We start from the raw sequence: 57,671 nt of genomic DNA, 5'->3' as shown, positions 1-57,671 counted from the left end.
CAGGTGAGCTTTGCGGTGGACCGCTCTTTGGAACATTTCATTAACGGAATCTTCGAAAACCAGGAAATGAGCATCGGTGACCGCTTCAGTCGTGCCGAATTTAAAGTAATCGGGGTGGAAGAAATCGCCGAACCGCAGTTCAGGGATAAGATGCGTTTCCGCTGCCTTTCGCCCATCTGCGTGGCTCGCTCCAATGAGAATTCATCCGCTACTTATATTGGACCGGGAGAAGAAGACTACTCGGATCGGATCGGCAACAATCTGCTTTCTAAATACAAAAGCGTATTTCCAATGGCAGACCTAAGCCAGGCACAGATCCGAATTCTTGCCTTGGAGAGTCCAAAATCCAGGTTGGTGCGGATCAAATCAGGGTCGGAAGCAGAGACTTTTGTTCGGGCTTTTCAATTTCCGTTTGAACTCTCCGGTCCTCCTGAGCTGATTCGAATCGCCTATCAGGCGGGGATTGGGGAAAAGAATAGTTTGGGGTTCGGGTGCTTGGGTGAGGCGGGGTGATTATTGTAAGTCAAATCTAATTGGACTTGACATGTTCCAAAAGCAATACGTAGTAAATTTGCCTCCAGGTTCTTCTTTCATTTGCAATCGAACCCGTCGGGATTTGAAATTTATTCGATGTTGGTTTAAAGCCTGGGGGCATTTATACGTTCCATTATTAGATGTAGGTTTAAATTTTATATTTGACGTTGGAACTGCTTTTAGTATGATTGGGAAAAGCATTAATTGTGGAGGCTCAGATGAAAAATGAGATAACATTTAAAACACCCCGACGTTCCCTTCAGCGCGAGGCAGTTCAATTTGATCTCAAAATTGGAAATGCCAAGAAATATCGTTTAAAAATAACCCAAGGTGGAATCCAAGTTCTTACCGAAAGGGCAAAGCGAGGACAAAAACTTTCATGGCCAGAAGCATTAGCACGACTCGAAAAAAAGTAACTTCCCTTCGCTGGACTGATCACCCGCTCATCGATATGGGATTAACTGCGGTGATATTGGAGTCAGGCAAATATGCGCCGGAGGAGGTCACGGAGGAGGATTGGCAAAGTGTAATGAAGACGGTAAAGAGGAATTATGTAAATCGGAATTTTGAGAAATCGAGCGGGATTCTTTTTACATACAATGCTCCTTTTACCAATCCGTCTTACAGTAAAAAGCCGGAAGAACGTAAAAAAGCGATCGATTTTGCTTTTGCGATCGCTACCGGTAAATCCGATCCTCTTCCGGAAAATTGTTATTTTTTTAACGATCGACCTGCCTGGATTCGCGCGGCCAGAGATCAGGTTCCTCTACTCATGGGACGAGAACAAATCAATTTCTATGCGACGGGAACAAGCGAACTACCATTATCTGATATTGCGTATGGATGTTTACTTGCCTTGCCGTTGGCGACTCCTATCATTAGCGGAAAAATGGCAATCCTTAAGACAGATGATCCTGAACTGCTATTGGAAATAGCGGATAAATGGAAAGGGGAGTTGGATAGAGAGTATGCCAAAAAGGAATTGTCGGATAGAAAGGGAATTCGGACACGCATCACAGAAACGTTAGATAGCATATTTGAGCTGTATACAAAGAAAAAGAAAAAAGTTGCGAAGACTACTAAGAATCAAATTGTAAATGAAAAATATTATGGCGGGCTTTCTGTCTATCACCTTTCCAATAGCGGGAATGGTCCTGGAATTCAAATATATCATTATCAACCGTTTTCATTGAAATTCTTAAAGCGTGCGAATATGGGAGCATACCACTTTGCATGGAAGGCATTTACAGGTGCATTTTGGCTCAGCCCTTCTGGAAAAACGGGAGGCTCGGAGCCTTCCAAGGAAGACAGACCGGTTCGGAAAAATATAGTCATGGAACGAATGACTGCGGGACCGGAAGAAGCAAAAACAATTATACAATTCTTCTTGCGTTATGCGAGAAATAGGGCTGGCATACTTTCCAATTTACGAGTATCCGACATAGACTTATGGCCGAATACATCTTCTTTGGTTGAACTTTTTCTAATGGAGATATACGTTATGAAACTGGAACGAATAGAAAAAATAAAAAAACTAGCAGATACCCTAGCCGATGAAATTGATTCCAATAAGGATTCAACCTTATTCAAAAATATCATGGGGATATCCTCCGTTAGGAACTCGTATTACAATTTCAGAAATATTCTTATCCGCGCAATAAGAGCGCGTCTGAAACGTACCGGTAGCCTTCTCCTCAATACCGACGATTATTTAAGTATCTTCGAATCAACCGAAGAGTTACCTGACTCTGGTTGGTCTCTTGCCAGAGATCTTTTGCGCTTGAGATGTTTGGAAGAATTGCACAGAAAAAATTATTTTAAGAAGGATCCGGATGCTTTGGTCGGATCCACGGAAGAAGAAGTAGAAAACGAAGAGAATTTGGAGGAAAAATAACATGGCGTTCATATCTGGAATTCAAATTATTCACGCACCTGCTAGTGCTCTGAATAATGCAGGAAACGATCCGAGCGCGTCTACGCAGAATGCAACAGCAGTTAAATTCTTACGCGTTGGAGGAAAACAATATCCATATGTCTCAGCTCAGGCATATAGATACTGGATTCGAAAAACGTTAGAAGAAACTGCGAAAGAATGGACTATCTCTCCTATTTTTAGGGAAAAGAAGGTCGCTTATACAGATGCAAATCCGATCGAATACTGTGATGATGACATTTTGGGCTATATGCGCGCACCTGGTAAAAAAGCCGAAGCCGAGGGAAGCCGCGCAGAATTTGCCAAGAATACGGAAACGAAAGAAACTGTTACTCGAGTGTCTCCATTTCGGGTGGGGACATTGGTCGCTCTTTCTCCCGGAATAGACCGTGATTTCGGTACAATGAGCCGTCATGAAGGCGATCCTGTTCCTTACGAACATCAATTTTATCGAAGTTCTCTTTTCGGAATGTTTTCTTTGGATCTGGGGTCCGCTGGAGTTTTCGGGTATAAAAACCGTACCGGATTCTTGAACTTGGATGAGACTCGGGTAGAGATAGCTAAAAAGAAAAAGTTAAAACACGATGAAAAGCAAGGAACATATGCGTTAGACGACCAAACTCGTATTGAGAGAATTTCTCATTTGCTCCGAGCTATGGCTGTCGTAGAAGGCGGAGCAAAGCAAGCGTTGCACTATACGGATGTGACTCCAGCCGTTGTGATTGCCGCAGTGACGAAAGGAGGAAACAATCCGTTTCAATTCTTGGTCCAACCCGGATCCTTGGGCGAGGCAACACCGAATTTTGAGTCCTTCGAAGAGACCGCGAAAGTGTGGAAAGATACGATTCTGTCTCCATTATATATAGGCTGGGTCAAAGGATATTCTTCCGAAGGGCGTAAGGCTTTAGAAGGAAAGTTGGAAGAATTAAATAAGACATATCCTCACGGAATCGTATTGGAACACCCAAAAACGATACTAGAGACGATCGCTTCTTCCATTCAGTCCGATTGGTTGAAATGAGTACGAATTCTAGAAATGCGCTACGGATAGAAATGGAAGGAATCACTTCCTCTTTCCGATACCCTCATTTTTTAATCGGGAGGCAACCTAGTTTTCCGATGCCTCCACCTGCCACGATTTATGGATTGGTCGCTTCTACACTCGGTTATTTCCCGAACCCGGATACTTTTTCTTTCGCTTATATGTTTCGATGTTTAGGGGAAGCAACTGATGATTTAGAAAAAATTTGGTTTTTGACTCCGATCACTTCTACAAAAGGAGAGATGAAAAATTATAATGTAGAAGCGACTAGTAATGTATTGTCGAGAGAAATATTGGTTCAGCCACGTTTGACTCTTTATTTGCTTTCCGATGATATAGAGAAATTTCGTTCCGCATTTTGGGAGCCAAAGTATGTACCTGTATTAGGTCGTTCCCAGGATTTAATCAGCATTCGAAAAGTAGAAGAAGTAGTGTTAGAAAGAGGAGATAAGGGAAGAATAGAGCCAGGGCTTCTTCCTGGCAGTCTCCGAGATCGAATTCATTTTGGACCTACTTTGAAGATGCCAAAATTCATAGATCCGAATCGTCGTACTTCGGTAAGTTGGGAAACGTATGTTGCTCTGGATAGACCTGTTCAAATTTCAGGCAACTTGAACGTAAGTAGTAAGACGTCGAATACTTTTATTGACAGCGGCGGCGATAAAAAAACTGAACAACCACGGTTGCTTTTTTTTCATAGGTTCTCAACTATTTCTGAATGATACACGTAGAGTCAGCGAATCGGATTCGTATTTGCTAAGATGGAAAAGATATACGCAAAAAGCCCAGTACCGGGAGGAGAAGGTCTTCTCAAGCACAGTTATCGTGTTGCGGACAGAATTATACAATTAAAATCCAGAATTCCCGCCCTAGCGGTCGATCTTAAAATTCCAAATTTTTGGCAGATATTGTTTTGGGCGGGTTTTTTTCATGATTTCGGAAAAATTGCTGTCGGATTTCAGAAAATGTTAAGAACGTTAAATCGGCCGGAAACTCAACCCGTCCGCCATGAAATTTTTTCTCTAGCGTTTGTACATTGGGTCTTTGATTCGGATACCCCTGAGTTTGAAAGAGTCACTTCTGCGATTGCTTCTCATCATAGGGATTTCAAGCAGACTTCGGATCGTTATATTACGGATCATTCTGAAGATAGTGGCATCCAAGAATATTGGCAGAGAGAAATTCTACGAGAGAACATTTCTCTTTTGGCAGAGTGGACATTGAAATTTCCTGAAAAAATTGCCGACAAATGTGGATTAGATTTAGGGCCGGTTCGCCCAAAAAAAATCGACATCGAAAGGACTTATTCAAATGGACCGAAAAAAATCAGGGAAGCTCTGAGTTCTTATAAGAGTTACTACGAAAAACAGAACCCTTCCAGAATAGTAAAAAAAGATCCCGCAATTAAAATAGAACTACAAAATTTTCGCAAAGAAGCAATTTGCGTTAGGGGTATCCTATTGCAAGCTGACCGATTGGCAAGTTCAAATGCTCCGCGATTGACCTCACCTGATTTCGAAAATGTCAAAATTGGAACCAAACAAAGATTATATGAACATCAGAAGAAATCGGGAGAAATTAGCGGCTCTGCGATTCTTTCCGCGCCAACAGGTTCTGGGAAAACAGAAGCCGGATTATTTTGGGCGCATAGACAACAGAGAGAGGGGCGACCAGGAGGATTGTATTATATCTTACCTTATCAAGCGAGCCTAAATGCGATGTATTTTCGGATGAGAGAAAGATATAAAATCTCAGACCAAGACATTTCACTACTTCATAGCAGAACGATTCCAGCTATTTATCGAGAACTTGTACAAGAAACAGGACCGGAAGAAGCTACTCGCCAAGCAAAGCGTAAAAAATCATTAGGAAAACTTCACCAACAGCCTTTCTGTATCGGAACTCCGTATCAGCTGCTAAGAGCTGCATTTCGTCTTCCCGGATACGAAGGGCAGTGGGCGATGATGCAAGGTGCACAAATGGTAGTAGACGAAATTCATGGATACGAACCGAAGAGACTTGGCTTACTGTTAGGTTTTTTTTCTGATCTTCGCGATCGTTGGGACGTTCGCTTTTTTTTTATGTCTGCTACTTTTCCTACCTGGTTAGCGAAAGAAGTCGAAAAAACAATCGGAGATTCTCACCGTATTCAGGCAGATTCCGCTTTATTTCAAGAATTTAGACGACATCGGCTTTGTGTCAAGGACGGGACTTTAAAGAATGAAGATTTAATTGAAGAAATTATAAATCGTATGAATGCCGGGGAACGAATACTTGTAGTTGCGAATTTAGTTTCAACTGCTAAAGAACTTGCTTTACGATTGAAGCAAGCGATCCCTCCTCGCGCTGGTCCATCGGAACAGGAAAAAGTATTGTTGCTTCATGGCCGATTTCACTCGAAAGATAGGCTAGAATTGGAATCGAAATTAATGAAGCGTATGGAAGATGAAAATACCCAAGAAGGATTCGTAGTGGTTGCAACACAGGTTGTAGAAGTAAGCCTCGACTTGGATTTCGATTGCTTGTATACCGAACCGGCACCGTTGGAGGCGTTACTACAAAGATTTGGTCGTGTAAACCGTTGGCTGAGGTTTCCTGAAAAACCTGTTTATGTGATGAAAGAAGCTGTAGACTGGAAGAAGCCTTACGATAAAGAATCCCTACTTCGAAATACGGTGGAACTATTATGCAAATTAAATGATACATTAATAGATGAAAGTGCTGCCGGAGAATATTTGGATAGACTCTATTCTTCAGAAGTTGACACAATTTTAGAAGAAGTCGAAGAAGGACGCGAGTTATACCGCAAAATAGCAGGACCAGAAACACTAAAAGCCTTCGATTCCGACCCGATGGCCATTCAGGAATTCGAACAACTTTTTGATGGAACCGAAGTTTTACCGGAATCCTGTTTAGAAGAATTTGAAAGATTATTGGATGAGGAAAAGATAGTAGAAGCCTATTCCATGCTTGTGCCTATATCGAAAAAAAGATATTATTTTCTTTGCCAAACAGGAAAAATCCGAGAACGTAAGGGGCCGGATATTTCCATTGCCTGCTGCGAATACGATTCGTTTAGCGGTCTCCAATAAGAGCTTATCGATACTTAATGATTTTTTAAATCGAAGAAGCAGCACTCACTCTAAAAACGACATAACGTGCAACCTAAATGTACTTCTCCTAACGGAAGTTTTTTCACGAAAAAATTAATATTCATCTCTCCAGTTCCGAACCTTAAAAGTGGCAGCTAATGTTTGTTATGGGACTCGGAGGAACTCACTTTAACTATTACTTCATTTGTCATAGGAAATTATGGCTCTTTTCTTCGGGAATCTCCATGGAGCATAGTTCCGATTTAGTGGAACAAGGTAACTTAATTCACGAAACCAGCTATCCCGAGAGAAGGAAGAGGTATCGGGAAGTTCTACTAACGGACATCCGAATCGATTTTTACGATCCGAAGGACAAAATCGTGCACGAAGTTAAAAAATCCCCTAGCTTTGAAGATGCGCATATTTGGCAGTTGAAATATTATATTTTTAAGTTAGAAGAGAACGGCTTGCCGGGTGTCAAAGGACTTCTGGAATATCCCAAACACAAGAGAATCAAAGAGGTGTTCCTCGATGAGTCGGATAAAGAGAAACTGTCGGAAATTACTCGCGAAATCGAATCTATTCTGGAGAGAAAAACCCCGCCGGACCGCTTACCGAAAGAAAGATGTACAAACTGCTCTTATTTTGATTTCTGCTGGGTTGCTGAATTGGAGGAAGAAGAAAAATGAAAGAAAGCATGTATCTATTCAATCCCGGGAGACTTAGTAAGAAAAATTCTACTTTGTGTTTTACAAAAGGAAGCGGGAGGGATAAGGAAGAACGATTTCTCCCGATCGAAAACATAGAAGATCTATACGTATTCGGCAGCTTGGATGGAAACAGCGCCCTCTTCAATTTTTTGGGAAAGAATCGAATTCCCATTCACTTTTTCGATTATTATGAAAATTATACGGGAAGTTTCCTCCCGAAAGACTATCTTCTTTCCGGCAAAATGTTAGTTACTCAGGCCGGCGAATACAAAAATGAAAAGAGTCGATTGCAAATAGCCAAGCAGATTGTATCCGGAGCCGGTAAAAATATCCTAAAGAATTTGCAGTATTACTCTACAAGAGGGCGGGAGGTTTCAACATTGATTTCAGAAATCGAAATTCTTGTCGAAGAAAGTTCTACCACGAATTCGGTAGCATCTTTAATGGGATATGAAGGAAATATTCGAAGAAGATACTATAACTCTTTCGAGACCATTATGAAAGAATTTCCGTTCGGATCAAGGACTCGAAATCCTCCGTCGAATGAAATCAATGCGCTGATTTCATTCGGTAATAGTCTTTGTTATAGCGTTTGTTTATCTCAGATATATCATACTCAACTCAATCCTACGATAGGATTCTTGCACGAACCAGGAGAAAGACGCTTTTCTCTCGCACTTGATATTGCAGAAATCTTTAAACCGATTTTAATTGATCGATTGATATTCAGAATGATCAATAAGAAGGAATTGCAGGAAAATGATTTCGATAAGGAATTGTTCGGCTGCTTTCTAAAACCTTCCGGAAGAGAGAAATTCATTAAAGCCTTCGACGAAAGGCTAAAAGAAACGATACAGCATAGACAATTGGAAAAGAACGTAAGCTATCGAAGATTGATTCGCCTTGAATGTTACAAGCTCGAAAAGCAGCTGCTTGGTATCGAGCTGTATAAACCGTTTGTATCTTGGTGGTGATTTATGTATGTGATTTTGGTTTATGATGTTAATGCGAAGAGAGTCGGGAAAATGTTAAAGCTCTGCAGAAAATATTTAAACTGGATTCAAAATTCGGTCTTTGAGGGAGAGATTACTCCGGCAAGATTGGAAAAACTAAAAATGGAGGCTAAGAAGATCATGAAATCTGCAGAAGATAGCATAATTTTATTTCTCAGCCGAAATGAAAAATGGCTGGAAAAGGAGATAATCGGAGTTGAAAAAATGCCGATAGACAACATTCTTTAACAATGTCGTCGATCCCCCAGGAAAATTCGGCTACCGGAGATCGACGACTTGCCCACTGCATAGACAGTTTCCAATCAAGGAATACTGAGTGTTTAAGCGGGCTTTTAATCGAACCAATCTGGAATTGAAACAAAATTCATTATACCGAAGCAAATCAAAGTCTGTATCTTTTAATCGAACCAATCTGGAATTGAAACAATATAGCGGCAGGATTACTATTTGGGAATAACGTCTTTTAATCGAACCAATCTGGAATTGAAACATCGAGGGCGGCCATTTTTGAAGTATCCAGTTTCGCTTTTAATCGAACCAATCTGGAATTGAAACTATTATTCCCAGGGGTTGAATTAACTATTACATCCCCTTTTAATCGAACCAATCTGGAATTGAAACTGACATTTCCATGCTCAGGACAAAGACAAAAAGCACTTTTAATCGAACCAATCTGGAATTGAAACCTGCAGATATTGACCCATATTTACAAGTCGCTGAACTTTTAATCGAACCAATCTGGAATTGAAACAGAACCTATCCCCGGATAATCTTGAGTTTGTAAAGGCTTTTAATCGAACCAATCTGGAATTGAAACCAATCTGAACGTGAAGAGAAAGAATTAAAAGTAGAACTTTTAATCGAACCAATCTGGAATTGAAACCATCCGCGAAACAATCAGCACAACGTGATGCGCCACTTTTAATCGAACCAATCTGGAATTGAAACTAGATTACAACTATTGTATACGATTCCGGTTAATATCTTTTAATCGAACCAATCTGGAATTGAAACGCGTCGTCTCCGCGTAGAAACGCTCGGGCCTTAATCTTTTAATCGAACCAATCTGGAATTGAAACTCGACATCATTTGTTCCATTTTCTGGGAATGCTTCACTTTTAATCGAACCAATCTGGAATTGAAACACTAACGGTTGTGAATATGTAATTGGATCTTGATTACTTTTAATCGAACCAATCTGGAATTGAAACAGTTTTACCGAATGGAGAGATTGCGATGATAAAACCCTTTTAATCGAACCAATCTGGAATTGAAACCAAATATTGAATATGCAGCATCTTCGGGACCCCCGCTTTTAATCGAACCAATCTGGAATTGAAACTTTACTGAACACCAACCAATATTATGATGATCAAATCTTTTAATCGAACCAATCTGGAATTGAAACGAAATTGCTTTGGAAGAGAATAATCATTATTTTTCACTTTTAATCGAACCAATCTGGAATTGAAACTATCTATTTCTTCATCTTCATCTTCATCTTCATCTTCATCTTCATCTTTGTCATCTTTTAATCGAACCAATCTGGAATTGAAACGCCGATCAGCGCGGGAACGATTCAGTTTCGTGAGCCCTTTTAATCGAACCAATCTGGAATTGAAACCGGAAAAAGATTCAATGAACTAAGACCATTGATCAACTTTTAATCGAACCAATCTGGAATTGAAACCTGCTGGAACTTGTCCGCTGGCAATGGCTCTACCGCTTTTAATCGAACCAATCTGGAATTGAAACTTCAAAACTTTAATCTATATTATCGTCTTGGCATGCTTTTAATCGAACCAATCTGGAATTGAAACCTATCTCCTCCGCTTCAAATCAACGCGTTATTTTATCTAACCTAGTTACGTTTTAGGAGACACTTTTTAAGCAATTCTTTCTTCAAATTCCAGTGGACTCACGTATCCTAAAAAGGAGTAAGACCTTTGTCTATTATAAAATACTTCTATATGATCAAAGAATGCAGATGTAGCCTCTTCGATACTATAGAAGACGTTATATTCCATTTCTCTTTTAAGGGAAATGAAGAAAGACTCAGCCACAGCGTTGTCCCAACAATTTCCTTTTCTACTATTGCTTCTCCTGATTTTATTTGATAACAGAAGTCCACGAACTTCACGAGAACAGTAATTAGAACCACGGTCTGAGTGGAAGATTAAACCCTTGCTTGGATTTCTGGATTCGATTGCCTTCTTGAGCGTACTAAGAACAAGTCCGGAATCATTCCTTTTGCTCAGAGACCAACCAACCACTTTTCTCGAATACAAGTCTATGATCACGCAAAGGTAAAACCAACCCGAGAGACATCTTATGAACGTTACGTCGGATACCCAGCGCTGGTTCTTAGAGACTGCCTTAAAATCACGCTTTATCAAGTCCGGGGCAATTCGTTCTGAATGATCCGAATCTGTTGTAAATATCCTAAATCGTTTCTCTTGTTTCCCTCGTATATTGCATAATTTCATCAATTTACGGACTTTCCTCGCTCCATAAGGAAGAGAGGCTTTTTTGACTTCACCTAAAATACGAACTAAACCATAGTTCCTTTTGCTCTTCAGCCATGTCTCGTGAACGAAATTAATTACTACCGGGTCAAACTTATCCAATTCGTTTCTACAACGTTTTAGATACTTATAATAGTTCGTTCGAGATACATCCAACGCTTCCGCCATGCTCCTGATCCGAAATTCTTTTCGGTGAGTTTCCATAAACTCTAATTTGGGTTTTGTTCCCGGGAGAGCATGGCTGCAAACTTTTTTAGGATAGCTACTTCCTCTTTAAGTTTAAGATTCTCTTTCCGAACCCTTTTTAATTCTTCGCTTTCTTTGATCTGCTACATGTAAGAAAAGATGATTATCTTGTCTTGCCAATGAATACTCCAGATGATCTTTTACCGGCCTTTTTAGAATACCCAAGAAAATTTCTATAGAATGACTCTTTACAAGCATGAATAACGGTTCAATTTGTTCGATTTTATATCTGCTTCCAGTCTCATTTGGCTCCGGAATCAAGATTTAGTATAACTTCGATCATTTTAGGTTTCCTAACTTCTTTATTCATAAAATATTTCATACCGATATTTTATGAAGGAGGATAAGATACTGAAATATTAGTAATGAACGATATACGAAATAAGATTCTATAATTAAATTGAAAAGAAAAAAACATATTTGTGTAAAATTTAATCCACTGGAAAGTATGCAAAATTTCAATTGTTAGGATTGTCGGAGGAAATCTAATCCAAATTGGATATCTTCAAGGTGCTTCCAATCTATCTGGCGACTTATCCCGCGCCCAGAGCCATATCCATACCCGCAATTTGGGGGAACTCCCCTTCAGGCAGAAGGCTGAGGACAGAGGACTGAAGACAGAACATCGACAAGCGGAGATTCCATGTTCTATGGAAAGATTCCTGTGTTATAGGGGATTTTCTTCCGCCGCAGCTGCCTTTCCGACATCGAGCAGCTTCTGTCTAGCGTGAGCGAGGCGAACGCGTCTGTCCTCAGTCTTCAGTCCTCTGAAAGACGGACGCTATTTTTTTCAGTTTATATCGCTTTACTGATTTTTCCGATTTTAAACTCATAGAATGGGAAGGGCAGAATATGGATTATAACCTTTTTCAAAGATTATTTCGGTCCTCCTCGATTCGTATTTTAAGAAAGGACAACGCCCCCTTTATCATATATTTTTTGGAAAAATATTTCAGGGGTTCCGGCAGAACCTTCGTCCCTTTCGAGGAACTGAAAATATTACTGCGCCATGAATTGGAGAACCTTCGAGAACTCCAAGATACTTCCTTCTTGAGAAGTGCGGAAGTCTATATAAACGAATGGGTCAATGAAAATTTTCTCTCTCGCAGGATTCGATCCTCCGAAGAATTCGAGGAAATTATAGTAGAGCCCAGCAGTGAATTAGAAAAAGTATTTTCTTGGATGGAGGACCTTCGTTCCTTAGAAGATCGGGAGGCAGTCGGAACGGAATCCCGCTTCTTTTCCGTTATGAGTAAGTTGAAGGAGATCGTTGAGGAAAGCGTTTCCGATCCGAAGGAAAAAATCAGGCAACTTGAATCCAAAAGAAAGGATTTGGACGAACAAATTCAAAAATTAAAAGAAGGCGAAGACGTATCCACTTTTCCGAGCGAAAGGATTCGCGGTCAATATCTGTATGCGCGAAAGGAAGCCCTAACTCTGCTTTCCGACTTTCGTCAAGTGGAAGGCAATTTTACCGAGATAACGAAACTGATTCACAAAAAGTATTTAGAGGTCGTCCAAAAAGGGGAAATTTTGCAATTTGCTTTGGATGGTGACGAGGAGTTACTTCAATCCGAACAGGGCAGAAGTTTTCAGGCTTTCTGGGATTTTCTTAGATCGGAACAAAGTCAGGAAAATTTTGAGAACATATTAAATTCTTTATATTCATTAAAAGATATCCTTGCCCTAGACGACGGAAAATTTTTTCGAAGTTTTAGACGTAATGTAAGAGAGGCTGGATCAAGAGTAAACGGGGTTGTTTCGAGAATGTCAGAACAACTCAAAAAAAGTCTCGTGGAACGTACGCTTCGAGATAATCGAAAGTCTAAGGAGATTATTTCAGAAATCAAACATCTTGTCTTGGAGGCGAAAATCGATCTTTCGGAAGAAAATTTTTATTCTGTGGAGGAAATGTCGGTTCATCTTCCTATGGACAGACCTCTTTGGAAAGGAGATCCGGTCGATACGTTACGATATATTCAGGTATCCCGAGCAGAAGAGGAGCAAATTTCTTCGGATTTTCTAGATTCGATACGAGGAATCAATTTTGAAATTTACGAAAAACGAATTCAAACACTTCTTCGCAGCTTTCCGGAGGTTTCTTTGGAAAAAGTTTTGGCAGAGTTTTCGGAGGATATCGGATTTGAAAGTATCGTGGCGTATATTTCCATAGCAAGTAGAGGGGAACATCACTCGCTACATGATTCTGAAACGTTCCTGTGTTTTCCTTCTTTTGCGGAAGATAACCAGCGGGCATATCGAGTTCCCAAGGGTGTTTATAGAGTAGGCAAGCATGGATAAACTTCTTCCGTATTCGATAGCCGTTTTAAAACTTTTGAAAGGTTCCATCGGGATCGATTCGGATCCGAAGGTTTGGGAAAATCTCGTTACTTACGAAAAACAAGTGCGGGAATACTTCGAAAAAATCGGAATATTTCTGCACTTGGATCGAGAAGACGGTTATGCCTTTTTGCGTCAAACTTCCGATGAAGATGAAATCGAGCAGGAGGTAAAGCTCCCCGTCTTAACGAGAAAAGTGGCTTTGACAAAGGAAGAAACCTTGTTTCTTGTCTTACTCAGAGAGTCTATTATCGAAATGGAAGAGAAAGATCCGTCCGGGTCTATTATTATCAGAAAAGAAGAATTATCGGACCGTATTCGTCCGTTCTTTCCGGATTCTTCCGATGAAGTGGATACTCAAAAAAAGTTCGAAAGACTGCTTCGCAAATCGGAGGATCTAGGTTTTATGAAACAACTCGACTCCGAAACGTTACGCGTAGAAAAAATCTTAAAAGCAAAGATCACGGTATCCGAACTGGACAGATTACGTATTAAGTTCAAACAAGGATCGGAATAAATAATGGCGGATTTATTTTCTCCCGGCGAAATTGCATTCAATACCGGGTATAGACTCAAGTCATTGGAGATTTTAAATTGGGGAACGTTCCATGGCAAAATCTGGAAATTAAATGCGGAAGGAGAGACTTTTCTTTTAACCGGATTGAACGGATCCGGTAAGTCGACCTTGGTAGATGCGATCCTTACTTTACTTGTTCCGTCTACAAAAAGAAATTATAATTTAGCATCCGGGTTGGAGAGTAAAAAGAGGGATAGATCTGAAAAATCATATGTGGAAGGACATTACGACCGGTCTTCATCCGGTAGCGAGGGCATTCTTAAAATTCGAGGAAAACAGGAAGAATGTTATTCCGTTCTTTCCGCCGTCTTCGATGCGAAAGGAAAATTTCCCTCCGTTAGGATCGCTCAAATCTTCTGGTTTGAATCCGGGGAATTAAGGAGAATTTATCTTATTTCCGAAGCGAGTTTGGATTTTGAAAAGGATTTGGTATTAAGAAACAGAACCATCAAGGAACTTCGATCCGATCTAAAAAATCTGGGAGCCAGGCTATACGATAATTTTAAGGCTTACGGAGTGGATTTTAGAAAAGCGGTGGGCCTGGAATCGGAAAAAGCGATCGATCTTTTCAATCAGATCGTGGCGATTAAATCACTCGGTGTTTTGAACGAATTTGTTCGAGAGCATATGCTCGAAGCGAGGGATAAAAGATCCAGGATCGATGAACTGGATAGAAATTTTTCCGATCTAAATGAAACATATGAAGCCATTCTGAGTGCAAGAGAGCAGTTGCGGCTTTTGGAGCCTATAGAAAAAAAAGCATTCGAATACGGGGACTGGAAGAATAAGGCCGAAGAGATTCAGGATTTAATCTCATTTACGCCTCAGTATTTTACTCAGAAAAAATACGAACTTCATAAAATTAAAGAGCAGGATTATATCCACGATCTATCTCGCGTTCAGGACCGGCTAAAGGAATTAAATTCTTTAACGGAATCCTTGAAAGAAGAAGAGCGAGCGTTGTACTATTCGTTGGAAAATAACGACACTCAGAAACGAATTTCCGATTTGAAAAGAAAGTTTGAGGACATTCAGTCAAATCTGAATAGACGCCGTATCGAACGGAAAAAATATTCCGAGTATCTTCTTAAGCTCGATTTGGAGGATGTATTAATCGAGGAAACTTTCTATTCGAATGTCCGCAAAGCCGGTGATAAATTTTCGAATTCCGCTTCGGCCCGAGAGGAAATTAGGAGCCGTCTAGCGGATTTAAAGGTTCAGTGGAAGGAATCCGAATCCGAATTCAATTCGGTCCAGTCAGAATTGGAATATCTTAAAAAGAATCCGGAGAATCTTCCCAGGTACGTGTCTTCCATGAGGGAAAGGATTTCCGACGCCATAGGAATTCCCCCAAAAAAGTTTCCATTTATTTGCGAGCTTATCCGAGTAAAAGAATCGGAGAAGGAATGGACCGGCGCTTTGGAAAGATTACTTCATAATTTCGGCTTACGCATGTTAGTTGCGGAAGAGGACTTTGAGAAATTTTCCTCGTATGTGAATTCTTCTGATTTGAATGGAAAACTTGTTTTTTCCAAAATGGTAACTTCAACGGGTCCTATATTGCATCCGAAGGATAAGGATGAGGTTTTTTATAAACTCGAAATCAAGCCTTCCTTAACGAAATTTCAGAAAGAATGGTTGGAAGCGCAGATTCTGAGAGAATTCGGACATATCTGCGGAGATCTACAACGTCTGAAAAAAGAAGAAAAAGCTCTTACCAAACAAGGCCTGGTCAAGTCGGGCAAAATCCGCCACGAGAAGGATGACCGTAAAAATATAAACGACGCTAGAAACTATATTCTAGGTTGGAATAATCAGGAAAAAATTGCGGCTCTCGAGTCCGACTTCGCGCGGTTAGGTCAGGAGATATACAAGATCGAGGCGAATATCGAGAAAGTGAAAGAAGACGAAACGCGGAACGATGTTTTACGCGATGATCTGAAATCTTTTCTAAGGTTTGAGCAATTCTCCCAAATCGACGATCAAAGTTTGGAAGAACCGCTTGAAAGAACCCGAAAGGAGATCCAAGAATTAGAAGTTCTTTCGGAGGAATACGGCAAGTTAAAAGAACAATATGAATCCGCAAAGGCTCGCTTTTCCGAGGCAGAAGGCAGGGAAAAAGAAACCACCAAGGAATTTACTCTTTTAGAAGAACGACTCTCTAATTTAAGAAAGGAAATGGAAGACTTAACGTTCAGAATGAAAGAATTCGATCCCGAACGATCGGTTCGTTTGGAGCCGGTTTTAAAGGAACGTCTCGGTGATATTATTTTTAACCTGGAATCGATTTCCGAGAAAGAACGAAAGTTTTCCGAGGACTTTGTTAAGGAAAGAGCCTATTTCCGGGAGAAAATGGATTTTATCGCAGAAGAATTAAACAAGGGTATGGATCGTTATGTAAAACGATTTAGGGAAGACGCCGACCGTGAAGAATTATCGGTGTCCATCTCGAATGTCGCTGGGTTCGCGAAATTAACGGAAAGGATTCGTAAAGATAGGCTCCCCGAGTTCCAGGAAAAATTCCGGAGTATGATGTCGGATAAGGTCGCTAAGCAAATTTTGGAATTTAAAGCGGAACTCGAGGATGATGTTACGGAAATCAAGATTCGGATAGATGATCTGAACAAATCTTTACGTTATCTAGATTATTCTAAAGGTAAATCCTATATTCAAATCAGGTACTTCGAGACAAAAGATCGGGAAATTATTGGTAGTACTGGTTTCAAAGAATTATTACGGGATAGTATTCCCGATATGGGAGACAATTCCAATAACGAGGAAAAATTTTCCAGGATCCGAGAGTTGCTCGGGAAATTAAAGGGAGAAAATGGCTCCGATCGTTGGTCCCGGTTCGTAACGGATCCCAGAAATTGGTTGGATTTCCAGGCGGCAGAATTCCAAAGGGATACGGACGAGATCATCCGGATTTATGATTCTTCGGCGGGTAAATCGGGTGGCCAAACCGTTAAACTTGCGTATACGGTCCTTGCTTCCGCGATCGCTTACCAGTTTAAAATTCGAGAACCGAATTCGTTTCGTTTTGTGGTTATCGACGAAATGTTTAATAATTTGGACAATGAAAATTCTAGGTATGCAATGGATCTTTTCCGTCAATTGGGTTTGCAATTATTAGTCGTGACTCCGATGGATAAGATTGCGGTGGTAGAGCCGTACGTGCAGAGCGTGTATTTTGTGAAAAACAATTCTGACGGCAACGAATCCAAGGTCTATCCGATTACAAAGGAAAAATTACATTCGGAAGAAGAAGGCATGGACGATCGAAAAGCCGGAAATTTCTGATTCATGATTTCTCCGGATGAAATTCGTAAAAAATGTTTATCATACTATCATGAAGTTTTGAACCATGTAATCCTGGGCGAGGTATCTTTTCCTTGGGAAATTCCGGCGGGAAAAGCGGACCCGGAAGAGGTAATACGCGACTCGTCTTTATTAGAAAAATTAAAAGAAGAATCCAAAGAAAAAAAAGGATTCGGATTCCTGTTAGTTTCTTTTCAAAGGGAAACAAGAAAATTCGGGACCCAGACTCTTCCATCGAAAATACTGTTTGAAGAGGAAAATGATTTTTTACGTTTTTTGCGTAAGGAAGAGGAATTTTCGTCTTATCGATCGGATTGCAACCTTATCCTATCCAAAATTCCCGGACTTAAGGAGTGGATATTGAAAAATCCCTCTCTTGTAATCGAAGAATCGGGAAATTGGGAAGATCTTCTTACGGTTTGTCGCTTTTTTATAAAAAACCCGAGACCTGAGTTATACATTCGTGAATTACCTATTCCTGTTTCTACAAAATTTATCGAAGAAAATAAAAAAGTGCTTAGAAACCTTTTGGATTTTTTAATTCCGGAGAATATCGATTTGGAAGGAAAGGATTTCGAATCCCGATACGGATTGAAAAAGACGGAAGCTTTGGTTCGTTTCCGTATATTGGATCCGAAAATCGCCCAGGAATCTAGCGGTGGATTATTGGATATAAGTATTCCGATCTCCGAATTTCGCAATCTACATCTAGCCGGATGTCACCGTGTTTTTATCCTGGAGAATAAGACGAATTTTTCTAATATCGATAATTTCCTGACTTTCCCGAAGCTTTCGGGAGCGATTGCCGTTTTCGGAAAAGGATATGGTCTTGGAATTCTTAAGGACTGCATTTGGATGGACAAAATGGAGATCTTGTATTGGGGAGACATAGACGTCCAAGGATTTGAAATCCTGTCTTTACTAAGAGAGCAGTATTTCCAGACTAAATCCTTTCTGATGGATAAGGAAACTTTCGTAAGATTTCGGAATTTTGCGGTAGATGGAGTTTATTCTAAGTCTTCCAAATTGGATTACTTGACGGAATCCGAAAAGGAACTTTGCGAATATCTAAGGTCCTTAGGATCCAAAAATCGTTTGGAGCAAGAGCGAATTCCCCATGAGTATATTAAAGAAAAATTATTCTATTTATAGATCATTATATTTTTAAAATGACCCCTTAGCAGGCGACTGAAGACGGACGCGTTCGCTTTGCTCATGCTGGACTGAAGCTGCTCGGTATAGGAAAGGCAACAGGGGTAGAGGAAAAATCCACTGTTAACGTAAGAATCTTTCTCTAGAACCTGGAAACTCTGCTCGTCAATGACCTGTCTTCCGTCTGCTCTGTTTCGAAGCAAACCGGTGAAAAACGGAGAGAGTGACCGGCACATAAAGTAGACTCCCAAATGTGCCGAATCCAAGCCCCCAACCAAGAGCCAAAGTCATAGGAACCAGGACCGGATCCGTTCCTCCTAGCCCGTAGGCCGTCGGAAGGATTCCGGCAACCGTCGTAAGCGTTGTTAAAAGAATCGGGCGAAATCTTCTTCGACTTGCTTCCAGCAGAATTTCGTCCATAGAATCCGAGGATCCTTTTTGAATCGAATCGATACAATCCACAAGAACGATGGATGCGTTTACAAGCACGCCGGCGAGTCCGATAATTCCGATCATTGCAAGGAAGCTGATCGACTTACCTGAAAGGGGAAACCCGAGTACGATTCCCATGATTCCTAGCGGAATCGTACTCAGAATCAGAAACGGTTTCCAAAAATTCTGCATCGTCAAAGCCAAAATGGCAAAAATTCCGAACAAGGCCAAGAGACCCGCTTTTCCTAAAGATTCCATGGATCTTTGCGTATCCTTCTCTTCCCCGCCGAATACCAGCGAAACTCCGGGATATTGACGTTCGATCAAAGGTTTAAAGACTTCGATAATTTTCGAATTCGCTTCGTGGGCCGTAATCTGATCGATTTTAATTTCGGCATTCACCGTGATTGCCCTTTCAAACTCGCGATGAGATAGAAGTTCCGGAGAATCCACCAGCTCCATTTTGGAGATTTTGGACAAATGAGTGATGTTTCCGGCTTTATTCCGCAACGGAATATGTTTGATCTCGTCCGGATTTTTTCTAAAATCCTTATCGTACACGACTCGAAGGTAAATCTTAGTTCTTCCCTTTCTTACCGTTCCGGCCCGTTCCCCGTCGTACGCCGTTCGAAGCATATTTGCCGCGGCAAACGTGGAAACTCCGGTAAAGCTTTCCAAGCCTTCGTCCAACCGAACCTGTAGCTGTTTACGACCGTACCGATAATCGTCTCTAACCGAATGCACGCCCGGAATCGTCTTCAGAAAAGTCTGCAATTCCCCGGAAACTTTCGTCAAATCCTTATAATCTTTTCCTAATATTGATACGGTAATCGGCGCACCGATCGGAGGGGCTGCTCCGAATTCCTCCATATAAACGTCCACTAAACTAGGAGTCTTACGAAAATCTGATTCCAGAGAAGCAAGGATTTCTCCCGCCTTTCGTTTCCTTTCCGATTCGGGGGTCAGATAAACCAAAATCACGCCTAGATTTTCCCCGTATCGTGAAAGCGGATCTTCCGGATCGGTTTGTTGAACTCCGATTTTAATGGAATAGCTCACGAGTTCGTCCGGCGGAATACTCTGAATGATTGTCTCCATGTATTTCATTTTTTCCCTAGTTTGATAGATTCGAAACGAGCTGGGAAATTCCGCTTTGACGGTAAAAATTTCTATATCTTCCTTAGGGAAAAGAATGAACTTCATCCGGCTCAACGCAACGAACGAGGCCAGGATCAAAATCAAGATGATTACGAAAGAGGAATATTTATGATGCAACGTAAAGGCTACGAAGTCCGAAAAGCGCTCCTCCATTCTATGAAAGAAAGCGTCCAAGGTTTTTCTAAAACCGGTCGTCCGCTTTAATTGGTCCGGAGTTTTGGCGAATGCGGTAATCCGCGCCGGCAAAAATAAAAAGGATTCTATCAAGCTAGCAGTCAGAGCGACGATTACGACGAGAGGAATTTGCCAAACGAACTTTCCCATGATGCCGGACATGAAAAGCATGGGAAGAAACGCGGCAACCGTTGTGAGGTATGATCCGAAAATCGGAACAAGCATTTCTAGAGTTCCCTTAACGGATGCGGTAAACGAATCCATGTTCTTGCCTAGATATGTGTAAATGTTCTCCGAGATCACGATCGAGTTGTCGACGAGCATTCCGAGAGCGATGATCAATCCCATCATGGAAATCATATTGAAGGATACGTCGAAGAAAGGAAGCACGGCAAAGGTCATCAACATGGAAATGGGAAGCGATAAGGAAGTAATTGTAGCCGTCCTGAAATCCAGGAAAAGAAACAAGATACCGAAAACGATGCAAAATCCGATTAAGGCATTATTGGAAACGATATCCAAACGCTTACTAGTCCGCTTTGCTTCGTCGCTTAACGTCACCGTTTTAATTTCAGGCGGAGCCGTTTTTTTCAATTCGGCCAAACGTTTTCGCACATGATCGGCTACATCAATCGCGTCTGCTCTCTCCTTTTTGACTACGGAGAGAATCAGGCCTTGTTTCCCGTTCGCGATCGCGAGAAACCTGGGATATTCGAAAGTATCTTCGACTCGAGCAAGACTTCCCAATTCGACTTTGGAAAAAAGATCGTTGGTGCGAATCGGAATTTTATAGATATCCGATGGATTTCTAAATTCTCCGTCGATTCTAAGGTCGAACGCCGTTTCGGAATCCACGGACCCGGCCGGTAAATTCACATTCCGATTTCGAATCGCGGTGGTAATGTCGGAAAGATCCAATTGATATTGTTTCAATCGATTCGCGTTCACCAATATCTGCCATTCGCGATCCCGCTTTCCGAAGACATCCACACGAGCCACTCCGGAAATTTTTTCTAGCTCTCTCTCCAAAAACTCCGCCGTCGTATGTAGCTCGATTTCGTCTTTCCCTCCAAAGACGGAAAATTCCAAAACAGGATACGAACTCGATTTTCTTTCTATGATTTTCGGTTTTTCGGTGACTTGAGGCGGAAATTCCGAAATCGCATTGTCAACCGCACGGCGAATCTCGTCTAAAATTTTTTCAGGGTCCTTTTCTTCCAGACTAACCCGAACATCTATATCCGACGCAGAATTCCTGGAAAAAGAACGTATTTCGTCGATTCCGTCAATTTCCTTAATTTTCTCTTCGATCGGATATGTGACCCGAAGCTCCACATCGGCCGGTGCCGCTCCCGGAAACTTCGTCGTAATTACGAGCTGCTTCATGTCCACATTTGGAAATGTGTCCCGACGCAAGCCTAACAAAGATACGATTCCCGCTAGGAAAACAAAGCTGGTTCCTAGATAGAAAAATAATCGGTTCTTAATAAACGATTCTATAATTGCTCTCATTCGTTCCTAATTCCGGCGGTCTGTTTGGCAAAACTGACAAAAACCGCGGTGAGGTCAAGGGAAGGAAGAAACAAAGGCAGCAAATTTAAAAGACCGGATTCTAACGAAATCGAAATTCAAATTTTTAATTGTATCTCGAATCGCTGAGATTCAAGGAAGATTCTACGGATAGTTAGCTATTAGATAGAAAGCGAAGAAGGGCTGATATCTGCAATAGGCAGTCATAACCTTACCCGCAAGATCAGCCAGAGGACGGAAGTCAGAGAAGAGAGGACGGGGAATCTACCGATCATTCTGAACGAGATACTACAGGACGGAAGTCGTGACTTCGGTCGGATCGATTGGGAGTTATGATGGAGTTTGAACAGGGACGGAGAATCGAAAGACTGGAGACTGATTAGACTTGTGGGTAAGGTTATGACTCGATCAAGGGAACTCCTCTGGTTTTACTGAACGGAGGAGGATCGACGATCGAAGTCACTTATAGTAGGATTCTTCCGATATTCGCAAAGCATCGAAAAGTAATCGCCCTAGAGGAACAGGCTCACGGAAGAACGACGGATCGGAAAGGACCGGTAAGGTTTGAAACTTCCGCAGAGGACGTCGTTGCCCTTCTTAAATTTTTAAAAGTGGAGAAAGCGGACCTGCTCGGGTTTAGTAACGGTGCAAACGTGGCCTTGCAAGTCGCAATACGTCATCCGCGATTAGTTCGGAGGATGGTGTTTGCTTCTTCTATGACGAAGAAAGAGGGAACCTATCCTCAGTTTTGGACCTCTATGAAGCAGGCTACTTTTTCGGATATGCCTCAGGTTCTCAAGGACGCGTTTCTGAAGGTGAATCCCGATCCTCAAAAATTAAGAAATATGTTCGATAAGGACGTGGACAGGATGCGCAATTTTCCGGACCTTAAGGAGAGCGAGATTCGCTCGTTTAAGGCTCCCGTTCTGGTGCTTCTCGGAGATAAAGATATTCCGAAGCCGGAACATGCGGTTGAGCTAGTCCGTCTGTTCCCGGATTCCAGACTTTTGATTCTGCCAGGCGGGCATGGAGATTATTTGGGGGAGGCTATAATGTCTCAAGAAAAGAGTAGGTATCACGAATTAACCGCAGCATTAATCGAGGATTTTTTAGGGTCTTCGAATTAATATCGGCTTTTATACCTGAAATTCTCCCGAGGCGGAACGGAGACCAAACGTACAAAAAGAGAATATTCCGCTCTGCATCTAGGCGCGACGGAAAAACTTTAGAAATTTATAAAACGGTTTAAATAAAATTCCGCTCGAGATTCCGATTGGAAAAATATTTGAAATCCTACGATTAAAATATTTATCTGAAATTTGTTTAAAGATGAATGAACTGCGATAAAGAAGGAATTCCAGAGTTTCTTTACAGGGGAGATAGAAACGTTGGCAATGACTTTTCTGCCGATCAACCGCTTTATAGAGGATTTCATAGGGATTTTAAATAGAGTATCCGAAATAGACGCCTTAGCCCTTGTGAGTTGAAGGCAAGATCGTTCGTAAGGTCGTTAACTTGCTCCCTATGGGTCGCTGCGTTAGAATGCAACATGTTGATTTTATTTGTGCTTACGATTGTAGTTGCCGGTTTTGATTTTGACTTTGATTTCGTTTGCAATCTGGCGATTGCACCGATTCGCTTGCGCAGTCGTTAACTCGCTCCCTATGGGTCGCTGCGTTAGAATGCAGCATGTTGATTTGATTTGCGCTTACGATTATGGTTGCCGGTTTTGATTTTAACTTTGCACTCGTTTGCAATCTGGCGATTGCACCGACTTGCTTGCGCAGTCGTTAACTCGCTCCCTATGGGTCGCTGCGTTAGGGATACGAAGGACGCGTAGTCCGTAGTAGCCCGACCACACCTAGTTAGAGAAAGTTTTTTATGAAACCGGCAGAGCGTGTGGGAACGCCCCGCGAATCTCATACGTTTCCGACATATCGTTTTTTCGTACGAATTCCAAGTATTCGTCGGGATCGAATTCAACCGTTATAGGCTCGCTTCAATTCGGCGATATCGATCTTGTCCATTTTTAGCATCGCGTGCAGGACTCGTTGCGATTTTTGAGGGTCCTCGTCTTGCAGCATTTCCCCCAAAGTCGGCGGAATGATTTGCCAGCTTACTCCGAATTTATCTTTTAGCCATCCGCATTTCTGTTTTTCGCCTCCGACGGAAATGGTTTCCCATCGTTCGTCTATTTCTGTCTGAGTTTCACATCTCACGAAAAGAGAAATCGCCTCGCTGAAGGTAAGCGGATGCGGAATTGGGCTATCGACAGCCATAAATTCTTGGCCTGAAAGCGAGAATATGGATCGCTTAACGGTTCCTTCTTTTTCTCCTTCGCTTGTCGTATAACGTTGCATGTTAAGGATCTTGGAATCGGGAAACTGGGAAGTATAGAAGTCGATCGCTTCCTCCACTCTTCCCTGCTGCTGTCCCGAGAATAATAAGAACGGATAGATTTTTTCTTCCTCCTTCGATAAATTCAGTTGCCACGAAACTCCGAATCTGTCCTGAACCCATCCGAATTTTTCGCTGAAAGGATAGCTATTTAATTCCATGAGGACGAAGCCGTCTTTACTAAGCTTGGACCATAACCGGTCCACTTCGTCCAAGGTTTTGCAGTTTACGAAAAAAGAAATTGCAGGGGTGAACTTAAAATGCGACCCGCCGTTGAAGGTCAGGAACTCCTGTCCATTTAAAGAGAAGGCGGAGGATTGCATCGTTTTTCCGGATCCGGTCCGACTCTCCACCCTCGAATTTCGAAAGGACGAGGTATACAGTTCCACCGCTTCCCCTAGATTATTATCGAACATTAAGAATGGCGTGATTTTTTTCATAGTATTTCCTTACTTTCCGTTTCCACGAGTTTTACTTAGCCGATCGCATTGGACCCCGTCGCGAGAAGGCTCTTCCTAAAACGCGGTTCTAGCCTGGCTACGGGGTCCGAACGCTAAGGCGAGGTCGCGGCTAAGAATCGGCTTCGGGCGCCCGTTAACGGGGATACCCGAAAATCCAATAGATTCATTATATATCTTGTTGGTTATATTATGAATCGAAGCAAGTCTTTTTTTGTCAGGCGAGGATATATTCTACGGAACGAACGGGCCGCTTAATCCGAGGCAACTTCGAGGACTAATTTCCCCGTATTGCCGCCTTTAAACAATTGGAGGAGCGTTTCCGGAAAGGTGGAAAGCCCTTTTACGATGTCCTCTCTGGACTTTAGTTTTTCTTCCGCCATCCAGCCGGACATTTCCCGGATCGCCTCCGCATATCTATCTTCATAATCGAAGACTACGAAGCCTTCCATCCTTGCGCGAGACACTAAAAGGGCCATATAGTTTCGCGGGCCTTGGGGTGCTTCGGTATTATTGTATTGGGAGATCGCTCCGCATATTACGATTCTTGCATGTTTTGCCAAGCGAGTCATGGCCGCGTCCAGGATTTCTCCTCCGACGTTATCGAAATACACGTCGATTCCCTTTAAGCAATGTTTGCGAAGCGATTTCTTGACATCCTCCGATTTGTAGTCGATTGCAGCATCGAAACCTAGTTCGTCCACAATGTACTTGCATTTGTCGGATCCTCCCGCGATCCCGATGACGCGGCATCCTTTGATCTTTGCGATCTGTCCGACGAGCATTCCCACGGCTCCTGCGGCTCCGGACACGACGACGACGTCTTCGGATTTTGCCTTTCCTACATCTAAGAGTCCGAAGTAAGCGGTCATGCCCGGCATTCCTAAGGTTCCGAGGTAGGTAGGCAAAGGTGCTAAGGAGGGATCCACTTTGGTTACGCCTTTTCCGTTGGAGACGGCATATTCCTGCACTCCGAAAATTCCATAAACGTATTCTCCGATCTTGAAGTCGGGATGTTTGGATTCGATGATTTTACCGATCGCTCCCGCTCGCATCACTTCACCGATTCGCACCGGCGGAACATATGATTTCACGTCGTTCATCCATCCGCGCATCGCGGGATCTAAAGAAATATATAATATCTTAACAAGAATTTCTCCATCGGAAGGAGAACGTGTCGGCTCTTCGGTGTATGTCCAATCTGTCTGTTTCGGTAAGCCGACGGGACGAGCAGCAAGACGGTATTGGTGATTGATCATTGTGATTTATTTCCTCATCGAGAATCGCGAAGCTGTTATATCCTCTAGCCGGAATCGCGTAAAGCGAGAAAAAATCTAAAGCATTTCGACGCGAGGGCTTCGATCCTAGGATTCCGGAATGAATTTATCGCTTTTCCTACTCAGGATAAGAGGAAATCGGTTTTAGTGCATCAAAGAGAAGTAATTTTCTTTTTGTTTGATATTAAAACTATTAACGAAGTATCGTCTTAATCGCTTCGAAAAGAATCTTCAATGTGTTCGGATCCTTATAAACTTTCGGTATTTCTTTTTTGATATTCAACAACGAGTAAACGGCCATCCTGGCTGCTCTCACGGAATACTCTACGGTGAAGACGACATCGTCCGGAATTTCGCAGAACTGGCCTATGAATCCGAAATTAACCGAGCCGGTCGGAACGACTGCCGGACGATCGCCTGTTCTTCGTGTCAGGAATTGACTGGTAATAAAAGGCATCATGCATGGAATACAAATCGCGTGCTTTATTATTTTTTGACGATCATCATCGAATCGAAGGTGGCAGAGCAATTCGCGTAAAATTTCTTCGCCAGTGCAATCGGACATTTTTTTATGGATAAAGTTTCCCAGCTTATCGGGAAATAATCCGTACCCCCAGCAGACTTGAATATCGGCAGGTTGCTTTAGAAAATGAGGTTGATGAGCGAGCACGACAGACATCAACCAGTTCGAGTCCTTAAAAGTCACGAGTCCGCCGGTTCCGGCTTTGTTTCCGGTAAACTTCTCCATCCTATCGAAGAAAGTCGGATCTTTGAATGTAACGGTAAACGATTCCCATTTTGATTCCGAAATTCTTTCGTCGAAAATCTTCGGGTTTCCGAACTCGTTATTTTTACCCGCTATCTTTTCCCATAGGGGCCAGGATCCTCCATCCTTCTTGGAAAGCAATTTTGGAGCCTTTTTCATGGATCCTAAACTCGAACCTTCCGTCATCGAGCCCAACGTAATCAAAAGCAGGTCGTCTTCGTTAAGCGAAGTATTTTCGATTCGACCTCTCTGAGTATAACGAATTCCTAACGCCTTTTTTTGACTCGCATCCGTTTGAAAATCGACGTCGGTAACTTTGCATCCGTATTCGAATTTAACGCCTTTTTCTTTAAGCCATTCTTGGAGAGGTAACACTAGGGAATCGAATTGATTTAATGGGGTTCGATCCACGCCCGCGAGCGTGTTGATTCTCGGGAATTCGTGAATGAATCTATGCAAATATCTTTTAAATTCCACCAAGCTATGCCACGGTTGAAACGCGAACATGGTGGCCCACATATACCAAAAGTTCGTTTCAAAAAACGAATCGGAGAAAAAATCCCGAATTTGATCGTCTCCGCAAGCTTTCTCGGATTTTACGAAAAGACTCAGTAATTCCATTCTATTTTTATGATCGAATCCCATTTTGGATACGTCTATTTTTCGACCGCCTTCTACGACTCTGCTTAAGGAATGGGATTTAACTTTACGGTTAAAGTTTAGAATTTCTTGATATACGGAAATTTTCGGTTCTGAATAGGATGGAATCGACGAAAACAAATCGTAAGTGCAAAGGTAGGACAAATTCATCATTCTACCTCCCCGAATTACGTAACCTTCTCGAGGAGTTCCTCTTCCGTCCAAGCTGCCGCCGCCTATCGCGGATTCTTCGAGAATACTGATTCGATTGCCGGGAAATCCTGCATCTCGGATGAGAAATGCGGCAGCAGATAGGGAGGCGATGCCTCCTCCCACTAAATAGGCGCGGTTTTCTTTTCTATTTAAAGACGGTCTCTTTTCTTTTTTCATTTTTTCCCGAGCGGTTCCCATTTTGCGATTCCTACTATCGGAAGAGTTTTGTTCGATTACTAAAGCGGTTTGAGATATTCGTATTATACAATATTTATAAAGTGATACAAATGCACAATTGACTTTGGGAAAGCTTTCCTGTCTTTTGTCGGTGATTTTTATCAATGGAGAGGCTGCGATATTCTGCGGTGGCTCCTTCTATCCGATATCGAGTATTTTTGAATATCATTTATTTAACATATATTTGGATGGAAAGTATCGCTTTAATTTTGGAAAAATTTTTAGGTTTGGATCATTTCATTTAATCCTAGGGATAGCGCGAAATTATTCTACGATCTTCCAATCTTTACCTTTCGGGTCTGTGGAATTTTTCGGAGCCGACGGTTTTAGCTTTCTTCCTTTTTTATCCGGAACTTTGCACGGTTTGAAGAATACGATTATGAAAATCCGATCGGTCTTTCCTTTAAGATTAGGATTTTCGGCTCTGCCGCTCAAATCCGAATAGAAATCTTACCTCGATCTAAAACCTTGGCATTAATATCAACCGTGAGCGCTATCGTAGATGATCAAGATATCCAACCTTCAGAAGACGTATAACTCAAAGACACTTTTTGAGGATTTGAATCTAAGTTTAAACCGTGGAGAAAAATTGGGGCTCGTCGGTCGTAACGGCCACGGTAAATCCACTCTCTTCCAGATGATCCTCGGATCCGTGGAACCGGACTCCGGGACGATTACGGTCCCTAAGGGTTATAAGATCGGCCATTTACAGCAGCACTTGAAATTTACGAAACCGACGGTGTTGGAAGAGTGCGCGCTCGGCCTTCCCGAAGGTGAGGAATACGAAACCTGGCAGGTTGAAAAAGTGCTTTCCGGTTTGGGTTTTTCCGAAGCCGACATGGAAAGACATCCGGATGAATTTTCCGGTGGGTATCAGATCCGAATGAATCTCGCGAAACTCCTGGTCTCGGGGCCCGACTTGCTGATGCTGGACGAACCGAATAACTATTTGGATATCGTAACGATTCGTTGGCTGGAGGAGTTCCTTCGCGAATGGGAAGGCGAGATCATTCTGGTTACGCATGATAGAAGTTTTATGGACAGTGTCGTTTCCCATACGGCGGCGATTCATAGGTCTAAAGCGATCAAAGTCCAAGGAGACACCGACAAGCTTTACAATCAAATCAATCAAGCCGAGGAAATTTACGAGAGAACGAGATTAAACGAAGCCAAGAAAAGAAAGCAGGAAGAGATATTTATCGCTCGGTTTAAAGCCAAAGCCAGTTTTGCCAGTCGAGCCCAATCTAGAGTAAAGAGATTGGAAAAACAGGGTGAGATGAAGGCTTTAGAAGCCATTCAGGATTTGGAATTATATTTTAACAGCGCCCCTTTTGCGGCAAACCAAATGCTATCGGTCGAGGATCTTTCTTTTTCCTATACCGGTAAAGAGCCGTATTTGATCGAAGATTTTTCTCTTTCGGTGGGAAAGAGGGATAGGATCTGCATCATAGGAAAGAATGGAAAAGGTAAGTCGACTCTACTGAAACTTCTGGCAGGTGAATTATCGCCGACTAGGGGAAAAGTTCAGAAGCATCCTACTCTAAAGGAAGGATATTTCGGACAGACCAACAAGTTGAATTTAAACGAGAACGCTACCGTCGTCGAAGAGATTATGAATGCCGACAAGTCTTGTTCGGAATGGTTGGCGAGAACCATAGCGGGCGGTTTGATGTTTTCCGACGACGAAGCATTAAAGAAAATTAAAGTTCTTTCGGGTGGGGAAAAGAGTAGGGTTCTGCTCGGAAAGATCCTGGTTACGCCGTGTAATCTTTTGTATTTGGACGAGCCTACGAATCACTTGGATATGCAGTCTTGCGATTCTTTAATCGAGGCCATAGACGAGTTCGACGGTTCGGTAATTATGGTTACTCACAATGAAATGCATCTAAAAGCCGTTGCCACTAAATTAATCGTTTTTGATAATAATACGATTCGTACGTTTGACGGATCCTACGAAGACTTTTTGTCGGATGTAGGTTGGGCGGATGAGGATTATTAAGAGACCTTTCGGGTCCGATCGCTTGCTTTATTTTCTTTACTGAAATTCGGAAATCGTCATTCAATTCGGGGATCTTTCGTCCATCGATAGGTACTTTATATGCGTTCTAAGAATTTTAGGGAAACGTTAAGTTCCTCTCCCGATCGTGATGTCATTCTCGCGTTGCCCAGGTTGAAAAATAAGCGCTAACGGCATTTTTTGCCTGCTCACGGATCCCCCTGGAGATTCTATTTTCCTTATAATAACCTCTTTTCATGCAGGCAAAGGCGATCTCTACGCCTAGAGTGGCGATATCCGGTTTTTTAGGGAGATGCAAAGGCTTTTTAAGTTTGGAAAGTTGTATCCGGACTCCGGCGCCGATCGTATCGATCGTAACTTCCTGTGCAAGGTAGGCGTTCCTGCTAAAAGGGCCGCCAAGAATCAGCATGCCGGCGACCGGAGTGGAATCGTAATAGTCGGATGCGGCGTTTACCAGCACTCCGACTAATTTCCTCCAGGAAATATTCGCGTCCTTGGAACCCTTGCGGGCCAATATTTCGCCGACCTTCGCCAGGTGCATTTCCGCCAGCCGAGTGAATAGGGCATACTTATCGGGAAAAAATTGGTAGATGCTCGCCCTCGGGACACCGGATTGTTTGGCGATTTCCGGTATCGAAGTTTCTTCCGGGCCTACTTTTTCCAAAATCCTTTCCGCGGTTGCGAGAACTAATGCAACCCTCAATTGAGAGCGTTCCTGTAATGGTGCCCTAGAACGGGAAAGCGATTTACCTTCTAATAAAATTTTGGGAGATTTAGCGGAATTATCTAACATTTGTTATATTTCTTTAAATTAGAATGTTTACGGTGAGAAAAATTTCTTGCTCCGGAATCCGACAAAAGTAGGATATTTGAAAATATGACATTTGTTGGATTTTAAACTAAATTAATAAATGTACGGATAAAAAGGGAAGGGAAAAATTTCATGCAGCCGAATAAACGTGTTTGCGTCGTCGGAGCCGGTCCCAGCGGAATTACAGCGGGAAAAAATTGCGTTCAGTACGGATTGGATGTGGTAGTTTTCGAGAAAAACGACAAGGTGGGCGGAAATTGGGTTTTTAACGCTAAGACAGGTCACTCCAGCGTTTACGAAAATACGCATATTATCAGTTCTAAGGTTTGGTCGGAGTACGAAGACTTTCCGATGCCTGACGATTATCCTGATTATCCGAATCATAAGCAGCTACAAGCTTACTTCGAGTCTTACGCAAAGCATTTCGGAGTGTATGAGAAGATTCGGTTTAAGCATACGATTCAAAAGATAACCCGTACGGAAACAGGCGACTGGAAGGTCGAATTCTTGAATGCTGCCGGTAAAAAGAAGACGGAAAACTTCGACGTTCTCATGGTTGCGAATGGACATCACTGGAATCCGAAATATCCCGAATACGAGGGAAAATTCACGGGAAAGTTTTTGCATTCTCACGATTTTAAAGGTGTTACGGAAGAATGGAGAGGGAAGGACATACTGATCATCGGAGGTGGGAACTCCGCCTGCGACGTCGCCGTCGAATCCGCTAGAGTCGCGAAAAGCGTAAAACTTTCCATGCGAAGCCCTCAATGGTTTTTTCCCAAATTCTTATTCGGAATGCCCTCCGACGTATTCGCTGCCTTAACTCCGAGTTGGATCCCGGCGAAAATAAAGCAGTATACTTTGACAAAGCTTCTTCATGTTCTCCAAGGATCTTATAAAAATTACGGACTACCGGAAAATACCGCTCTGGCTCTCAGCCACCATCCCACTTTAAATTCCGATCTATTGGACTTCATTCGTCACGGGAGAATCGTGCCGAGGCCGGCTATCAAAGCGTTGCACGGTAAGGAAGTGGAATTCGTTAACGGAATGAGGGAACACTATGATATCATCTGTGCATGCACGGGATTTTGGACTACGTTTCCATTTTTCGATAAATCTTTTATAGATTTTCAATACGTGGAAAAAATTCCCCTTTACCGCAAGATGATGCACGCGGATTATCCGAACCTTTATTTTATCGGCTTATTCCAGCCGGTAGGTTGCATCTGGCCGATGGCCGATTACCAGGCTAAATTGGCCTGTTTGGAAATATTAGGAAAATATCAAAGACCGAAGGATTTGAAAGCCGCCATTCAATATGAAATCGATCACCCGCATTTTAGTTTCGGAGGCGGTCAACGTCATGCGGTCGAAGTGGATTATCACGGTTTCCGCAAGGATCTAAAATCGGACCTATTAAAAGCGGGAGTGGACATCGGAAAACCTCCCGGCGGAAATAAGGTTCTTTACAAATCGTTTTCAAAAATGGGCTCCAAAGAATCGGCGATGGCACGATAACTTCGTTTATCCGAAAAGATTAAGAAACGAAAATCGAAACTTCATGACCAAGTTCCGGTATTTTCGGAACTGGGTCGCCGGTCCTTTCGGAAAATATTTCCCGATTTTTCCGTATAGAAAACCGAGTAAAAAGCGGACTGATTTGATTTTAGATAATTCTTTCCGTTCCGGAACCGAAAGCATGTCGATAGGGAGAAGTTAAAAGAGTTGAAAATTTCAAAGTTCAAGGCTTCCTGATCTTAGGAACCTTATTGGAAACTTTAATCGTACGAGGCTTGAATACGCTACCAAGGTTTCGGCCTCAATTCCAATTACGGGAAACTTTCGAGCTTGTTTCATTTTATTAAGAATTCACGGAATTTAGTCAAATCCCGAAACTATTGAAGACTAAAATTCGTTGTAACCGATGGCCTAGGTTTTAGCGTTTCCACAACGAATTTCGCTTATTCGGAAGAATCTTCGTCGACAAGGATCGATTTGCCTACGGTAACGGCGGGGGAGTTCTTACTATAAATCTATTGGGAATGATAAATAATATCAGGACGAACACTATAAGAATATACGAAACCGTCATCGAATAAAAGGTAAATAAAATCGCCATCGTATACGGGATTAACGGAAACAGATGAATGTAAATTACGTATTTTCTATATTCCCGATTTACTCCGATCGTATTTTCCTCCTGGCGGGTTGTATATATCCAAAAAGCGGCACCGGCTATATTTACGAATGAAAGGCTGACCGAATATAAGATAATTGCAAATTGGCTATATGGATATTCGCCCAATATTCCCGCCGGATAGGGGATAAAGCAAACGAACAATAATAGTAATAAATTCAGCCACAGTGATGCGTGGTCGACCCGCTTAATTAAATTAAGCATCGAATGATGAGCGACCCAGTATTGTCCAACGATAAGAAAACTTAGTATAAACGCGAAAAGTTTGGGTAATTGGCCCAGAGTCGCCTGAAAGAGTCGGTCGGGTTCAACCGTCGGAATTTTAAGCTCGAGAACTAGAATCGTCAAAGCGATCGCATAAACGGCGTCGCTGAAAGCCTCCATTCTTGTTTTAGTCATCTCATTCCTCTTACGTCTATTACGGTTTCGTATAATTGAACGGCGGATCGGCAATATGATCCGTTTTTTTTATCATTTGATTTTGATCGATTTCTTAAAGTCGAGCGTCTTCGTTTTCTGCAAATCGAATATTCGCTTCTTCAAAAGTTTTCATTTCTCGAAAAAGAGCGCATCCTGTATCCAAAATTCCCATCGCAAGCCCGGATCCGGATCCTTCTCCAAGGCTTAAGTTCAAATCTAATACAGGTCTTAACCCTAATTCGTTTAATATAAACCGGTGAGCGGGCTCCCTTGAAAGGTGACCGGCGAATAATACTGAAACGATTTCGGGATTTCTTTTATACGCGATTAAGGCAGCGACACTAGTGATCATACCGTCCAATACGACGGGAATACCTAAGGAATACGCCTCTTCTATCGCTCCAACCATAGCCGCTATTTCATAGCCGCCGAAGCAAATCAGGGCCTGCCATTCGTTCGAAGTCCGACCTTTATGCTTCAAAATCCCTCTTCGAATAATTTCAATTTTCTTTAATACAGTGGAATTGCCGATCCCGGTACCCTCCCCGGTAAGAGTTAAAGGATCCTTATTTAGAATAATAGAGGCGATTGCGGTGGAAGCCGTGGTGTTTCCGATGCCCATCTCTCCGAGACCGATCATATCGTATTTTGTCCCGAATTTTTTAACGACGTCTTTACCACTTTCAAAGGCAAGCTCCACTTCTTCTTGCGTCATCGCCGGCTCTTCCAAAAAATTCCTAGTTCCGTTTCTGATTTTCAAATGCTGCATTCCCGGCGCATTATTGAAATCGTGATTAATACCCATATCGAATAAAACTAGATCGATTTGGTTTTTTCGGGTTATCGAATTGATCGCGGCTCCTCCGGCGATATACATATACATCATCTGCGCGGTTACATTACTATTATAGGCGCTTATTCCTTCCGAAGCGATTCCATGATCACTCGCAAACAGGAAAATCGCCTTTTCCTTGGACGATGGAAATTGTTTTTGCTGAATAGTTGCTAGTTTTATTATACACTCTTCGATGAAACCCAGGGAATGTTTGGGTTTGGTGAGCGAGTCAAGTCGCTCTTGCGGGGAGATATTTTGAGTTTCCTTCGAAACGTCTCGCGCAAGCGAATTTGGGCTAAGCTTGATTCCCCATTTATCCTTAAAAATAAGGTCATGGAGATTTTCCCGATGTTTCCATCCCACGGACTCGAGCATCGGTTCTTTCGGTACCCATACGGGTTTACCTAAAGTCATGTATGCGATCGGCAAAATATGCTCGGGGATTTCCAATAATTCGCGAATGAACCCGGATTCGAGAATACTCATCCACCCCGCGCCCAGTCCTTCCGCCCTTGCGGCCAACCAAAAATTTTGGACCGCCAAGCATGTACTATAAATGTCCGTATCCTTATTTGTGGATCGCCCAAGAACGTTTTCACCGTCGCGATTTCGATCGCAAGTGAAGAGTATATTGATCGGAGAGTCCAGGATTCCTTGGAGTTTGAGCGACGAATATTTTACTTTACGATCATCCTGATACCGATTTACCGCTCGCTCGTTTACCTCTAAGAAATGATCGTAAATTTTTCTTCTTATCGTTATATCCTCGATGATCACGAAATTCCAGGGTTGCATAAATCCGACCGAGGGAGCATGGTGTGCGGCGTCCAACAGTCTATAAATAATGTCATCCTCGATAGGATGATTCGTATAAGCCCGGATATCCCTGCGACTATATATTGCCTTATAGACGGAGGCCTTTTCGGAATCCGTAAAGTCTTCATGCTTTATTCTGGAAGAGGGGTCAGCTTCGCCGTTCATAAACTCCATAGTTGGTAAGGAAAATTCAAAATCATCTAAAAATCGTAGCTCCTTCTTCGGATAATCGGGAATATTCCCGGCGCTCAATTGAACTCGAACTCGTGCATTCCTCAACGTACAGTCTACTTTGATAAGAATCAAAGCGCATAGTGCCGAAAAAACGGCTTTTTAAAATTCCGATAGGACGCTTCTATCTTGTTTTGTGATCCATGTCGATTTATTTCCGCTACAAGCGGGACGACAGTTATGATTTAAAACATAACGCATTCTGAAAATCGAAAGTGAAGGAAATCCGAGGATTCAGCAGGGGATTAAAAATATGCGTTCAATTCGATTAATAAAGCATGCGGATTGAACGTGCCATCCTTCGGATTCGGAATTTGGTATCCTACGGAAATGAAATACGATTTGTTAAAATCGTAAGAAAAACCGCAGACAGATACTCCGACCGAGTTTACTCCCGCGATCATATCGCAAACCAGCCTAAATTTTTCCGGGACGACATCGACTTCTATTCCGTACATCATTCCTACAAGACTGATACTCGACTCGGAGCCGGGTAAAAGTCGATGTTTATAATATCCGAAAAAAGCGGGATTTCCCGAATAAGCGCCGACAAAGAGGGTTGTACGAAGACTTTCTATCCGAGTCGAGGTTACCACGAAATTATAAGTGGCGAAGGTGCTACTTGCGGGAGTGGCACCGGAGGCGATTCCGGTCTTTGTTCCTACGCTTACATGAAAATATTCCGTAGGTTCGAATTTCTTTTGATAAACGAATTGAAAATTCGGCGCTGCGGTCGGATAAGGCCCTAACGAAGCGGAGATATTCGTCGCCGGGCTATTCGTATACGGAGCGGTTAAAAAATAATTAAACGCGCTAAATCCGATCTCTTGATTATTTCCTAAACCGCGTACATAGGTCGTATCAAATTGGGTTTGAACCGGATAAAAAATAATCTGTTCTTGTACGAAGTTCTTTCCTTTTTCGGTGATTTTCATGGCGGGAACATTGAAAAGATCCTGTTGTGCGGACAAAAAGCCGGAAGGGAGAATAATGATAGTAATGAACAGAAATATATTAAGAATATATTGGAAATATTTTTTGTTCAAAGGTTTGTATCCTTATATACGACGAAAAATAACGAGTAGTAATTAAAATTTTGCGACGATTCCAAGAGTAAGCCCATTTTGATAGTTAAGACGATGCCCGCCGCTATCCACGAATTGTAGGCCATCCGCCCAGTCTCTCCGGACGTCTAGTTTAAATTGTAGATTTTGCGTCCAGTTCAGGACTGGTGTGACGGTCAACGTATGGTACTGTCCGTAATTTCGAAACCCCGAGTAGTCTCTTTGATTTTTATCGATTCGCTCTACGAAGACCGTGTGCAGAGTTAATGGGCTGTTGGGTCCGTACGCCGGTGCGTTAGGATTTAAGTTCAAAGATTGAAGGATGATGTCGGCCGCGTTCGCGTAAAAATCTTTTTCGTACTGCTTTTCGGCCGGATTACCGGCGACGCCCGGACCCGAAATTAAAGCCCCGTTATTACTTTTATCGTCGATGTATTCGAATCTTCCGTTTATCTCCAGCTTCTCGTTGATCTTATGCTTTGACCAAATTCCGTAGGCGTTGTAAATCGATTTGATATGCACGGGTGTAGTTTGCCCTGTTAATAATGTGGATGCGTTGATGACACCGTTCGGATTGTATTCCTGTTGCAGAAGCGAATTGTTCGTGGATACGCTTCCTCCTTTTTCGCCGTGCACCCAATCCAAATCTACCGTCCAGTTTTCCGTTAATCCGAGGGAAAGTATGACTTCGTTGGTATTCCACATATCTTGAAAGAATTTTCCCCGCGATTGAACGGGAGCCGAATTCTGGACTCCCGACTGGGAGTTAATCGTTTGTCCCAAGTAAACTTGGGACGGGTTTTGTCTTGCAAACGGATTATCGCTGCTAAAAAGAGTATTGTAAGTGAATATTAATCTATCATTAATTATATTTCCTTTAATTTGTGTTCCGTAGGCTTTTTGTTGTCTGAACCCGTCGATCACTATGTTCGTGTTGGTCGGGTTGGATGCCGGATTCGTAGAAGTAAGGAAAGACGCGTTTTGATATCCTGAACCCAATCCGCTATTATAAAGATAGAATGCGACATCCCAATCATCGGTGATTTTACCCTTTATGCGCGCACCCGTATGTAGGAAAGATGTGGTATTAAAGAATATCGCTCCTATCGTATAATTCGGATTATTCTTAGATTCTATCCTTTCGTATCCCATGTGTGTCGCCATCTTTCCGACGTCGACGGTAAATCCTTTATGATAATCCAGATAAAAAGACACGTACGCCTGTTGAAATGCGTTCATGTTATTAATGGAATTCGTCTGGCTGCGAGGAACTTCCTGGTAGATCGTATTCGTTCCGTTCATCAAATCTAGGCGAAAACCCCAAGGGTCTTTTTTGTCCGCAAGTTTTTGGATTTCTAATTTGATAAGATTGATCGTAAATTGAAGATTGTACGTTTCAAAACCGCGAGAAGTGTCCGTCTGAGTTCCGGACGACTGATTATTATTATCTTGGTAATATACGTCCACAAATCCATGGATATCCAACGAATCGAGAAGTTTTCCGGCTTCAGACTTGATTGCATCCGATTTTTGCCGGACTGATTCGTTCACTTCGGTTTTCTTTTCCGGAGGTTTTTCCGCGGCTTCTTCGGTTTTGATTTCCTCCTGTCCGACGACCGGGAATATCGCGATAGATTGAATCAATAGAAGGAAGAATATTTTTTTTACGAATTTCATATGGACGATAATTTCCTGAATACTTCTGAAGCAGACATTACTCAACATTCGGAATAAAATCGCTCGGCGAGAACGATGGCATTTTTTCGACTACGTGTCCGGATGCCGGATGGATCGACATACGTACTCGCAGTGAACGATCGAGATCGCTTAGGTAAGGATCGATTCGGGGGGCGGTCTCGAAAAAAGATTCGAAATGCATCGGAAGGATTTAAAAGGAATGTCGCGGAATACTAAAAATGAAAAAGTCAAAGTTCGGGCAAAAACTCGACTATCGAGATGATTTGCCTTGTCTTTCTCGACTTGCTGGCTTCCTTCGTTCTGATCGAAGACGGCCAGGACGTTGGCGAAGTAATTTAGTTTATACTTCCGCCACGGCACTGAAATTCTTTCGGAACCGCTCTTTACCCAGGCCAGATCGGCTTGAAGGATCCGTTCCTGGATATCATTCGGCGAATTTAAGAAAAATATCGCGAGCAGGAAAATTGAATAAATAAAACGGGTCATATGCAAGCGCCGTAAAACGGCGGAAATTGCTTTTGTTCTTCTCGATACTTCCGATCAAAGCGAACACGAAAGAATCCTGTTTTTTCACAAAATTGTAATCTAGGAAAGAAAACAGTGGGCTCACATCATGCTAGGCCTATATAGACGTGGAGTCAAATAAAAAATATGGCAGCTAATTTCGCGTATCAAAATTTCTTATGCGAAATCTTTCATTTTTGATAAGAGACAGAATGGATGCTCGTGTGAACGATTCGGTCGAATACTCGGGATTTTGCCTTCCTATCTTACCGGCAAAGAAATCGGTTTCCCTTCATTCGATCTCCAAAAGTTTTTTCAGTTTCCTTACATTCTTGTTTTCCGGATCGATTTCTTCGGCGGTTTTCGTGAATTCGATAGCTTCATCCTTATTTCCTAATAGGCGATTTAGATCCGAAAGATGTATTAAATTCTGAACGTTTAAAGGCTGGAGTTTATTCACCATCGTTGCGGCTTCCAAGGCGTTTGCAAGATTTCCCAATCGTTTTTCCGCAATCGAAAGGTAATGCCAAAGTTCCGCCGTGTCCGGGTCGTAAGATAGGTATTGGCTTAGAACTTTTACGGCTAACGGATAATCTTTTTCTTTGAAACTCATCAAACCTAATAGTTTATTTAGTCTTTGATTAGAGGAATCGGTCGTATATGCATCCAGAAGGATGGATATCGCCTTCTGCACTTCCCCGTTTTTATATAACTCCCTTCCTTCTTTATATAGATCCTGTAAGGTTGTTTTTTCTTCGGAATAGTCTCTCTCGGAGTTTCCGTTCGTACGAATCGGCGCTCCCGTCTCCTGATAACCGATCCGAAGTATGGATAAATCGTCTATAATCTCTCCGATTAACCGAATATTACGATCGACTTCGTCGATTTGGCCGTCCGCCTTTTCCACAACTCCGAGGAAAATCGTTTCGTCCTCGTTAATGATTCTCTTTCCGTTATCAGTGCCTATTAAAAGATCATCCCTTCCGTCGGAAGCAAGGATGATGACATCGCCAGTATGCAATTGAAACTTTTTGACCTTAAATTCGTATTCCGAATCCAGCCCCAACTTCCTAAGCTCTAGATCCGTTTCGATAAAGGATGCTTTTCCGTCCCGATACAGGACCGAAAACGGATGCTCCGCATTCCAATAAAACATTTCGCCGCTTTCGTCGTCGATTAATACTGTCGTGGCTGAGATGACCATACTTCCGTCAAAACTTTTAAATACCGAATGAATTTCGTGATAGACGTCGGTTAACCATTCTTCGGGAGTTCTGTTTAATACTCTCTTATTTGCGGCCGACCTGGCCATGATGGAGTTCATAACAACTCCCATCACCAAGGAGCCGCCGGCGCCTTGCATCGATTTTCCCATCGCGTCGCCGTTCATCGCCATCGTGTATTTTTTGAATCGATCGGAAGTACCCAGTCTCAAATTTCCGGTTAGACAGATATCTCCTCCGAGTTCGCCTTGTTTATTACGAAATTCGAAATACTTCTTTTGCCTAATTATGAAATTCGTATTCACTGCTGTGGATTTATTCGCGTTATAAAAAAGCGGCTTCGCTAGTAAAGAGGTCAGGAAGTAATCGCCGTCTTGCTGGATTTTTAACTGCTGGACTTCCCGCATTTTTTCCTGAACTTCTTTGGTCCTTTCTTCCACCTTTTCTTCTAGATGGTCCGCGTGGTCTTGAAGTTCCTCCCTCGCAGTCCGGATCGAGTCGACCATTGAATTAAAGGAAAGGGACAGAAAACCTATTTCGTCCATGGTTTTGATCGGAACATTGACGGTTAAATCGCCGTGATTCACTTTTTCAACCCCGGATAATAATTTATTCAAAGGATTGACCAGACTAACGTGCAGCAATATCGGAAAAGATATCAAAATAAAAATAGTCGTTCCTAGTTGTATCAAGACTAGCCAGCGGGCCACATTATGGATGACCTCTCGGAATTCATAATAACTAAATCCCACCTCGTATCTGGTGCCACCGATCTCAAAGTCATAATGCGTATAGAAATTTCCGGCCATTCTATACAATCTAGTCCGAAGAGGTAGTTGAATGCGGTTTAACTCATCCGAGGAAAGAGATAGAATTTCACTCTCCGTTTTATTTCTGTATTTATTCTTGTTTCGTTCCATCAATTCATGGAGTTCCTGCCTTTTGTATCTGGCTTCGCCATCCCGTAACGTAGACGAATTGAAGGAGGAATCATTCGAGAATATTATGCGATAATTATGATCAAAAAAGCCGGGGCCGGATTTTCGGGAAAGGACGTACTTAACATTATTAGGAAATACGGTGTCTCCATTTTCTATCGCTTTTTTGACGGCATTCATTTCCACGATGTTTTCTTTTTCGTTAGCCTTGTCGATTGCAAAGACGGTTACGTAGCTGATGGCTCCTAGTGCTAAGATCAAACTAACGACCGCGCTTGAGAGAATTTTCACCATAAAGCTGGTGGGTTCGGGTGAATGATTCAAATATGCACTCTGAATAAAGAAGATCGCGATTACCGATAAGATAAAATACGCGATTGCGAACGTGTCGTAGGAAATCGCTCCCGATTTGTTTAATAAGTTATTGTAAGCATTTAAAATATTTAATACGACAGTGAATAGGAACGCGCGTAGAGCGATCGCCTCTTTTCCTTTTGCAAAAACGATTTTGATAAGTCCGATCGGAAGTCCTAGCGCGAACCGGATCGGAATGCGGACGATCGAATCGGATTCCGCAAAATTGTTTTTCCATCTTTGAAGAACACCGGAGTAAGACGAATAGAAGAGAATCTTTCTAACCAGTATAATTATGCTTATGATAAAGCATAAAAGAATAACCGCACTAGCTTCCTTCCCGAAATCGAAGCTGAATTGGTGGGCGGTAAACGAAAAGACTTTCTCTTTGCCGTACGTTTTAAAAATAAAATGAAGCCAAGCTCCTAGTCCGACGATTAGGCTAAGGACAAGGACGATTTTAGATTCTTTCGGATGGATATTTTCGGGAAAATTATAGGAAAATCCTATAAAGGCGATGATTCCGAATATCATGAACACCGTTAAGTATCTGTGATACGCGGAAATCGGATCAAACAAGGAATAGGAAATAAAATACCCGAGGAACATAGTTCCATAGGCAAGATACATTATAATTAAATAATATGTAGGAAGCGTTTTGTTCTTTTTGAAGATAAGAAATCCGGAGAGAACGCAGGTTAAAAGAAAAAGGGAAAAAACGCCGATAGCATGATGAGAAAACAAAATTGAATCATACATGATGGATCTGTAAGAGTAGGGGGAAAATAATGAAAGTCAAGTTGATTCCATTTTACCCGTCGACTCGGTATCGCAATGAAAGAGAGATGTTCTAAATTGCGTTATGTTCCTCTTGAGAAATCATATTTAAGTCGAAGGATTGTGCGAAAAAAAGGATTCTTCTTTCGGTATCGATTCGTCGCCGGACAGTTAGGCGCGAGGGTTCAGAACTTTCATCAGAAATTTTATATATATTTGTGATTAATCTGTTCGGTGTATCGAGGATTTGACATTTTTGCGGCAGGATGTCCACCATGGCGGGAGGCTATTTTTAGCGTAAGCGACGTTCTAGGTTCTCTTGCGCATATCCGATTTATTAGGCGTCGAAAGGGGAGAGCTTCGATATCGTCGCTCTCCCTTGGATCTAGTTTAACCAGGCCGCTTTATGGTCTAAAGCATACTGGTCGAATCGTATCGGTTCTTTTCCGGTCAACTCTTTGACGCTTGTGAGTACCGGCGAAGAATAGCCTTCTTTGAGCGCTCCGGCGATGTACACCATAAAATTCGAGTAATCTTCCGAGAGACCCGCCTGCAATAACCCTTTTTTAAAGTCTTCTGGACTTATATCTACGTAACTGACGGCTAATCCGGTAGCACTTGAAATTTTATCGGCTACTTCTCTATGAGTCAATGCTTCGCGTCCGGTGAGCGTGATTCCTTTTCCATTAAACGAATCGTTTAAAAGAACGGATACTGCCGAGGATGCGATATCCCTGGCATCTATAAAGCTGGTCTTTGCATCACCTCCGGGAAAATAGATTTTCTTATCCTTCAGAATTCCCGAAATCCAAAAAGTATGGAAATTCTGCATAAACCAGTTCGGCCTCAGGATCGTGAAAGGTAATCCGGAATTTTCGAATGCGATTTCCAGTTTTCTAAAAGGAGCTTCGGGGGGTGCGTGATCCACTCCCATTGCCGACATTAGGACAACTTTATCTAATTTTCTTAATTTAGCTTTCTCTAACCAAGGATTTAGAATCGCATATTGATCCGTATAGCCCGGTGGAGAAAGAAAAAATGCCCTGTCCACCTTTTCTAAAACGTCTAGACCCTTATTCGGTTGCAGGGCATCCGCAAAAACCCAATGCAGATTCGGTTTTTTGACACCTGCGGAAGGGTTGCGGGTTCCGGCATATACCTCGTGTCCCGACTCTAAAAGTAGATCCACGATAAAGCCAGAGACGAGGCCGCTGGCTCCGTATACGAAAATTTTCATAATTCTTTGCTCTCCTATACCGGAATCATACTCCGGTTCTTAATTTTTGGCTATATCCGTGAATCTAAAAGACATATCCAATCGTATAATGAGATAGACTTTTAGATATGTTGATGGATACTGTAATAATGGACTTACTTTCCGAAATATTGACCGGTGCCAGATGGAAAGCGGATTTGCTAGCCAGAACTTCCATGTATAAGGCGTGGGGATTACAGTTCCCTTGTAATAGGAGCGGAGGATTTCATATGCTTTCGCAAGGCTCCTGTTATGTACGATTTAAAGGTAAATCGATACGTTTGGAAAAGGGAGATATCCTATTTATTGCGAAAGGTTTTGATCATGATCTCGTATCGTCACCCGACCAAAAAGCGATGAATATCCTACGATTCAGAGACATGGCGGTGAAAGAAGTTAAGCCGAATAAGGTCCCTTTAACGACTTTTGTTTCCGTTAGATACGAAGTGCCCGACTTTCCTCAACATCCTTTTTTCTTCGAGCTCCCCGACCATATACTGGTACGGTCCGGTGAAATTTCCTCCCATCATCCGTTGCAAACGACCTTGGTTTTAATTTCTCAAGAAATCGACTCCGGCATCGGATCGGATTTGATTTTGCAAAGACTTGCGGATATTCTTTTGTACTACGTTATTCGACATTGGCTGGAAATTCACCCGTCTTCTTCGCCGGGGTGGAGAACCGTTTTTAAGGATGAAAAAATTTTATCCGTATTGGAAGCTCTGCATAAAAAAATGTCCCACGGTTGGACATTGGAAAAACTTTCCCGAGTCGTCGGGATTTCCAGAGCTTCTTTGGCGAACCGATTTCGGGAGGTTCTGGGTTGCACTCCTATGGATTATCTCGCGAGACTTCGGATCGATAAAGGGAAGGCGTTGCTTCGGGAACAGAATACGACTTTGGAAGAAGTCGCCCGAACCGTCGGCTACTCATCCGCGTTCGCTTTTTCCAAGGCGTATAAACGAATTTACGGATCTTCGCCGAGATTCGAAGACGGATCTCGCATGAAACTGGGAGCTTAGCGGAATCGCTTTCGACGATTCGAGAAGATCACTATTTCTTAATGTGATATCCGGTTCTGAAAATCCAGGTCACTACGGCCAAGCAGCCGGTTAGGAATAAGAGAATCATTGCTAAGCTTACTTCCACGCTTACATCCGAAATCTCGAAAAAGCTCCAACGAAAACCGCTGACTAAATAGAGTACCGGATTAAAGAGCGTTAGGGATTGCCAAAACGGTGGAAGCATATTCGCGGAATAGAAACTTCCGCCTAAAAACACCAATGGAGTAATGATGAGCATGGGAATGACTTGCAGTTTTTCGAAGTTATCGGCCCAGATTCCTATAATAAAACCGAATAAGCTGAACGATATGCAGGTTAAGAGTAGGAAAAATGCCATTAGAAACGGGTGCGCGATTCTTATGGGGACAAACATAGACGCGGTCGTTAACATTATGATGCCCAGGATGACGGACTTGGTAGCGGCTGCACCCACGAAACCGAGTACTGCTTCCAAGCTGGAGACGGGAGCCGATAAGATTTCATAAATCGTTCCGGTGAATTTAGGAAAATAGATTCCGAAGGACGCGTTGGAAATGCTTTCCGTCAATAGGGTAAGCATTACGAGCCCCGGGACGATAAAGGATCCGTACGCGACCCCGTTCACTTCCTGAATTCTGGATCCGATGGCGGAACCGAATACGACGAAATATAGCGAAGTGGAAATAACGGGGGAGGCGATACTCTGCATTAGAGTTCTTCTTGTCCGTGACATTTCGAGAATATAAATCGCTTTGATTGCGTGAAAATTCATTTGGACTCCTTTACTAATTTAACGAAGATCTCTTCTAAAGAACTCTGGGTGGTATTCAAATCCCGGAAACCTATGCCTGCCATCCGGAGGTCATCCAAGAAAGAAGTGATTCCGTTTTGTTTCCCGTTGCTATCGTAAGTGTAGACGAGTTGTAGGCCATTATTAGCGATTTCTAATTCATGATCGCCGAGAGAGCTTGGGATCGAATTGAGTGATGATATTAAGTCGATGATAATCTGTTTCTTTCCGAGCTTGTGCATCAACTCGCTTTTTTCCTCGACAAGAATCAATTCTCCGTTGTTTATGATTCCGACCCGATCCGCGATCTCTTCGGCCTCTTCTATATAATGTGTCGTTAAAATGATCGTAACTCCGTTGTCGCGTAACGATCGCACGATATTCCACATATCTTTCCTCAGTTCCACATCGACACCGGCAGTAGGTTCGTCTAGAAACAATACGGTCGGTTCGTGGGCCAAAGCCTTAGCGATCAATACCCGTCGTTTCATGCCTCCGGAAAGGGTAATGATCGTTTGATCTTTCTTTTCCCATAACGATAGAGATTTTAGCACTTTTTCCACATAGGCGGGATTCGGCGATTTTCCAAACAGGCCTCGGCTGAAACTAACCGTCGCCCAGACGGTTTCGAATGCGTGGACGGTCAGTTCTTGGGGTACGAGTCCGATTAAAGAACGGGTTTGTCGATAATTTTGAATGATGTCATATCCTGCGACGGTAACCGAACCGGAGCTCGGATTTACTATGCCGCAGATGATGGAGATCAACGTAGTTTTACCGGCTCCGTTCGGTCCCAATAAGGCGATAATTTCCCCATCGCGAATTTCCAAGTTTACGTTCTTTAACGCTTGAAACCCGGAGGCGTAGGTTTTAGAAAGATTTTTGATCGAGACTACGGATTTTATTTGCATTCACTCGTTTCCTTTTACTGTTTCGTCGAGCCGGTACCGAGGAGAAGACCCGGCAATTATATTACATATCTGGCAATAACGTTTTCACTTTCATAATTCTAAGACAAGAACTCGATCTCGCTTAAATTTCATTCTTTCGTTCACTCGTTGATTTCGGCCGAAGAGTTTCGAATTCGATAAGAACTTCAAATCGGGAAGTCCAACAGGAAGAATTAGCATTTATGCGAATTAGCAGGAAAGACCGGTTTCTTTTTTTCTTTTTCCGATTTTTTCATCCTGCGATCAATCACTTAATATCTAATTCATTTTTATAAAGCGAATCGAATTAAAATTAGAAATTCTTATAGTTAATCGGAATCTATCTAATATAACGAATAAGATTGATTTCTTCGAAGCGATATCCAAAGTTACAAATAATCGATTCCGGAATGTCCGGTTCCAGTTTTGCCGCCGGCGGAATACTCCAGTTCTTTTCATTTCACGATCGTATCCGGCTTTTTGTTAGCAAAAGGTGGGGAAAATCGGCTGAATTGACTCCGGTCGGCTGTGAGCCACATAACAGGATATGCTAAGAGCATTCTCCATTCAAAACCCGATCGAAGGAGAAACGGCAAAGGCTTGTCGAATCCGAGGCTTGGGATATCGTAACTCTAATGCCCTCTATTTCCGCCCTGAAGCAATTGTTCGGGATCTCCCAGTTTCGTTCTACGCAAGAGAAAATCATACAAGATATCTTATCCGGCAAACATTGTCTGGTCGTGATGCCTACAGGAATGGGAAAGTCGATCTGCTATCAAATGCCTGCGATGGCTTTGGACGGATTAGCGATCGTAATCTCCCCTCTGATTGCTCTCATGCAGGATCAAACGGGAAAACTAAAGCAACTCGGGATCGACGCGGAATTCGTCAATTCTTCCTTATCCAAGCCTGAGAGAATTCAGCGTTACGAAAATATAAAGAAAGGATTATACAAGATTCTTTACGTTTCGCCTGAACGGTTTCGAAAATTGGAATTTATCAATTCGCTGCGGGCGAGAAAAATTTCCTTGTTGGCCATCGACGAGGCACATTGCGTCAGTCAATGGGGACATGATTTCCGTCCGGACTATACTAAAATCGCCGAGTTTAGAAACGTATTACGTAATCCTGTCACGATCGCTCTCACCGCGACGGCGACCAGGGAAATTCAATCGGATATTATTCGGCAGATCGGATTATCCGAATCCGAAATTAAAATTTATAACGAAGGAATATGCAGGCCGAATTTATTTTTGGACGTTAAAACGTTCTTGGACGAACCTTCCAAAAGCGAAGCGATTCTGTCCTTATTGCAGGAGAAGAGCGGTAATACCATCGTATATTTTAATCTTATTAAGAATTTGGAGAAATTCGCAGAGAAGCTGGACTTAAAAAAAATCGAATATAAGGTTTATCATGGACAACTACCGTCAGAACAACGAAGGAAAATCCAGAATCAATTTTTAAAGTCGGAAGATCGTCTACTTTTGGCCACGAATGCGTTCGGGATGGGAGTAGATAAGCCGGATATTCGAACGATCGTACATGCGGAACTTCCGTCATCACTGGAGGCGTATTATCAGGAAATAGGCAGGGCGGGCCGCGACGGTAAATCGTCCGATTGCCACCTTTTCTATAATCAGGACGATCTTGCGGTGCTGATGGATTTTATAGAATGGCAGAATCCGGACGAATCCTTTATTCTTAGAACTTTCCAAACCATGTGCCGACTTGGGGACAGACTCTCTTCCATTAGCTATGAAGAACTCCAAGCAAAATTAGTGCATAAAAATCGAGGCGATCATCGACTGCAGACCGTCTTAAACCTATTCGAACGACACGGAGTAACTTCCGGAGAATTAGAAAGAAATTCTCTTCGAATTGAAAGTGAGCTACCGGAGGAACTTCTTTCAAGAGAGTTGAGGGAGGAACGGAAGAAGGCGGGCCTAAATCGTCTTTATCAAATGCTTCAATATTTGAAATCGGATAGATGCAGAAGGGAATTCGTCTACGAGTATTTTGGTGCGAATCTTCCCGAATGTAATAATTGCGATATCTGTAAAAATTAGGATGATGGCGTCAATGATCGGCGTCGATAAAACGTTGTTGCTAGATCTTCTTGTGGCCTGATTTAAACGATCCGCAAAAAGGGAATAACAGGAACCGCTTTCCACGACTTTTCCCTGTTCCAGAACCGAGACCGTATCGCAAACGTCGCGCACCACATCCATTTCCTGGGTAGACGCGTTTGCTTTGTTCGTCCAGAAGACAGAGGCCAGAGGACTGAAGACAGTAGCTGCTAGATATCGGAAAAATCTACTGTTAACATAAGAATCTTTCTCTATAACGTGGGAGCTCCAACATAATTCATTTAAAAAAATTCTTGTCAGAGGAATAGGAATAATGTTCAGTCCTCAGTCCTCAGTCCTCAGTCCTCAGTCCTCAGTCCTCTGCTCCCGAGCGATATCCAATAAGATCCGTTTTATAAGCGGAAAATTGTTCCAGGGTAAAAAGTGATCCCCGTCCGGTAAAAAAATTTCTTCCTTAACGGATCCTTTGGGAAATAGGCGTCGAACGAATTCAAGATTTTCGGGATCGACCAACGTGTCCTTTCCTCCTTGCACGATATAAGTAGCTGATCGAATCGTTTTCCAATCGGCTTCGATTTCCTTTAGCTGATCTTTCATCGGGATCATTTCTTCATTACTTACGATCCAAGGGGAGGGAAGTAGTAAGCGGGCAATCTTCGTATCCGCGAGCCGATTGTACCATTTTAATTCCTCTTTTTCCGGATCGAGGGCGGCAGCCAATAATACCAGATGAGTGATCTTTTTTTCTTCCAGCGACGCAATTCTCGCCGCGACAGGACCGCCGTAAGAATGTCCGACTAATATATATTTTTTTTTCGGATGAGGAATTCGAAGTAAAGACAAGGAATCTATAATTCGTTTAGCCTGAAGATTAATATCCGGTAACGGCTTTCCCGATCTTCCAAACCCGGGGCGGTCAATGCTTATCATACAATATCGCTGAAGCAATTCCGAATCTTTTAAATAGCTCCAATAATGGATCCAATTTCCCGGGGAACCGTGCACGAAGACTAGAATATCTCTGGGAGAATTGTCGTGACATCCGACCGTCACCGAATGGATCGTATCTCGGTCTTGATCTTGCGAGGCGATATCCCGATACGAAATCCCGGATCGGGAAAAATCTTCGAAGGCTTCTTCTTCGGTCATCCTCCATTCCTTAAAGGATGTACAGCTTTCCAACGAAAAAAGAATCAGAACTAGAGTGAAGGATCTATATAGCTTCATAAAAAAAATCGAAATTTACTTAACTTTTTACGGAAATGATCGTTCTTATAGAAAGGAGCTGGGAGGATCGTATGGACCTGTCGAAACTTCCTAAAGGTTCTTGGAAAGGAACCTTCGAGAGCCACGTTTTGTTGCTGGAAAATTTTTTGAGCCCATTGTCTCCGAAACCGGGCGGCGAGATTTGTGTATATCTCGCAGGCCTCGTCGCAAGAAGATTGGATGACGTTTATTCTCAAGATTGTATGTCCTTCATTTTGGATGATCCGGCCGAAATCGACGGCATCGTCCGTTCTCATCAACCGTATATCGGTCAAAATGCGCCTATAGTAACAATTTCTAAAATCAACGCAGAGTTCCTCTCATTTTCCTTAGCAACCAGAGATGCAAACGCGTGGAGAAGCTTGGAGATTCTCGCACCCAAAAAACTATTTTCTCTCGCATCCGTATTCTCGTATCGCAGCGGAAATATGGCCTTAGGTAATATCTATGGATTTTTTTCCTCCGAGTTGGACCTCCTCTTACAGATTCTAGGTTCTTATCTTCGTTACATCGAGGACAATCCGGATCGATTTCCGCCTCAATCGGTTTCCCCTAGCGCCGAAGAACGCTTTACGAATCAAATCAACGAGAGAAACGAGTACAAAGAAAGAAACCCGGGTTACGAGGAGGAGATTCCTTACGATGCGAAGGTCGACTCTTCCTCCTTGCTCGGAGGATGGGATCACTTCAACTGACCTTGTTTTTTTCCTTTCCTTCCAATTCCGAATAGAGACGCCAGAAAGCATGACTCGGAGCATCGATGGTTCCCTGATCCAGAAGATCCGTCTTGATTCCCTTCACTAAGTACATTTCAATCTCTCCTTTGTTTTTTGCCTTTACCAATCCTCTCGGTTCGCAATCGAAGAAGTCCTTTACTCGATCGTATGTTTCTTTCGAGATATTAACTTCTCCCGGTAATCCCGAACTTTCCATTCGACTCGCGGTATTTACCGTGTCCCCCCAAATATCATAGGCGAATTTTTCCGTTCCGATCACGCCGGCGACTACGCTTCCGGTGTGAATTCCCAATCGTAACGACCAACTAGGCATGCCCTCCTTGTCTTTTTCTATTTTCTGCTGTTTCATAAACACTTGAAATTCGAGTCCGCAAAGTACCGCGTCAACCGGATGAGTAAAATTCGGAACCGGTAAACCTCCTGCAGCCATATAGGAATCGCCGATAGTTTTAATTTTTTCTAAACCGTAACGTTTAGAGATTCGATCGAAATATTTGAAGAATGAATCCAACTCTCCAAGCAGTTCTTCCGGAGTCATAGTCTCCGCTATCTGGGTAAATCCGGCCATATCCGTAAAAAGTACGGATACGTTTTCGTAGCGTACCGGAAGGACTTTATCGGTTCTCTTTAGTTCGTCCGCGATCGTTTCAGGAAGAATGTTGCGAAGCAAATTATCCGACTTGGCCCGCTCGACGTTCAGATTTCTTGCCAAGATGAATATCAATATTCCTGTAAGTATTTGGACGAAAAGATAATTTCCCGCCAAGTCGGAGTATCTAATCTCCCTGGATTCGGCTTCCACTATGAAATTGGGATGAAAGTATTCTATTCCGTACAAGGCCATAGTGAACAATGCATACAGTCCGTAGACTAAGAATACATTATGATCCCTAAGTAGAATGGTCGCGATCACGAGGGCGGGTATGAAATAATAGTGATTTCCGCCTTGCGAACCGCCGTTTAGAAACCAAACGGACGAAAGGTAGACTAGAATCGTAAGATTAAACGGCCAATATAAGGCATAGTAAATACTCTTCACGCGCGAAAGATAATACATTAGGAGCAAAGCCGCTCCGGATATTAAATTTAAGATTAATATGCGAAGATAATATTCATGTTCCGGAAGAAAAATCGAGCCTACTATATTGAGAACCCCGTTAACCAAAGCTACGGAGTTGAACAATCTATGTTCGAGAGAATTTTTTTTAGGATCTCCGACGAGAAAGAAAATTAAGTTTAAGAACCCGCGTTTCAAAGCTTCAACCTCCGGAACAGATCGAGAAAAAGATTTTTACATTCGCATTAAGGCAAATCGAAGAAAGCAATTTTTTATTCTTTCCTTCCTTAATTAGAAAGGTCGGAGACTTTTCTATCTCCTTTATAAAAATCCCATATCGCCCTTAAAATAGGGAACAGGCCCGCTTTCTTCCCCCCGGACTCTCTTCCGATTTTGAATAGCAGTTGCCATTGTTTAAATAGAATCGCATACCTATCTCCCATGGAAAATCGCGGATCGTACAGATTGGTAGATTCGGAAGTTACTCCGTTCAACTCGATGATTTTAAATCCTTTTCCGGATTTTAATTCTTCCACGGACGAAAAGCGAACGTCATATCGACCGAAGTAAAAACCGGTAAACGGTCGAGTCGCATCTTCTATGGATTTTTCCAATTGAGGGGTGATCCAATTCTTTCCGTCTAGGAATAAGGCTCCCTGACAATGATTGCCTGCCTCCGCAAGTTTCAAACTGTATCCTTTCGGCAAGGCTTCTGCCCAGCGGTGCGGAAATCTTTCTCGGAAAACTTTGGCCTGAATACGAAACCTGGGATGCATTCGTATAAGATCTTCCAACGTAGAACGACCATCGCCCGTGACTCGAGGAAAGGCTTTTCTAGTAATGGAAAATATCTTTCCCGACGGCTCCGAAGGGAGACGGTAATAAAAAATGCCGGCTTCGTTAGGCCCCGGATGAAATTCTTGAACGAGTAACGGAACATTAGATTCGGATAAAATGGCTGGGAGCTCCTCGCTTCTAGTCGCAAGTCGTACTCCCTGGCCTCTTTGGCCTGCGTCGGGTTTAATTATGATCGGAAAATCCAAACCGATCTTCTTCATTTGAGCGAGAATGTTTTCCGAAGTGCGGAACGGAATATCGACCAGAAAATTTTTTAAAACGTAATCCTGCTTAAGCCGGCGGAGTATCTCGAACTTGGATTCGCCGACCAATCCGCCTAACGGTATTCCCGGATTTGCGGCCGCGATCGTTCCGAATCCTAAAGAGGTAAGGGAACCCAATCGAATCGAGCGGAAGCTCAGTAGAGCGATCCACGGAATTAACGGAAGATACAACCTCCAAGTCGGCCAAAATTCCATCGCATTCGAAAGCTTTAATAGTTCTTCTTCGCAAGGATCCGAATTCATCCGAATTTTATATAACTGGATCCCAATCCGAAAGAATCGGCTTCGACCTTTCGAATTGTATCGTGGAAAATGCGAAGCCGAAACTATTCGGAACATCCTTAGTGCCTAGATGTTCCAATGCGATTCTTATCATAGCATCGTGATGAATCGTATGCTCCTGCACGTATAAAAGCTCCCGTTCCCAAAATGATTCGGTTCTACCTTCTTCTCCCGAATAGGGATTGGCAGTATAGGAAAGCCGCATCGGCCCCGACCAAGTCCGAGCGCATAAAGTCGATGCCAATTCGACAAGTCTCTCCGACGCAGCGATTGGCGATTTTTCGTACAAAAGGTTTCGCTCTCGACGATCGTACGAAACGATTTCCGTTTCTCTCCCTTTTAAGAGAGCCTCGACAAATTCGAGGGAATGCCTGACGTGTTTTCCGACCGAAGAGCCGCACAGAACAGGAAGAGCGAGAGAATACTGGTCGGTCGAAACTTTCGCTATAACGTCGGCAAGTTGCAGAAGAACTGCGGAAAGAGATTCTACTAGATTTGAAGATTTTACACGCATCACAACAAGTTTCGTCCTGGCCTTTTTATAGGTTACAGGACTAGGCTTGAAAAGCTATTTTTCGGATCGAATTTAGCCTCGAAAATGATAAATAGTAAGAATATCGACTAACCGAATTTGCCGGAAATATAATCTTCGGTTTCCTTTTTGGACGGATCATTGAAGATTTTTTTAGTAGTATCGAACTCCAGCAATTTTCCCATATAGAAGAGACCCGTATAATCGCTGATACGGGCCGCTTGTTGCATATTATGCGTAACGATTACGATCGTATACGAGTCCTTAAATTCATTGATAAACTCCTCCACCTTTTTGGTCGAAATGGGATCTAAGGCGGAGCAAGGTTCATCCATGAGAATGACCTCAGGGTTCATCGCGATCGCTCTTGCTATGCAAAGTCTCTGCTGCTGCCCTCCGGAAAGTCCCAGGGCGCTGTCGTCTAACCGATCTTTGACTTCCTTCCAGAGCGCCGCTTTGCGTAGGCTTTCCTCTACGATCTGATCCATTTCGCTCTTCGGAATTTTATAATTCAGTTTCAGACCGAATGCGATATTTTCATAAATGGATTTGGGAAACGGAAAAGACTTCTGGAACACCATGCCGACCCGTTTTCTTAACTCGACTACGTTCATCAACGGATCATAGACGTTGATTCCGTCGATCTCGAGTTTTCCCTCCGTATGAGTTCCGTCTATTACGTCGTTCATTCGGTTGATGGATCTGAGGAAAGTGGACTTCCCGCATCCGGACGGGCCGATAAAAGCCGTGACTTTCTTTACATGAATGTCCAAGGAGATATCGTGCAGGGCTTGGCTTTCTCCGTAGAAAAAGTTGAAATGGCGAGATTTGATTTTTACCTTGTGGCTGTCTTTCACCTGCGAATTTCTCCTCGCATGATTCTATTGTTAAACGAATTTATTATGTACTTGCTTTGTGTTTCCCTTTTCGAATCCGATAGCGAAAATACGTCGCGAAGAAACTCATTCCGAACGTGAGCATTAATAAAACTAAAGTCGTCGCGTATTGTTTAGGAAGGGCCTTATCCACATCGGGCGATTGGGTCGCCAATACGAATAAATGATATCCTAATTGCATGAACTGGTCGGTTAATTTTGTGGGAAGATCCGGAAGCGAATATACGACCCCTACAAAGAGAATTGGAGCGACTTCTCCAGCCCCGCGCCCGATAGCAAGAATCGCTCCGGTTAGAATTCCTGTAAGCGAATTCGGAAGTACTAATTTCCAAATCGTTTGCCATTTCGTGGCACCCAAAGCCAGACTCGCTTCGCGCATTTCCCTCGGGATGCTACGCATCGTTTCTTCCACCGATATGATCACTACCGGTAGCGTAAGAACGGCTAAGGTAGCGGCGGCCCAGATGATTGCAGGCTTGCCCCAGACCGGAGAAGGATTCCCTGCGATGGAATCGACTCCTTTACCTACAAATTGAATGAAAAAACCGACTCCGAATAACCCGAATACGATGGAGGGAACTCCAGCCAACGTATTGATCGCAAAACGAACCGTAGAAGTGAACCAAGAATTTCGCGCAGTGTATTCCGCCAAAAAAATTCCGGTCATCGTACCGATCGGGATACTGAATAATATCATAATAAAAACGAGATATACGGTTCCGTAAATTGCGGGAAAGATTCCGCCTTCCAGGTTATTGTTTTTAGGAACGGCGCTTAAGAATTCCCACGAAACGTTTAGGATTCCCCGAAATACGAAATTTCCGAGCATGATAAGAATGATCGAGACGATCGTCATTGTGGCCAGCATCGGAATGCCTTCGGCCACTATCGTCCCGATTCTATCCTTGAATCGTCTTTTGCGGTTTAAGCGGACTTTCTTCCATTTCAATGGGATAACCGTCAGTAAGTATATAGATTTCGAATCATTAGGAACCCTGGAATTTTCTCATAAGCCGTTTCTTTACGTAAAGTTCAGTAACTGCATTCAATGAAAAAGTAAATACGAATAGGAGAACACCTAGTAGAAACAGAATATTATAATGGTTTGATCCCCAGATCACTTCCCCCATTTCCGCGCCGATCGTGGCCGCAAACGTTCTAGTCGGATCGAATAGCCCGAAAGACATTAAAGGGGCGTTGCCGGTCGCCATCAACGCTATCATTGTTTCGCCGAAAGCTCGACCGATTCCGAGTAAAATCGCCGCAAAGACTCCCGGTAAAGCGGCCGGCAACATTACCCGATATGCGGTTTGCCATTCGGTGGCGCCTAACGCTAAAGAAGCCTGCCTATACGATTGAGGAACCGTATTTAACGCGTCTTCGGCTACCGTGAAAATAATCGGAGTTACTGCTATCGCTAAACCGATTCCACCCGTAATCGCATTCAATCGAAAATCCAAATCAAAGACTTCTTTCACCACCGTAGCGACGTCCATGAGACAAAAGAATCCGATAACGACTGACGGAAAACTGGCGAGCAACTCGATCGTCGGTTTGATGATTTCTCGAATTCTTCCGGGTAAGAAGAAGGTTACGTTCAGGGCCGCTAGAATCGCAAGGGGAGCGCCGATCAGGATCGCGATAAACGTAGTCTTGGCCGTTCCGACGATCAGCGGCAGAATTCCAAACTTAGGAACCGTAGAGATCGGCTGCCAGATAGAGCTCGTTAGACTTTCCCAAAGGGAAGTCTCCGTTTCGGTCTGGGACGCCTCTTTCGATTCTATCTTGGGTCCCAGTCGAGTTTGAGACTCTCCGTCCGGATTGTATTCGCTCGGCGTATCCGAACCGTAGCTCGCGGGTGCATTACTCTCCGCCGAAATGGTCGACGGCGATTTGGTAAAGAATAGGGAAGAGGCCTCTTTAAATATGAAAAGAAAAATAAGGAGGATGAGCAAAATCGAAGTGCCGGCGACGATCTTAACCGTCCCCTCGGCGATACTATCCACTCTTCTTTTTTTAGGATGAAATAGATATCTCAGAAGAGATTCGAATTTGCCCATTAAACTCTTTTACCGACCCTTACTTTTTCTTTAAAGGAAAGTAGCCGACGTCGTGAACGACTTTTTGGCCTTCTTTGCCGATCACCCAATCCACGAATTTTTTCGTATCGTCTTTCGGAACTTCTCTTAGGTAAAAGTATAGATATCTAGATATCGGATATTTGTTCGAGAGAATATTCGCTTCGGTCGGCAGTTCAGGCTTGCTTTTTTCATCGATGGAAACCGCGACATCCTTTACGTCCGAAGCATAGGCCGCGCCGCCGTAACCGATTCCCCATTTGTCTTTACCGACTGCATTGACTAATGCGGCGGTTCCTACCATATGCTGGGAGGCGGGATCAAAATCCTTTTTCTCTAAAACGTGCTCTTTGAAATACTCGTATGTTCCGGAATTATTTTCGCGGCTATAGAGAATGATTTTATGATCTTCCCCGCCTACATCCTTCCAGTTCTTGACTTTGCCTGTAAAGATTTCCCGAATTTGGCCGAGCGTTAATTTCGAAATAGAATTATGTTTGTTCACGTAAACGGAAAGTCCATCGACGGCGACCTTAATTTCGACGCCGTTCGAATTGTATTTTTCCTTTAGCTGTTGAATTTCTTGCGGTTTTAGAGGTCTGGAAGAAGAGCAGATATCGGTTGTTCCGTTGATTAACGCTGCAATTCCGGTTCCTGATCCGCCGCCGGTGACTTGAAATTGTACTTTTTTGTCAGGATAAGCTTCCGCCCATTTTTGGACTAGGATGACCATGGTGTCGGAGCCTTTGATTGTGATTGTTTTTTTTTCTTGCGCGAACGCGGAGCTGGTGACTAGCGCCGCAGTAAGCAAAAGGACTTTTAGGGTTATATTTTTCATCTAAAAAGAGCTCTCCTCGTAATTTGTAACCTTATTCGAGTATTATTACAAACTGATTTCTGCGGAATTAAGATGGTATGACGCATTCTTCCGAGTTATCAGAATCTCGATTTCTTCCGGACGTACGTGACTGATTTGTCATTCAACCGGAAAGAACCCACGGTTAGGTGGACCTGAGACGAATAAGAACGTCCGGGAATTTCCCGTACTAAAAAGAAATGAAAAACCCTAGACCATAGGAGAAGGGTTTTTCGTAAATGGACCAATCCGCAATCGGGTTTAAAAGCCCGCAGCTTTCCACTGCGCCGATTTACAAGCGGAATAGTTCGGATCGCAATAGTATGCCTTGAATGCGAAACTTGATCCGATTGCAGGAACTCCTCCTCCGGTAAAACCTAAATTGGTCGTTCCGGCAGCGCAGGTGCTCGAGCTAGTGTTCTGTTTATGGAAGTCGTTATTTGCGGCAGTTCCACCCAACGCTATATTGAAGTATGCAGTGGGAGAAATCGCCGGCCCGCTTACCCCGCTCGCGCCACCCACGGTGAACGAATCATAGCATTTTCCGGTGAAGGAAATTCCGTCGGTCGTATCAAAAATAACGATCGAATTCTTTCCGTCTCCAGTCTGGGCTCCTGCTAAAGCCAATAAGAGAGAGCTTGTATCTTCTTGGTGGCTATGACAGTTTACCGAAAAGGATGCTGCCAGAGCGAAGATCGCTAATTTAAGAAATTTCATACGTATATACCTTTCCATTTATTCTAAACGTGTGTCCAGATAGTCCGGCGAAGTAACCCCGGTCCAAAAGGTTCCTTGGAGTTGGAAGTAAACCGTCTGGTTATTGATGGTCGTTGCGTTTCCGTTGTTCGGGTTAACGCCTAATTCAAGTATGGGAAGTTGGTAGAAGAGCTGTGCTTTGAAGAGGTGTTTGTCTCCGAAGAAATCCAGCCCCACCCAATAATACTTTCTATAATCGCTCGGATCCATATGACCGTTTCTATTAAAATCACCTTGCATATAGTCGTAACGAAGTACCGGCATTAGCCAGAACTTATCCGTGATCGCAATATTATAGCCTACTGTTTGTTGCCAACCGATCATGTTATTGG

At 42.9% G+C, this 57,671-nt stretch carries 42 protein-coding genes, 1 pseudogene and 1 CRISPR repeat array (2 of these 44 running past the window's edge); of the genes and pseudogenes, 19 read left to right on the top strand and 24 right to left on the bottom strand.

All coding sequences use genetic code 11. The features are described from left to right. The 9 genes from cas6 to cas2 all read left to right on the top strand — a co-directional run. Positions 1-513, top strand: the 3' portion of a protein-coding gene (gene cas6 / locus LEP1GSC047_RS12000; protein ID WP_162141858.1) for a CRISPR-associated endoribonuclease Cas6. Its footprint begins 252 nt before the window's first position; the window shows 513 of its 765 coding nt (coding positions 253-765); its start codon lies off the left edge, out of view; the stop codon is at positions 511-513. Between the two features lie 209 nt (positions 514-722). Then, complete coding sequence (locus LEP1GSC047_RS21820) at positions 723-950, top strand: hypothetical protein (RefSeq protein WP_039934695.1); 228 nt, start codon at positions 723-725, stop codon at positions 948-950. Further along, complete coding sequence (locus LEP1GSC047_RS11990) at positions 914-2,428, top strand: hypothetical protein (RefSeq protein ID WP_020988587.1); 1,515 nt, start codon at positions 914-916, stop codon at positions 2,426-2,428. The genes LEP1GSC047_RS21820 and LEP1GSC047_RS11990 overlap by 37 nt, the downstream gene beginning before the upstream one ends. 1 nt (position 2,429) lies before the next feature. Next, positions 2,430-3,488 (top strand): type I-B CRISPR-associated protein Cas7/Cst2/DevR, encoded by a 1,059-nt coding sequence (cas7i, locus tag LEP1GSC047_RS11985; protein ID WP_010413196.1) that lies wholly within the window; start codon positions 2,430-2,432, stop codon positions 3,486-3,488. Next, complete coding sequence (gene cas5, locus LEP1GSC047_RS11980) at positions 3,485-4,231, top strand: CRISPR-associated protein Cas5 (RefSeq protein ID WP_052580687.1); 747 nt, start codon at positions 3,485-3,487, stop codon at positions 4,229-4,231. The genes cas7i and cas5 overlap by 4 nt, the downstream gene beginning before the upstream one ends. 39 nt (positions 4,232-4,270) lie before the next feature. After that, positions 4,271-6,601: a CRISPR-associated helicase/endonuclease Cas3 gene (locus LEP1GSC047_RS11975; protein ID WP_010413199.1), complete on the top strand. Its 2,331-nt coding sequence runs from the start codon at positions 4,271-4,273 to the stop codon at positions 6,599-6,601. Between the two features lie 158 nt (positions 6,602-6,759). Next, positions 6,760-7,290 (top strand): CRISPR-associated protein Cas4, encoded by a 531-nt coding sequence (gene cas4 / locus LEP1GSC047_RS11970; protein ID WP_219728798.1) that lies wholly within the window; start codon positions 6,760-6,762, stop codon positions 7,288-7,290. Next, positions 7,287-8,285 carry a type I-B CRISPR-associated endonuclease Cas1b gene (gene cas1b / locus LEP1GSC047_RS11965; RefSeq protein WP_010413203.1) on the top strand — a complete coding sequence of 333 codons (999 nt, stop codon included), beginning with the start codon at positions 7,287-7,289 and terminating at the stop codon, positions 8,283-8,285. The genes cas4 and cas1b overlap by 4 nt, the downstream gene beginning before the upstream one ends. 3 nt (positions 8,286-8,288) lie before the next feature. Then, positions 8,289-8,552, top strand: a complete 264-nt coding sequence (gene cas2 / locus LEP1GSC047_RS11960; protein ID WP_010413205.1) for a CRISPR-associated endonuclease Cas2 — start codon at positions 8,289-8,291, stop codon at positions 8,550-8,552. A gap of 101 nt (positions 8,553-8,653) precedes the next feature. Further along, positions 8,654-10,144: a CRISPR direct-repeat array (repeat unit 30 nt; unit sequence CTTTTAATCGAACCAATCTGGAATTGAAAC). Positions 10,145-10,210: 66 nt separating this feature from the next. Here the strand turns inward: cas2 and LEP1GSC047_RS11955 are convergent. After that, a pseudogene (locus LEP1GSC047_RS11955) lies at positions 10,211-11,178 on the bottom strand (IS3 family transposase); the annotation flags it as partial. Between the two features lie 769 nt (positions 11,179-11,947). Between LEP1GSC047_RS11955 and LEP1GSC047_RS11945 the strand changes: the two are divergent. From LEP1GSC047_RS11945 to LEP1GSC047_RS11930, 4 genes are read left to right on the top strand one after another with little or no spacing between them, the layout of a single operon-like run. Beyond that, a complete protein-coding gene (locus LEP1GSC047_RS11945; protein WP_010413214.1) occupies positions 11,948-13,396 on the top strand; it encodes a DUF3375 family protein in 1,449 nt (482 codons plus the stop codon). Next, positions 13,389-13,952 carry a DUF4194 domain-containing protein gene (locus tag LEP1GSC047_RS11940; protein WP_010413217.1) on the top strand — a complete coding sequence of 188 codons (564 nt, stop codon included), beginning with the start codon at positions 13,389-13,391 and terminating at the stop codon, positions 13,950-13,952. Before LEP1GSC047_RS11945 ends, LEP1GSC047_RS11940 begins: the two co-directional genes overlap by 8 nt. Before the next feature lie 3 nt (positions 13,953-13,955). Beyond that, positions 13,956-17,312: an ATP-binding protein gene (locus tag LEP1GSC047_RS11935; protein ID WP_010413219.1), complete on the top strand. Its 3,357-nt coding sequence runs from the start codon at positions 13,956-13,958 to the stop codon at positions 17,310-17,312. A 3-nt stretch (positions 17,313-17,315) separates the two neighbouring features. After that, positions 17,316-18,482 carry a Wadjet anti-phage system protein JetD domain-containing protein gene (locus LEP1GSC047_RS11930; protein WP_010413221.1) on the top strand — a complete coding sequence of 389 codons (1,167 nt, stop codon included), beginning with the start codon at positions 17,316-17,318 and terminating at the stop codon, positions 18,480-18,482. A 165-nt stretch (positions 18,483-18,647) separates the two neighbouring features. On the opposite strand, the gene LEP1GSC047_RS11925 is transcribed toward LEP1GSC047_RS11930, so the two are convergent. Then, complete coding sequence (locus tag LEP1GSC047_RS11925) at positions 18,648-21,758, bottom strand: efflux RND transporter permease subunit (protein WP_010413223.1); 3,111 nt, start codon at positions 21,756-21,758, stop codon at positions 18,648-18,650. Between the two features lie 425 nt (positions 21,759-22,183). Here LEP1GSC047_RS11925 and LEP1GSC047_RS22365 point away from each other — a divergent pair, with 425 nt between their 5' ends. Next, positions 22,184-22,903 carry an alpha/beta fold hydrolase gene (locus tag LEP1GSC047_RS22365; RefSeq protein WP_337587472.1) on the top strand — a complete coding sequence of 240 codons (720 nt, stop codon included), beginning with the start codon at positions 22,184-22,186 and terminating at the stop codon, positions 22,901-22,903. Positions 22,904-23,755: 852 nt separating this feature from the next. Here the strand turns inward: LEP1GSC047_RS22365 and LEP1GSC047_RS11910 are convergent. The 3 genes from LEP1GSC047_RS11910 to LEP1GSC047_RS11900 all read right to left on the bottom strand — a co-directional run bounded on the left by LEP1GSC047_RS11910 (position 23,756) and on the right by LEP1GSC047_RS11900 (position 27,703). After that, a complete protein-coding gene (locus LEP1GSC047_RS11910) occupies positions 23,756-24,613 on the bottom strand; it encodes a VOC family protein (protein WP_010413230.1) in 858 nt (285 codons plus the stop codon). Between the two features lie 272 nt (positions 24,614-24,885). Further along, a complete protein-coding gene (locus tag LEP1GSC047_RS11905; RefSeq protein ID WP_010413231.1) occupies positions 24,886-25,890 on the bottom strand; it encodes an NADP-dependent oxidoreductase in 1,005 nt (334 codons plus the stop codon). Positions 25,891-26,101: 211 nt separating this feature from the next. Next, the gene (locus tag LEP1GSC047_RS11900; protein ID WP_052580716.1) at positions 26,102-27,703 is read right to left on the bottom strand and encodes an oleate hydratase; all 1,602 of its coding nucleotides are present in this window, start codon (positions 27,701-27,703) and stop codon (positions 26,102-26,104) included. Between the two features lie 562 nt (positions 27,704-28,265). On the opposite strand from LEP1GSC047_RS11900, the gene LEP1GSC047_RS11890 reads away from it, so the two are divergent. Continuing rightward, positions 28,266-29,762 carry an ABC-F family ATP-binding cassette domain-containing protein gene (locus tag LEP1GSC047_RS11890; RefSeq protein ID WP_010413240.1) on the top strand — a complete coding sequence of 499 codons (1,497 nt, stop codon included), beginning with the start codon at positions 28,266-28,268 and terminating at the stop codon, positions 29,760-29,762. Between the two features lie 151 nt (positions 29,763-29,913). Here LEP1GSC047_RS11890 and LEP1GSC047_RS11885 read toward each other — a convergent pair whose 3' ends face one another. Further along, positions 29,914-30,573, bottom strand: coding sequence for a TetR/AcrR family transcriptional regulator (locus LEP1GSC047_RS11885; RefSeq protein WP_010413242.1), 660 nt, complete (start codon positions 30,571-30,573; stop codon positions 29,914-29,916). 150 nt (positions 30,574-30,723) lie between these two features. Here LEP1GSC047_RS11885 and LEP1GSC047_RS11880 point away from each other — a divergent pair, with 150 nt between their 5' ends. After that, on the top strand, positions 30,724-32,112 hold the full coding sequence (locus tag LEP1GSC047_RS11880; RefSeq protein ID WP_010413244.1) for a flavin-containing monooxygenase: 1,389 nt from the start codon (positions 30,724-30,726) through the stop codon (positions 32,110-32,112). A gap of 481 nt (positions 32,113-32,593) precedes the next feature. Here LEP1GSC047_RS11880 and LEP1GSC047_RS11875 read toward each other — a convergent pair whose 3' ends face one another. From LEP1GSC047_RS11875 to LEP1GSC047_RS11845, 6 genes are all read right to left on the bottom strand, one after another. Then, positions 32,594-33,190: a TMEM175 family protein gene (locus LEP1GSC047_RS11875; RefSeq protein ID WP_010413246.1), complete on the bottom strand. Its 597-nt coding sequence runs from the start codon at positions 33,188-33,190 to the stop codon at positions 32,594-32,596. A 94-nt stretch (positions 33,191-33,284) separates the two neighbouring features. Further along, positions 33,285-35,027, bottom strand: coding sequence for a nicotinate-nucleotide--dimethylbenzimidazole phosphoribosyltransferase (gene cobT, locus LEP1GSC047_RS11870; protein ID WP_238325567.1), 1,743 nt, complete (start codon positions 35,025-35,027; stop codon positions 33,285-33,287). Between the two features lie 311 nt (positions 35,028-35,338). Next, on the bottom strand, positions 35,339-36,139 hold the full coding sequence (locus tag LEP1GSC047_RS11865) for a hypothetical protein (protein WP_010413250.1): 801 nt from the start codon (positions 36,137-36,139) through the stop codon (positions 35,339-35,341). 42 nt (positions 36,140-36,181) lie between these two features. Beyond that, on the bottom strand, positions 36,182-37,834 hold the full coding sequence (locus tag LEP1GSC047_RS11860; RefSeq protein ID WP_010413252.1) for an outer membrane beta-barrel protein: 1,653 nt from the start codon (positions 37,832-37,834) through the stop codon (positions 36,182-36,184). An 817-nt stretch (positions 37,835-38,651) separates the two neighbouring features. Continuing rightward, entirely contained in the window at positions 38,652-41,633 is a 2,982-nt protein-coding gene (locus tag LEP1GSC047_RS11850; RefSeq protein WP_010413254.1) for a SpoIIE family protein phosphatase, read from the bottom strand. 403 nt (positions 41,634-42,036) lie between these two features. Then, positions 42,037-42,888, bottom strand: coding sequence for an NmrA family NAD(P)-binding protein (locus LEP1GSC047_RS11845; protein WP_010413255.1), 852 nt, complete (start codon positions 42,886-42,888; stop codon positions 42,037-42,039). A gap of 128 nt (positions 42,889-43,016) precedes the next feature. Between LEP1GSC047_RS11845 and LEP1GSC047_RS11840 the strand changes: the two genes are divergently transcribed. Then, a complete protein-coding gene (locus tag LEP1GSC047_RS11840) occupies positions 43,017-43,928 on the top strand; it encodes an AraC family transcriptional regulator (protein WP_010413257.1) in 912 nt (303 codons plus the stop codon). Positions 43,929-43,959: 31 nt separating this feature from the next. On the opposite strand, the gene LEP1GSC047_RS11835 is transcribed toward LEP1GSC047_RS11840, so the two are convergent. Together LEP1GSC047_RS11835 and LEP1GSC047_RS11830 are read right to left on the bottom strand one after the other, a co-directional pair. Beyond that, on the bottom strand, positions 43,960-44,721 hold the full coding sequence (locus LEP1GSC047_RS11835) for an ABC transporter permease (RefSeq protein ID WP_010413259.1): 762 nt from the start codon (positions 44,719-44,721) through the stop codon (positions 43,960-43,962). After that, positions 44,718-45,650, bottom strand: a complete 933-nt coding sequence (locus LEP1GSC047_RS11830; RefSeq protein WP_010413261.1) for an ABC transporter ATP-binding protein — start codon at positions 45,648-45,650, stop codon at positions 44,718-44,720. Before LEP1GSC047_RS11830 ends, LEP1GSC047_RS11835 begins: the two co-directional genes overlap by 4 nt. A gap of 653 nt (positions 45,651-46,303) precedes the next feature. On the opposite strand from LEP1GSC047_RS11830, the gene LEP1GSC047_RS11820 reads away from it, so the two are divergent. Then, complete coding sequence (locus tag LEP1GSC047_RS11820; protein WP_010413266.1) at positions 46,304-47,737, top strand: RecQ family ATP-dependent DNA helicase; 1,434 nt, start codon at positions 46,304-46,306, stop codon at positions 47,735-47,737. Positions 47,738-48,103: 366 nt separating this feature from the next. Here the strand turns inward: LEP1GSC047_RS11820 and LEP1GSC047_RS11815 are convergent, their stop codons facing one another. Continuing rightward, the gene (locus LEP1GSC047_RS11815; RefSeq protein WP_039934684.1) at positions 48,104-48,985 is read right to left on the bottom strand and encodes an alpha/beta fold hydrolase; all 882 of its coding nucleotides are present in this window, start codon (positions 48,983-48,985) and stop codon (positions 48,104-48,106) included. A 71-nt stretch (positions 48,986-49,056) separates the two neighbouring features. Here LEP1GSC047_RS11815 and LEP1GSC047_RS11810 point away from each other — a divergent pair, with 71 nt between their 5' ends. After that, entirely contained in the window at positions 49,057-49,719 is a 663-nt protein-coding gene (locus LEP1GSC047_RS11810; protein WP_020988664.1) for a hypothetical protein, read from the top strand. Here the strand turns inward: LEP1GSC047_RS11810 and LEP1GSC047_RS11805 are convergent. The 9 genes from LEP1GSC047_RS11805 to LEP1GSC047_RS11765 all read right to left on the bottom strand — a co-directional run. Further along, complete coding sequence (locus LEP1GSC047_RS11805; protein WP_020988594.1) at positions 49,712-51,016, bottom strand: adenylate/guanylate cyclase domain-containing protein; 1,305 nt, start codon at positions 51,014-51,016, stop codon at positions 49,712-49,714. The genes LEP1GSC047_RS11810 and LEP1GSC047_RS11805 overlap by 8 nt on opposite strands. 89 nt (positions 51,017-51,105) lie before the next feature. Next, positions 51,106-52,182, bottom strand: a complete 1,077-nt coding sequence (locus LEP1GSC047_RS11800) for an ATP-grasp domain-containing protein (protein ID WP_010413277.1) — start codon at positions 52,180-52,182, stop codon at positions 51,106-51,108. 7 nt (positions 52,183-52,189) lie between these two features. After that, entirely contained in the window at positions 52,190-52,735 is a 546-nt protein-coding gene (locus tag LEP1GSC047_RS11795; protein ID WP_010413280.1) for a hypothetical protein, read from the bottom strand. A 107-nt stretch (positions 52,736-52,842) separates the two neighbouring features. Further along, positions 52,843-53,610: a phosphate ABC transporter ATP-binding protein PstB gene (pstB, locus tag LEP1GSC047_RS11790; RefSeq protein ID WP_010413283.1), complete on the bottom strand. Its 768-nt coding sequence runs from the start codon at positions 53,608-53,610 to the stop codon at positions 52,843-52,845. Positions 53,611-53,653: 43 nt separating this feature from the next. Next, complete coding sequence (gene pstA / locus LEP1GSC047_RS11785) at positions 53,654-54,598, bottom strand: phosphate ABC transporter permease PstA (protein WP_010413286.1); 945 nt, start codon at positions 54,596-54,598, stop codon at positions 53,654-53,656. A 37-nt stretch (positions 54,599-54,635) separates the two neighbouring features. After that, positions 54,636-55,709, bottom strand: coding sequence for a phosphate ABC transporter permease subunit PstC (pstC, locus tag LEP1GSC047_RS11780; protein WP_010413289.1), 1,074 nt, complete (start codon positions 55,707-55,709; stop codon positions 54,636-54,638). 19 nt (positions 55,710-55,728) lie between these two features. Further along, a complete protein-coding gene (locus LEP1GSC047_RS11775) occupies positions 55,729-56,565 on the bottom strand; it encodes a phosphate ABC transporter substrate-binding protein (protein WP_020988773.1) in 837 nt (278 codons plus the stop codon). A gap of 279 nt (positions 56,566-56,844) precedes the next feature. Continuing rightward, positions 56,845-57,300 carry an LA_3150 family lipoprotein gene (locus LEP1GSC047_RS11770; protein WP_010413293.1) on the bottom strand — a complete coding sequence of 152 codons (456 nt, stop codon included), beginning with the start codon at positions 57,298-57,300 and terminating at the stop codon, positions 56,845-56,847. Between the two features lie 18 nt (positions 57,301-57,318). Further along, positions 57,319-57,671: the final stretch of a hypothetical protein gene (locus LEP1GSC047_RS11765; protein ID WP_010413295.1), read on the bottom strand. 1,348 nt of this gene lie beyond the right edge of the window; only the last 353 of its 1,701 coding nucleotides appear in the window; its start codon lies beyond the right edge, outside the window; the stop codon is at positions 57,319-57,321.

The sequence above is a fragment of the Leptospira inadai serovar Lyme str. 10 genome, from assembly GCF_000243675.2.
Taxonomy (GTDB): domain Bacteria; phylum Spirochaetota; class Leptospiria; order Leptospirales; family Leptospiraceae; genus Leptospira_B; species Leptospira_B inadai.
The sequence above is the reverse complement of the archived record's forward strand: the minus strand, read 5'-3'. Positions and strand labels throughout refer to the sequence as shown.

Bases quoted from the DNA above. Each gene is read 5' to 3' on its own strand.
- LEP1GSC047_RS11830 (WP_010413261.1), bottom strand. From the start codon at position 45,650: ATGCAAATAAAATCCGTAGTCTCGATCAAAAATCTTTCTAAAACCTAC.
- LEP1GSC047_RS11845 (WP_010413255.1), bottom strand. From the start codon at position 42,888: ATGAAAATTTTCGTATACGGAGCCAGCGGCCTCGTCTCTGGCTTTATC.
- cas5 (WP_052580687.1), top strand. From the start codon at position 3,485: ATGAGTACGAATTCTAGAAATGCGCTACGGATAGAAATGGAAGGAATC.
- LEP1GSC047_RS11815 (WP_039934684.1), bottom strand. From the start codon at position 48,985: ATGAAGCTATATAGATCCTTCACTCTAGTTCTGATTCTTTTTTCGTTG.
- LEP1GSC047_RS11880 (WP_010413244.1), top strand. From the start codon at position 30,724: ATGCAGCCGAATAAACGTGTTTGCGTCGTCGGAGCCGGTCCCAGCGGA.
- cas1b (WP_010413203.1), top strand. From the start codon at position 7,287: ATGAAAGAAAGCATGTATCTATTCAATCCCGGGAGACTTAGTAAGAAA.
- LEP1GSC047_RS11930 (WP_010413221.1), top strand. From the start codon at position 17,316: ATGATTTCTCCGGATGAAATTCGTAAAAAATGTTTATCATACTATCAT.
- LEP1GSC047_RS11850 (WP_010413254.1), bottom strand. From the start codon at position 41,633: ATGTATGATTCAATTTTGTTTTCTCATCATGCTATCGGCGTTTTTTCC.
- LEP1GSC047_RS11885 (WP_010413242.1), bottom strand. From the start codon at position 30,573: ATGTTAGATAATTCCGCTAAATCTCCCAAAATTTTATTAGAAGGTAAA.
- LEP1GSC047_RS11975 (WP_010413199.1), top strand. From the start codon at position 4,271: ATGGAAAAGATATACGCAAAAAGCCCAGTACCGGGAGGAGAAGGTCTT.
- cobT (WP_238325567.1), bottom strand. From the start codon at position 35,027: ATGAACGGCGAAGCTGACCCCTCTTCCAGAATAAAGCATGAAGACTTT.
- LEP1GSC047_RS11890 (WP_010413240.1), top strand. From the start codon at position 28,266: ATGATCAAGATATCCAACCTTCAGAAGACGTATAACTCAAAGACACTT.
- LEP1GSC047_RS11935 (WP_010413219.1), top strand. From the start codon at position 13,956: ATGGCGGATTTATTTTCTCCCGGCGAAATTGCATTCAATACCGGGTAT.
- LEP1GSC047_RS11810 (WP_020988664.1), top strand. From the start codon at position 49,057: ATGGACCTGTCGAAACTTCCTAAAGGTTCTTGGAAAGGAACCTTCGAG.
- LEP1GSC047_RS11820 (WP_010413266.1), top strand. From the start codon at position 46,304: ATGCCCTCTATTTCCGCCCTGAAGCAATTGTTCGGGATCTCCCAGTTT.
- LEP1GSC047_RS11940 (WP_010413217.1), top strand. From the start codon at position 13,389: ATGGATAAACTTCTTCCGTATTCGATAGCCGTTTTAAAACTTTTGAAA.
- LEP1GSC047_RS11860 (WP_010413252.1), bottom strand. From the start codon at position 37,834: ATGAAATTCGTAAAAAAAATATTCTTCCTTCTATTGATTCAATCTATC.
- cas2 (WP_010413205.1), top strand. From the start codon at position 8,289: ATGTATGTGATTTTGGTTTATGATGTTAATGCGAAGAGAGTCGGGAAA.
- LEP1GSC047_RS11775 (WP_020988773.1), bottom strand. From the start codon at position 56,565: ATGAAAAATATAACCCTAAAAGTCCTTTTGCTTACTGCGGCGCTAGTC.
- LEP1GSC047_RS11925 (WP_010413223.1), bottom strand. From the start codon at position 21,758: ATGAGAGCAATTATAGAATCGTTTATTAAGAACCGATTATTTTTCTAT.
- LEP1GSC047_RS11835 (WP_010413259.1), bottom strand. From the start codon at position 44,721: ATGAATTTTCACGCAATCAAAGCGATTTATATTCTCGAAATGTCACGG.
- pstC (WP_010413289.1), bottom strand. From the start codon at position 55,709: ATGGGCAAATTCGAATCTCTTCTGAGATATCTATTTCATCCTAAAAAA.
- LEP1GSC047_RS11875 (WP_010413246.1), bottom strand. From the start codon at position 33,190: ATGACTAAAACAAGAATGGAGGCTTTCAGCGACGCCGTTTATGCGATC.
- LEP1GSC047_RS11910 (WP_010413230.1), bottom strand. From the start codon at position 24,613: ATGAAAAAAATCACGCCATTCTTAATGTTCGATAATAATCTAGGGGAA.
- LEP1GSC047_RS11900 (WP_052580716.1), bottom strand. From the start codon at position 27,703: ATGAAAAAAGAAAAGAGACCGTCTTTAAATAGAAAAGAAAACCGCGCC.
- LEP1GSC047_RS11795 (WP_010413280.1), bottom strand. From the start codon at position 52,735: ATGCGTGTAAAATCTTCAAATCTAGTAGAATCTCTTTCCGCAGTTCTT.
- LEP1GSC047_RS11840 (WP_010413257.1), top strand. From the start codon at position 43,017: ATGGACTTACTTTCCGAAATATTGACCGGTGCCAGATGGAAAGCGGAT.
- LEP1GSC047_RS11800 (WP_010413277.1), bottom strand. From the start codon at position 52,182: ATGAATTCGGATCCTTGCGAAGAAGAACTATTAAAGCTTTCGAATGCG.
- cas7i (WP_010413196.1), top strand. From the start codon at position 2,430: ATGGCGTTCATATCTGGAATTCAAATTATTCACGCACCTGCTAGTGCT.
- LEP1GSC047_RS11990 (WP_020988587.1), top strand. From the start codon at position 914: ATGGCCAGAAGCATTAGCACGACTCGAAAAAAAGTAACTTCCCTTCGC.
- LEP1GSC047_RS11905 (WP_010413231.1), bottom strand. From the start codon at position 25,890: ATGATCAATCACCAATACCGTCTTGCTGCTCGTCCCGTCGGCTTACCG.
- LEP1GSC047_RS11770 (WP_010413293.1), bottom strand. From the start codon at position 57,300: ATGAAATTTCTTAAATTAGCGATCTTCGCTCTGGCAGCATCCTTTTCG.
- cas4 (WP_219728798.1), top strand. From the start codon at position 6,760: ATGTTTGTTATGGGACTCGGAGGAACTCACTTTAACTATTACTTCATT.
- LEP1GSC047_RS11945 (WP_010413214.1), top strand. From the start codon at position 11,948: ATGGATTATAACCTTTTTCAAAGATTATTTCGGTCCTCCTCGATTCGT.